This window comes from Microbulbifer agarilyticus S89, from assembly GCF_000220505.1.
GTDB lineage: Bacteria > Pseudomonadota > Gammaproteobacteria > Pseudomonadales > Cellvibrionaceae > Microbulbifer > Microbulbifer agarilyticus_B.
The window spans coordinates 57672-115342 of record NZ_AFPJ01000007.1; the positions used below are offsets into that span (position 1 = coordinate 57672).

Genomic DNA, 57671 nt, shown 5'->3' on the forward strand with positions numbered 1-57671 from the left:
CCATTGCCACGCGCAAAGCGCGGTTACTCAGTAAAGCGGAGACACGCCTGCTCGTGGTGGCTCCGGACATCACCGATGAGCTACGGCAGCTGGTCCTGGCCAGTAGCGGCGAGTACATCGTCGGCACGTACCGCGAGGAACTGCTCAACCACGCCGAGATGGTGGTCGCAGCCACCGCCGATGCCGAGGTAAATGCGCAGGTATCACGTGATGCCCGCGCACGCCGCCTGCCAGTGAATGTCGTCGACTCGCCCGAGCACTGCACCTTTACCTTCCCCTCTATCGTCGAGCGCGGCCCACTTGCGATCGGTATTTCCAGTGGCGGGTCCGCGCCCGTGCTTACGCGCATGCTACGCGCGCAGATTGAAACCCTGTTGTCACCGGGGCTCGGGCTCCTGGCCGAGCTTGCTGGCCGCCTGCGCGACAATGTGAAAGCCGCGCTACCAGAGCCGCAACGCAAAGATTTCTGGCACTGGGTGTTTAATGGGCCCGTCGTGGGGCAGATCGAGCGCGGCCACAAGGCAGAAGCGGAACAGACGATCCTCGAAGAACTACAGCACTGGGAAGCAAAACCCGCGCCGAGCGGCGAGGTCTACCTGGTTGGAGGCGGGCCCGGCGACCCGGATCTCCTTACTTTCCGCGCCCTGCGCTTGATGCAACAGGCCGACGTTGTGCTATACGACCGACTGGTCTCCACCGAAGTACTGGAATTGGTGCGGCGGGATGCCGAACGCATCTACGTGGGCAAGATGAAACAGTTTCACTCGGTGCCCCAAGACGATATCAACCAGCTGCTTGTCGATCTGGCAAAAGAGGGCAAAAAGGTCCTGCGACTCAAAGGTGGAGACCCCTTCGTGTTCGGGCGCGGCGGCGAAGAAATCGACAAACTTGCAGAAGCAGGGGTGCCGTTTCAGGTTGTGCCGGGCATTACCGCCGCCATTGGCTGCTCCGCCTATTCGGGCATTCCGCTGACACATCGGGACCATGCCCAGTCCGTGCGCTTTATTACCGGCCATTTGAAGCAGGGCGACCTGGTATTGCCCTGGGATGAGCTGATCGCCAAAAGCCAAACCCTGGTGTTTTACATGGGCCTGACCGGCCTACCAACCATCTCGGAGAAACTCATCGCGCACGGGATGGCCGCAGACACGCCCGCGGCACTGGTGGAAAAGGGCACCACCCGGGACCAACGCGTCATTGTAGGCACCATTGGCACGCTGCCCCAGCTGGCGGTGGAGCACGAGGTTGGCGCGCCCGCGCTCACCATCATCGGTGGCGTGGTGACTTTGCGGGAAAGCCTTGGCTGGTACCAGTAATCGAAGGGCGCCTGGTAAACACTGGTTGAGCACTGGGTAACCGCCGGAGAGAAACTGAAAAAGCCGCGGGGCATGCGAGGCATCCACTCCACCACCCACGCCACCACCCACCAACAAACGTCTATCTATACTCAAAGAGACGTTTGCCAATGGTGGTTCTATGTTGTGGATGCTGCTGCGTTTTTATTGCACTCTTCTGGTGCGAAGCTTTTTACCCAGGGAGAGCGAAATTGCCCTGCCTGACGAAAGCGACAGCCACCTGCGGCGCTATTCCCGTTCCTATCAGATCAAGCGCAACTGGGTGAAAAACATCTGGATTGGCGCATCATTACTGATGATCTGCTTCCCGCTACTACCTTTTGTGCTTGGGCTGAGCCTGTTTACATCCTTCCTTTCGTTCGCAATTCTCGACGAGACGGCCTAGCGAAGAGGCGCCCACCAATAAATAACCCCGCGGTGAAAAGCACTGCGGGGTTTTGTCGATGCGATTACTGCAAGGTGAGCGTGTAGACCGCCGATTTTTCCGTAAAGCCAGAGGGGTTTCCTTCCACCCAATCCCGATGGCCATTGCCGAAGAAAGGTGACAGCGGGTGTGCGCTTTGGCCGGTTGCCATATGAAAAATACCGCGCTCCTCGTGCCCCGGAGCGACAACCAAACGTTCCGACGCGCCCTTGGTGGAGGACTGGAAGCGCGGCATATGCGAGTCTCCCGGCAGCGGATCTTCCGGCATTGCCGTAAACCAATTAACCGCCGGCACTGCGCGCCCCAGCGGATGTCGTATTATTGCGGTGTTCTGTACGCCCCAGGTCTGCTCCGCCAGTGGCAAGCCATCTTCGGCCATTTTCTCCAGTGCCGAATCCAGCGCAGCGAACTTTAGCGCGCGCCAGCTTGGGTACTCCGGGTTGAGAAGATGCGCAGGTTCGTTCGCAAGCATCTCCCATGCTGGGTATTCCATCTGCCGGTTGACACGATTGAACTCAAACCCCTCATCGAAACGGCGCATAAAGGTCAGCACCGGCGCGGTCGTCAGATCGATAAACCGCAAACGAAAGTTGCGCACGATGCGATAACCTACGGAGTCGGCACTGGCACGGGCACCCCAGTTTTCCACCTGCGCAAGCACTTCCGCATAATCCGGCTCAGATGCCAATAGCGATGCAAGATGTTCCTGCCAGCGCGCCAGGAATATCGCGCGATCGTCCAGCTGAAGATCCAGCAAATCCTGCTCGGTAAATGTGTCTTTGGCAAAAAGGCCATCGCGAATTTGCTGCTGGCGCGCCCCCAGCGCGTAGCCGCCATCACCCATTACGCGAAGAAATTCACCATCCATGGTGCGCGAGTTCGCGGTCCAAATACGATGCGAAGGGGGGTTATAGACTTGCGGCTGCTCATCCAGTGACAGGTAACCGTCCCAATAGGCACTCCCATCCGCCCAGCTTACCGAGCGGCTGCCATCCAGACCCACGCGGCGGGGGATAGGCCCCGCCACCGTCCAGCCGATGTTGCCCGCACTATCACCCAGAACAAAGTTCTGATGTGGGATACCAAGCTCCGGCGCAATGTCCATCGCACCACGGGTGGTACCAATCGTTTCCATCTCCAGCAGATTCATATTGGCCCCCCGCACATCGTGCGCCACCCAGCGATAGGCGAGCGGCTTGCCATTATGGTCTTCACCAATGACTGGGCCCCAGATGGTTTTCTGCACCTGCAGGGCTTCATCTGGTTTGCCTTTCACCGCAATCGCTTCGCTCTCGACGATAAACTCTTGCCAGCCATCGGGTGTGCGGTACTGGCGCTTATCAGCCGATAGCTCGAGCGGGATCAGGTCGCCCCAGTCGGCCGTGGTATTGGTAAAGCCCCACGCGACTTTACCGTTACTGCCCGCCACCAGAATCGGGCCACCGGGGAGGGTGGCACCGCGCATTGCAAAGTCGGTACCGGGAATATTCCAACCGGCGCGATACCAGATATTGGGTACCGTAATCGACAGGTGCATATCATCGGCAACAATGGCCGCACCGTGTTCGGTAAGTGCGCCACCCACTACCCAGTTGTTACTGCCGAAGATCATGTCTTCACTTTCCATGGCTGAATAAACCATGGGTTCATCATTTTCGATCAGCGCGGCAATATCGGTTTTTGGAAGTGCGAGGGGAGGGCGCGGATCGCCAATCAGGGGCGCATCCCAGACACCGCCGTCGGGAACAAAGAAGCCATACAGGTCGCCCGGCAGTAATTCGGCGAGTGCGTTATCACGCAACTCAAATTTGCCCGTGTGGCTCTGCAGCGTCATATACATACTGAAAATCGCCAGCAAACTGTCGGCGGGTGACCAGTCGCGTGGCTGCTGCCGCAGCAGGGTATATTCCCAAGGCGCAGCGCCCAGTTCGGCCAACCCGAAATTTACGCCCGCAGTGTACTGAGCCAGTATTTCTTTTTGTTGTGCCGGCATTGCCGCAACATTCCGCTCTGCGCGCGTGCGAAACTGATGCAGACGAATTTCCTTATCGTGATCCAGCGCTGCCGCGCCCACCAGCTCTGACAGTTCACCGGCAGAGTTGCGGCGCAGCAGATCCATCTGGAAAAAACGCTCTTGCGCATGCAGGAAGCCAAGCGCAAATGCCGAGTCCGCGCGATCTTCTGCCCGGATAAACGGAATACCCTGTGCGTCGCGCTGAATGCTCACCGGCGCAGAGAGTGCGCCGGTCTGCAGGCTTCCCTCCAATACCGGCAGACTTTGTCGCAGCCAGAGCCACGTTGCCGCCGCGAGCAATATCAGCAGGGCTGCCAGGGCAATTACGCCGCGGGTCAGGTGTCGAATCAGGCGCCGCTGGGGGCGGGGATTTGAGTGCGTCATCACAGGGTCTCTCGGGATCAACTTAAAATTGTTATTTTGGGACATCAGGCCAAATATGGTAAAACCGTACCAGTCACTTGGAGCCATCGCCATTGTCGCGTAGATGATCGAATTACGGTACCAGTATCGTAAGTGCAGTCACAAGTTCGGCTATTTTGAAGAATAATCCGCCACTTTGGCGCACCAGTTCACATTTTTCTGCCAAAATACTGACCGGTCACAAGAAAAAGGTCATCACAACCTTTTATTAGGACCGAGGTCCACGTAAGATGGCCCAACATAACTATCAATAACAACCATTTTCCATCACGCTTTACCAATAACTAAAACGCGAGGACGCGATGATGTACGACGCCGACCAGTCCGGAAAAAACCGTTCCTTTACTCTTACGACGCTTTCAGCTGCGATTGCCGTTACCACGGCTCTGAGTAGCGCTGCCTACGCCGCCGAAATCGAAGAAGTAGTAGTAACCGCCCAGAAACGTGCAGAAAACCTGCAAGACGTACCGATTGCCATCTCCGCATTCACCGGTGACAGCATGAAAGCCATGGGCGTCAAGAATCTGACCGACCTGGGTAAATTCACCCCGGGCGTAGAGATGAACAACGATACCCCGCTGCAGCCGACCTACAGCGTACGGGGTATCGAAACCGGTGACTTCACCGTAGGTTCCGACCCTGCAGTAGCCGTTTACGTAGACGGTGTTTACACCGGCCGTGGCGCTGGTGCTGAAATCCCGCTGGCAGACATCGAGCGTGTCGAAGTACTGAAGGGCCCGCAGGGCACTCTGTTCGGCCGTAACGCTACCGGTGGTGCCATCCACATTATTTCTACCAAGCCTCAGGCTGAAGATACCGCTGAACTGAACATGACAGCAGGTAACTACGGCCGCGTTTCCAGCGACCTGCTGCTGAACAAGCAGCTGAGCGACAACCTGTACGGCCGCTTCACCGCGTCCACCAACCGTCGTGACTCCTTCGCTGACAACCTGGCGAACAATTTCGAAGTGGGTAACATCGATACCCAGACTTACCGCGCATCCCTGCTGTGGGAACCGACTCCGGACACCGAAGTTCTATGGCGCGCCGAGTACGGCATCATGGACCAGGGCAGCGCCCTGCGTAGCTCCATCGTACCGTCCCTGCAGGCGGCTGACGGTGGCACCGATGTGTTTGGCGATTACGCGCTGGATACCGCAACCATCGAAGATCGCGATTCCTGGGGTACCTCCCTGTCCATCGTGCATGACTTCGACAACTTCACCTTCACCTCCATCACTGCGTACCGTGGCTTCGAAGCTCACCTGCAGCAGGATGAGGACGGTACCGCGAACCCGGACTACATGTTCGGCTCCGCCAACTTCGATGATCAGACTCAGTTCTCTCAGGAGTTCCGCCTGAACGGCGCGACCGACACCCTGAAGTGGACCCTGGGCGCTTCCTACTCTCGCGAAGAGCTGGAGCACACCACTGATGCTTACTTTACTGCAGGTTCCCTGGAATCCTTCGCAGTATACGAAGGTGTTAAGGCCGCCTTTGCCGGCTCCGACCTGACCACTACCCAGCTCGAAGATGCTGCCTATCAGCAGCGTCAGCTGATGATTGCCGGTGGTCTGGAAGGTGCAGCCGTATCAACCTTCATCTACGACCTGATGGTACAGTCCGGCCAGGCCGACGCGCTGCTGGGCGCCCTGGGCGCGCCTTCTACCATTACCGCGAGCATGCTGAACCGCGATCAAATGATCGGTCAGCTGATGGCTGGTATTACCCCATGGGTAATGGCAGACACTCCGTGGAACGAATCCGTATTTAACGCCGGTGATTACCGCTCCGCAGCGATCTACGGTGATGCGACCTGGAGTCTGACCGATAAGATGGATCTGACCGTCGGTGCACGTTACACCGCCGATGAAAAAGATTTCTCTATCGTAAGCGACTACCAGAACACTCTGCCGATCGCATTCCTTGGTGGTGACGTAGCTCTGATGGGCCCCGACGGTCAGCCGCTGGGCATGTCCATTACTCTGCCCGCGGGCCAAGTTGCTGCAATTCCTTTCGGTATTGCGTTTAACAACAACGGCGTCCAGAACCTGAACCAGCAGCTGAGCGACTCCTGGAGCGATCTTTCTGGCCGTATCGTGCTGGACTATCGCTGGAACGACGACGTAATGACCTTCATCTCCTTGGCCGACGGCTTCAAGGCGGGTGGTTTCAACAGCTTCAGCGCCGCACCGGGCATCGACCCGTCCTTCGACCAGGAAAGCGTTACCAACCTGGAAATCGGCCTTAAGAGCAGCCTGTTCGACAACGCGGTACGCTTCAACGCTTCTGTATTCGCCTACGACTACAAGAACCTGCAGCAGCTGGACCTCGTTGGTGCGCCAATCCCCAACTACTACCTGCGTAACGCAGATGCGGAAGGTCAGGGCGCTGAGTTCGAAGTACAGTGGGCCGCAACCGACAACCTGTTCATTGCCGGTAACTACTCCTTCCTGGATACCGAGTACACTCGCTACCAGATCATCGAGTCCATTGGCGAAACCGAAGCGGAAAACTCGCGTGTTGGCCAGCCTCGTGTAGGCACTCCTGAGAACAAGTTCAACATCATGGCTGAATACACTTGGGAGCTGGCTGCCGGTGGCGACGTATCCATCCGCGGTGATTACAACTGGACCGACGAGCGTGTTGGCTCCATCAGCGACCCAGCCCGTGTTATTCCGGACTACCAGCTGATGAACCTGCGTGCAGGCTGGAACAGCGCCTCTGATCAGTACTCTGCTGCCCTGTGGGTACAGAACGTCACTGACGAAGAGATCGCTGGCGGCTACGGCGGCACCGGTGCAGCCATCGGCGCAAGCCCGGGCTGGCGCTACATGCCTCGTATGTACGGTGCTGACTTCACTGTGCGCTTCTAAGCACACCAGTAAGTCGTGTCACAGGGCGCCTAGCGCCTACGGAAAGGGTCGGCCATGCCGGCCCTTTTTTTTGTGCTGCAATAAGTGGCGCCAGACTCTTCGTGAAACAGGGATCTGCCATGGGAAACGGCCTAAATGCTTGTATGATCAAAGCACTCGATGCCGTTCTCGGGACAAGGAATGAACCTGATTTCAGAGTTGGACCCAGCAGTAAACCAAGCCGCGACCAGTAAACCGACAACCCTTTACTGGTGTTCTGAAGAAACCCGTACTCTCAGCCTCGATGAGCGCAGTGCTTTGCTGATGCAGTATCAGAGTGTCCGCCAGCAAACCGAGCGCATCGTGCAGCCGCTCTCCCCGGAGGACCTCCAACTGCAGTCCATGCCGGATGCAAGCCCCGGCAAATGGCACTTGGCGCATACCAGCTGGTTTTTTGAAACTTTCATCCTGCAGCCGCATTGTCCCGCCTACGACGGCTTCCACCCTGAATTCCATCACCTCTTCAACTCATACTACAACGCACTCGGTACACCTTTTTCACGGCCACAGCGCGGCCTCCTTTCCAGGCCATCACTCGACCAGGTATTTGCCTACCGCCAGCATGTCGATAGCGAAATTGCGCGCTGGCTCATTGAAGAAGAGGTCGATGGCGACCTCGCCAATCTACTCGTTCTCGGCCTGAATCATGAGCAGCAGCACCAGGAGCTCGTGCTGACAGATATCAAGCACGCCTTGTCCATAAACCCGATATTTCCAGCCTATAAACAAGAATCGGACGAGTCGCACACTGAGCGAGACAGCCTTGCGGGGCTGAGCTGGTTATCGGTCCCAGAAGATACCTACACCCTCGGCGGTGATGGCAAAGCCTTTGCATTCGACAACGAAGGGCCTCCGCATCAACGCTACCAACCAGCTTTTCGCATCGCGTCCCGCCTCGTCACCAATGGCGAGTACCTGGCTTTCATGAAGGCGGGCGGGTACCAGCAGCCGCGCCTCTGGCTTTCCGATGGCTGGGCGCACGTCAACCAGAGCGAACGTCGTGCACCCTTGTATTGGCGGGAGGTGGAAGGTACTTGGTATGAATTTACGTTGTCTGGGCTGCAGCCGCTCGATCTGGATGCCCCCGTCTGCCACGTGAATTTTTATGAAGCCGATGCATTTGCCACCTGGGCCGGGTTCCGCCTGCCGACCGAATTCGAGTGGGAGATTGCAGCATGGTTACATTGCCAACCCGATGCTGCCGAGCGCGGCAACATGCTGGAAGCCGGCCATTTTCACCCGCAACCCGAGCTTGATAATTTTGACGCACAAACCAGCGCCGAAGGGCAGGGAGCGCAACTGCTCGGTAACGTCTGGCAGTGGACCAGCAGTGCCTATCAGCCATACCCGGGCTTTAAGGCCAGCGCGGACGCGGTAGGGGAGTACAACGGCAAGTTTATGTGCAACCAGATGGTATTACGTGGCGGTTCCTGCGTAACGCCTCGGAGCCATATTCGCATCAGCTACCGCAACTTCTTTTACCCCCACCAAGTCTGGCAGTTTACCGGTATCCGCTTAGCTGGAGATGACCTATGAATATGGCGGCACAACAAATCGCTGCAGTGGAAGCATTCGAGCAAGATGTGCTGAGCGGTCTTTCGGCCTCGCGCAAGACGTTGCCCTGCAAATATCTTTACGATGAAGCGGGGTCGCGAATTTTTGAAAGGATTTGCGAACTCGAAGACTACTACCTGACACGCACGGAAGCCGCGATCTTCGCCGAACAACTCGACAACATTGCGGCGCGGCTTGGCGAGGACGTCGTATTGATCGAACCGGGGGCAGGGAACTGCGAGAAAGCCGAGCCTCTGCTGCAACGACTGGTAAGCCCCAGCGGCTATCTGCCAATGGATATCTCGCCGGAAATTTTGCTGGCGGCGCGCGCGCGAATCCAGCGCTCACTGCCTGACCTTGAGGTTGTGCCGGCTGTGGGGGACTTTACCAGCGCGCTTATCTGGCAGCGGCTGCCCGCCACTTCCGGTCGCAAGGTGGTGTTTTTCCCCGGGTCTACGATCGGCAACTTTACACCTGACGCTGCGTCAGAACTTCTGCAACTGTTTGCTGCCCGACTGCGCCCCGGCGATGGATTGTTACTGGGGGCGGACTTGGTAAAAGACTCGATTGTGCTGGAGCGTGCCTATCACGATAGCGAGCATGTAACCGAAGCATTTAACAAGAACCTACTGCATCGTATCAATCGTGAGCTGGACGGATCCTTCAATGTCGATAATTTTGCCCACCGCGCCTTCTACCACAGTCGACGTCAACGTGTAGAGATGCACCTGGTGAGCCTTGCGCAGCAGAATGTAAACGTCTGTGGGCGCACATTCCTGTTTGAAGAGGGTGAGACCATCCACACAGAAAACAGCCATAAATACACGCTCACGGGCTTGCAGGCGCTGCTGAATAGCACCGGCTTTGCCCCGCGGCAGTACTGGACCGATAACCAACAACATTACGCCATTTTATATGCCGAAATTCATTAAACTCTGCGGTACCAAAGCGCTTGCTGGTGCAATCTTCGCACTACTACTGGTGGGTTGCAGCAGCACTAGCTATGCCCCAGAAAGTGAAGCGTCGCGAGACCTCGCCAACAGCATCACGGTGTACAAGTCGCCATTCTGCCTGTGCTGTAACGACTGGATTACCCACCTGGAAAGCAACGCGTTTTCTGTGGCCAGTGAAAACGGCCTGGATACGGCGAGCGTCAAGCAGCGGTGGGGGGTGCCCGCCACCATGCAAGGCTGCCATACCGGAGTCTGGAACAATCAGTATGTTTTTGAGGGCCATGTCCCCGCCCGGCTGATCCGTCAATTCCTCGCCAATCCGCCCAAAGGCAGCATTGGTCTTGCGGTACCGGGAATGCCCAAAGGCAGCCCGGGGATGTATCGCGGCAAAGACTTTGAGCCCTATGTGGTGTACGCGATATTGCCGGGCGGCGAATATCGCTTCTATGAAAAAGTCACTGCGCCAGAGGCTGGATGAGGGCATTCTAGCCCGCAGACTGGATTCCATACGCGCCAGCCGATACGCTTGCAGCCCCCACCAGATTCCACATCAGGGCTGCACGCATTTTGAATACCGCCTCCATTACAGATCAGCCAGCAACCGCGCCATTTGAACCCGCGACAGGGCTGGCAAACTGCCACCTGCAAACCATCTTTCCGGTCTTTCACCGCCCAAAACCCTGGATTCGGACCCAACTGCAGTGGCTCGCCACGCCTGACGGCGACCGCATCGGCTTGCACACGCCGGTGCGCTTGCGCGATGACCCCACACGACCGATCGTGCTGGTGCTGCACGGCCTGGAGGGGTCGGTGGAATCCTCTTACATTCAGGGGCTGATGCCCGCTCTCCAGGCCGCGGGCTTTCAGGTGGCAGTGATGCACTTCCGCGGGTGCGGTGGTATCCCGAACCTGTTGCCGCGCGCTTACCACAGCGGCGATACCGCGGACCCTCGCTGGGTTGCAAGTCAACTGACAGCGCACTACCCAAACACCCCCTTGATGGCAGTGGGCTATTCCCTGGGTGGGAACGTGCTGCTTAAATGGCTGGGAGAAGACGGCGCGCGTAGCCCGCTCTCGGCTGCGGTATCGGTATCAGCACCCCTGGACCTGCACTTGTCGAGCAAACGCATGAACACCGGCTTCTCCCGGGTCTACCAAAAACACCTACTGGACAGCTTGAAGAAAAGCCTCAGCCGCAAGGCCCAGGACCCGACACTTGCGCAAAAAATGCCACAGCTGAACGCACCGCGCGCATTCAGTAATTTTCGCTACTTCGATGATCACTTTACGGCGCCGCTACACGGATTCAGGGATGTGGATGACTATTACGATCGCGCATCCAGTCGCCCCCATCTTATCGACATCGCGCGGCCCACTTTTCTGATTCACGCAATAGATGACCCATTCGTCTCGCCCAAAGCCATCCCCTCAGCCACCGATGTGAGTCGTTCGGTCACGCTCGGCATCAGCAAGCGGGGAGGGCACGTGGGTTTTGTCAGTGGCAGCCTATGGCAACCTCGATACTGGCTTGAGGAGGCAATTCCAGCATTCCTTCGCGCTCACAAGGCCGTCTAGCATTTATTTCGCTTATTCAGTTTCGCAATGTAAGCAATTGGGCAGGCCGCTATTTCGCGCACTATGAACAGTGTGGTCGATTTTTCTTTGCAGTAGAGCCGCAATGTTCCTCGGCGCGGCAATCTTCTGACTATTCTGTTAAGTGTGTTGATCTACGTGTATTCGACGATTGGTTTATTCGACTATCCGTTTGTTCGACGACAGTTTTGCTCGGCTGCGCCTTTAAGCATGCGTCTACGCGGCTGGGGGCGTCGAATGTCGATGCGCACTTTCCCGGACGGTACCGGGCAGGAGTAACTTGTGAGAAAACCGCACAGCTGCACTCGACGGATTGGCCATCGCCTGGTCAGCGTAGCCCTCGGCACTACGCTCGTCGTAGGGGCCGGCGCGCTCGCCACGCAATCCGTGTCTGCTTCGATCGGTAGACATGCGTCTCAGGCGGAAACTGCCGTGCAGGCCGACCAGGCCGCGATTAACGCGGCCTACGCAGCACTCGACGCAATGGGAAAAACCCTCGCCAGTCAGAAAAAGCTCGCCTACGACGTCAGCATGGTCACCGATGTAATCACCGGTGAGGGCAAAAAGCTGGCCGTGAAAGGTAAAGCGTCGGTGCGCTTCGAGCGCCCGGATCACTTGTTTGTGGATTTAAAGACCGACACGATGGAGCGTCAGTTCTACCACGATGGCAATCAGTTTACGGTAATCGCCAAAACGGATGGCTATTACGGGCAGCTTCCCGCTTCAGCAAGTACCCGCGAGGTACTCATCAGTACCGCAAAAGATTACGGCATCGAGATACCCGTGGTAGACCTGCTCGAGTGGGGGACGCCAGAAGCGCGCAAGATTGAACTCAAAAAAGCGAAACGGGTGGGCGAAACCACACTGGATGGCAAAGCCGTGGAGCACTGGGCGTTACATAGCGGCGGCCTGGATTGGGAAATCTGGATCACGACCGGTGACAAGCGACTACCGATGAAGCTCATCACCACCAACAACCATCTTCCAGAGAAACCGCAATTTATCGCCGAAGTACATTGGCGGGACGCGAGCTCGATTAACGACACGATGTTTTCGCCACACCTGTCCAGTGATCTGAAGCCGATTACGTTCACCAAAATCCAACCTGCACCGGAGGCCGGACAATGACAAGCACATTGAACCAAGTCTTGCGGGGGGGTGTCGCGAGCGCGGCAATACTCGCCGTCCTGTTGGGCGTTGCCCCCGATGCGGGAGCGCGCCCGGGCTTTCATGCAGGCGGCATGCACTTTGGTGGCGGCTTCATGAACATCGCGCCGCACTTTCGGGGAGGCTTCCGCCCGGAGCCGGGGCTGCGGGATGGAACCGCATACCATGGCATCAGACCTGAACTGCGACGCGAACTGGGCCCGGAGCTACGACGTGAACTTCGCCCGGAAGAGCGCCTGCGGCCCATTCCCGAACACGGTGGTGCCGGGCACCATGGCGGCGGCGGCCATAACCATCCGAAGCATCCCTACTGGCCAGGTTACTGGGCCGGTGTGGCGGCGGGTGCTGCAGCTACCGCGGCGACGGGGGCCTGGGTTTATACGTTACCCGCATCCTGTACCGCGGTCAGCGTCAATGGGGTGACCTATGAAAACTGCAGTAATACCTGGTATCGGCCAAAGTACGCCGGCTCGCAAGTTGTCTACGAAGTGGTAGAGCCACCTCGCTGACGGACCAACCAAGTCAGGGCTAGCAGGACTCGGCTAAACCCGCCATTGACTTAATAGTCCCTTTCCCATAACGTCGCACCCGCGATCTGAGGTGCCTTCTACCTGTCTTCTCGGCAACGAGTCAGCAGGTTGGGGAGGTTAAACGGGAAGTCCGGAATTCCGGCGCTGCCCCCGCAACGGTGATCCACTGCTCTTTCTTGTTTAAGAAATATAAGTGGTCAGCCCGATACCGGCCTCTAATCGAATCACGATGGAGCGGAGGGCTACCATCCTGCAAAACCTTTTCCTGCGCCTTGGCGTAATGTTTTGCCATTCCTCCCTCGATCCCATGCGCATTTGTCCTTAGGGGTTGAACTTGAATAAGATCTTACTTTCCTCGGCCTTACTGGCCGCGAGCAGCGCACATGCGCTCGCGCAATCTTCCAGCGACAGTACACCGTCATCGATTCCAAGCCTGGAAACGGTTGTCGTCGTCAGCACGCGTCAGGCTACGCCACTGCGTCATGTCGCCACTTCCGTAACCACAATTGATGAAGAACAGATCAAGGCGCTTGGACACACCGCCTTGTCCGAGATTCTTCGCAGTGTGCCTTCGGTTTCTATTTCCAATACCGGTGGAATGGGCAAAACCACTTCATTACAGGTCCGGGGAGAGTCTGGCTTCCGTACCCTGGTGCGCATCGACGGGATCGATATATCCGACCCCACAAGCACGCAGGGCGGTGCACACGTGGAGCATATCCTGAGCAGCAACCTGAGCAGAATCGAGCTGCTGCGTGGCCCGCAAGGCATGCTTTACGGTGCAGACGCTGGCGGGGTACTGGACATTTCCACCCGCACAGACAGCGAGGCAATTGAGTTCAACGCCGGTGCGGAAGCGGGAAGTTACGACTCCCAACGTTACAACCTAAGCAGCAGTGGCTCCGTCGGCCGCGCAGACTTCTATGTAGCGGCAGCAAAGGCCGATACCGACGGCTTTAACACCAGCACCGGCGACGTCGTCCTGAAAGATGACGACGGCTACAACAACGCTACCGTACATTCACGTGTTGGCTTCAATTTTACGGAGCAGTGGCGTGTGGAAGCCGTTGTGCGGGATACCGATGCGACATCGGAGTACGACCGCTGCGGCTGGTCGCCGCAGGTCGATGATTGCTCCTCCGAGTATGCACAGAAAAACCAGCGTCTGAGCCTGACCCACACGGGTGAAGATAATCAGCAGGAATTGGCGTATACCCGCTCTGATCTCAGCCGTACCTACCGTACGGAAGGCATAGCGACCTATCAGGTAGAAGGTGATCGCGAGCAATTGAACCTCAATGGAACCCTGGACATCACCGGCAACCATGGCGTTGTTTACGGGATGGAACGACGAGAAGATACCTCTCTGGAGCTTTCCCGCGATCAATGGGCTGCGTATACCGAGTATCAGGGCAACATCGCCGAGCAGGCCTTTATGACCCTCGGGCTGCGCCATGACGATAATTCAGACTTTGGTGGTCACAACAGTTTTCGCGCAAGCGCCGCCTACGTGTTCAATGAGGTCGCGAACGGCTCGTTGAAACTGAAAGCGAGCTACGGCACCGGCTTCCGCGCGCCCAGCCTTTCCGAGATCAATTACAACCGGAATTTCTATCCCGACCTACCAGCACTAACCCCCGAGGAAAGCCGTGGGCTCGATTTGGGTGCCGAGTACTTCTACCGAGATACACTACATCTGGAACTTGTCCTGTTTGACCAGGTTGTGGATGATGAAATTTGGTTCAACCTTGCGGACTACAGCTACCGTCAGGGTGGCCGCAGTACATCTAACGGTGCGGAACTCATCGGCGCGATGCAATTGGGTGAAGCGCTCACCGTTACAGCAAACTACACCTATACCGATGCAGCAACGACAGACGATATCGCGCGACCGCGACGCCCACGCCACATGGCAAACCTCGGCGTAACCTATAAGCCCACGGAATTGCTGAGCCTGGCAATGCATACGCGCACCAGCAATGATGCCATCGATATTGACGGCTCCGCTTTGGACGACTATCAGGTAGTCGACGCAAGCCTTCGCTACCAACTCAACAACACCATTACCCTCTACGCCCGTGCAGAAAATTTGCTGGATGAAGATTATGCGGAAGCCGCAGGGTTTAACACTGCAGATCGGGCGACCTACGCCGGTTTCGAGCTGCGTTACTGATCACACAGCCACTACCTGAATGAGATGACCATGTCGGAGCAACCGCAAGACAAAAATGCACGGCACAAAAAAGCCATGCAAAAGCAAAAAGCCAAGGTGGACGCAAACATCGCCGCCGCCAGTACAGAGCGGGGCGTTTCGATCCTGCTAACAGGTAATGGCAAAGGCAAGTCGAGTTCTGCTTTCGGCATGGTCATCCGCGCACTCGGTTATGGTCACAAGGTCGGCGTAGTACAGTTCATCAAAGGTGCGCAGCTTTCCGGCGAGGAGCTCTACCTGAAAAACCACTGCCCAGACGTCACCTTGTACCAGATGGGAACCGGGTTTACCTGGAATACACAAGATCGTACCGGCGATATTGTCGAAGCGGAAAAAACCTGGGCAGTCGCCGCGGCGCTGCTCCAGGATGCGAGTTATGACCTGGTTGTGCTCGACGAACTCACCTATATGCTGGGCTACAAATACCTGGATGAGGATATGGTACTCGACGCGCTTAAACACAGGCCCACCGAGCAAAGTGTGGTGGTAACCGGGCGCGGAGGTGGCAGTGCGCTGCAAGAAATCATGGATACCGTATCCGAAGTGAAAGATATCAAGCATGCGTTCAAGGCCGGCATCAAAGCGCGCCAGGGCGTCGACTACTAAAGCAGTGTACTGAGCATGCCCGCATTAATGATTCAGGGAACCACTTCGGACGCCGGGAAAAGCACCTTGGTAGCCGCACTTGGCCGTTATTTTGCGCGTTGCGGGATGCGGGTTGCACCTTTCAAGCCGCAAAACATGGCCTTGAATAGTGCGGTCACCAGCGACGGTGGTGAGATCGGTCGCGCCCAGGCATTACAGGCACAAGCCTGTGGTGTCGAGCCACATACGGATATGAATCCGGTACTGCTCAAACCGGCGTCGGATATCGGCGCGCAGGTAATTATCCAGGGTAAAGTACTGGGCAATATGCAGGCACTGGATTATCACCACTACAAAACAACGGCAATGAATGCGGTTCTGGAGTCATACGCAAGGCTCGACCGCGATTACGAGCTGGTACTTGTGGAAGGCGCCGGCAGTCCCGCGGAGATCAATCTTCGCGACAACGATATCGCCAACATGGGTTTCGCCGAAGCCGTCGATTGTCCGGTGGTACTTATCGCAGACATCGATCGTGGCGGGGTGTTCGCACACCTTGTGGGCACGCTCGAACTCCTGTCTGAGTCTGAACGCAACAGGATTGTGGGCTTTGTCATTAATCGGTTTCGTGGCGACCTCGCGCTTCTACAGTCAGGCCTCGATTGGCTCGAAGAGCGCACCGGTAAGCCAGTGCTCGGGGTGCTGCCGTACCTGCATGACTTGTACCTCGATGCAGAAGACGCAATTAGTACCGAGCAAGCACGCCGCGAGTCGAAATTGAAAGTGGTGGTACCCGTATTGCCGCGCATCAGTAATCACACCGACTTTGACGCGCTGCGCTTGCACCCAGAAGTCGACCTGCAGTTTGTGAGTGTGCGCGAGGCACTGCCCGCATGTGACTTGGTGATCCTGCCAGGCAGTAAAAATGTGCGCGCAGACTTAAACCACTTGAAAGAACACGACTGGCAGTCTCAGCTCGACCGCCATCTGCGCTATGGTGGCAAACTGATCGGTATCTGCGGTGGCCTACAGATGCTAGGTCACAGTGTGTGTGACCTGGAAGGCATCGAGGATCAGCCTGGCACCGAATCAGGCTTCGGCTATCTGGATTTCTCGACGACACTCACCCCGCAAAAAGCACTGAAGAATGTTTCTGGTTTGCTCGCGCTGAATCGCGGCACCACGGAAGTTCCCGTACAGGGCTATGAAATCCACTGTGGCATTTCCCATGGCGGCGGACTGAACAATCCAGCCATGCTTATTCAAGATAACGGCGGCTTGAAGCCAGAAGGGGCCATCAGTCACGACAATCAAATCCTCGCGACCTACATTCATGGCCTGTTCGACCTGCAAGACACGCAACAAGCCATTTTGCACTGGGCCGGGCTCGACTCCGACGCAGCAGTGGACCTTAGCGGCCACCGAGAACACCAACTGGATCGCCTCGCCGATATGGTCGACGAGCATATGTGCAAAGACTGGCTCAAGAAGCTAGCAACGCACCCCACATAGCGACATGGCCCTGAGAAACGATGCTGCGCACATTGCTTAATCTTGTCATTACTGCCTGGATTCTCGCTTTCCCCACCCGCGTGTACGCCGGTGACCCAACAATGACGCCAATACGCGTCCAGGGCGCAGATGGTGTCTGGCTGGAACTGGAGCAGCCTGCAGAGCGTATCGTCGCGCTCGCACCAAGTATTGTGGAAAATCTGTATAGTGCGGGAGCAGGGCATAAGCTCATTGCTGCGATCGGCAGCGATTACCCCGAAGCAGCGCGTGAGTTACCCGAGATCGGCGACTACCAACTCATCAATTACGAAGCGCTACTTGTGCTGAAGCCAGACCTTATCATCGCCTGGTCCTCGGGAACCGGTAGCCGCAAGATCGATAAGCTGCGAGAACTCGGCTTCACGGTATTTGTCACCGAAACAAAGTCTCTGGAAGACATCGCACGCAACGTGCGCACCCTGGGTGAAATAGCCGGCACTAGCCATACGGCTGACCAAATGGCCAGTGACTGGACACGGCGCCTACGCAACCTCAAGCGCAATAACCAGAAAAAAGCACCGGTGAGTGTTTTGTACCAGGTATGGCACAAGCCACTGCAGACGCTAAATGGTGACCACTTGATTAGTAACGTCATTGAGACCTGTGGCGGCCGCAATGCATACGAAGATTCGGTCGTGCTAGCACCGCAAATCAGCGTCGAATCCGTACTGGATCGCGACCCAGATGTGATTATCGCCAGTGGACTGGGCGAAACACGCCCGCAATCCTTGGATGATTGGAAACGCTACCCAGGACTCACAGCGGTCAAATTCAACAACCTGTTTCATGTACCACCCGATATCATCCAGCGTCACACTCTGCGCGTTCTCGACGGCATGGCGCTGGTCTGTGACCAACTGGACCAGGCTCGCAGCAACAAGATTCGCGCATCTGACGCTGCAAAGTAGGCTGCTAAGTAGAAAGTAATGCCCAAAAGGCAGTTTCTCCCACCCGCACCCATTTCTCGCCAATTTTTTTACAAACAAGTGTAAGAAACCGCATTGCCCATACGACCTATTGTGGAATCCGCGTGATAGGCGCTGCCTGCTGGCAGCGTTACCGTCACTCCAATCGTGTTTTTGAGACAACCAAAGGAACCCACCTACATGTCGCTATCACCGATCAAGCAGCTGTTTACCCTGTTGGCATTCACATTCTGCCTCGCGTCTGCCGCGAATGCTGCGGATAAGGAACCTTTCACCGAGGCGCGCTTCAATGAGCTACGCGCTGCCGGCGAAGTAGTGCTCGTGGACGTATTCGCAGAATGGTGCCCGACCTGTGCGAAACAACAGAAAGTCCTGCAGGAATACCGGGAAAACAACCCGGACAAGAAGTTTCATGTGCTGATCGTCGATTTTGATGCAGACAAAGAGTGGGTTCGCCACTTCCGCGCGCCACGACAGTCGACCCTCGTACTATTTGTGGGCGAGGAGCAGACCTGGTTCAGTGTCGCAGAGACACGCATGGAAGTGATCGCCGATAAAATCGATCAGGCGGTGGCACAAGCCAGCAAGGGTAACTCCTAATGGGCTTGGAGCTCGCCGCAATTCCGCTCGCATTTATCGCGGGGATCGTGGGGATTTTGTCGCCCTGCGTGTGGCCGCTGGTCCCGGTGGTAATGACGTCATCGAGCACAGGTGGGCGTCGTGGCCCTCTGTATATGTCCCTCGGACTTGCATGCTCCTTCGCCATCGCAGGCACCGTGCTCACGCTGGTATTGATTAATCTCGGCTTGGACCCTGTCGCTTATCGGAATTTCGCTGCGGTTCTGCTCATTCTGGTCGCTTTCACGCTGCTGGTTCCGCGACTCGGATACTGGGTGAGCGCCCAGTTGTCGCGCCTCACCAGTCGCTTTGGCGCAGGCAGCAATTCTGCAGAGTCCAGTGGAGTGGGGCAGTTCTTTATGGGCGCACTACTGGGCCTTGTCTGGTTGCCCTGCGTCGGTCCTACCCTCGGCGCCGCCATCGCGCTGGCGTCCGTGGGCCAGCAGGTACCAACAGCCTTTCTGGTGATGTTTGTCTTTGGCGTGGGCACCGCATCTGCGTTACTAGTAGCGGCTTATCTCTCAGGACGACTGCTGAATCGCTGGCGTGGCGGCATCATGACCAATGGCGAACGTGCCAAGAAAATTCTCGGCGCGCTGCTACTAATCCTGGGTGTGATGGTACTGACAGGATTGGACAAGGTGCTTGAAACGTTTGCCCTCGGCATCCTGCCGGACTGGACACTCTCACTATAGCTAGCTCCCATTAGCCGCTACGAAACCGACTAGCGGCCCAGTTGACAACGACTATTGTGTGCCAAGGAAGGCAAAACGCCACATAGTCATCGCTGTTTACGAAAATTGCGCTCCCGCTCTTCTTGCCGGGACTTTTCCTCAAATGACAATTCAGCGGTCGGGCGAAGTAACAGGCGTTTAATCCCGATGGGATCACCACTGACATCACAATAGCCATAGCTGCCGTCGTCGATTTTATCGAGAGATCGTTGAATCTTGCGCAAAAGCAAATATTTTCGCTCGGTGAAACGGAGGCTTTGTCGGTTCTCTTCTTCCGCCACCGCCCGGTCAAGTTCATCCGCCGCGTGGAGGTCAGCGGTCGCAATTGCCACGCGGGCTGCATCGATCTCGGCACGGGTTTCTTCATGGAGCTGCTGCAATCGACGCTTGAAAAACTCCAGCTGCTGATCGTTCATGTAGTCAGCGGCCGGCATCCTCAGGAGTTTTTGTTCAGAGATTAAAGGCATGGGGGCTAACGTCACTGTTGTTGATTATACTTAGCCCTAAATGATATGGTGTATCATAATTATAGCGCAAGGGTTCCAGCCCTCTGATCCACCAATAGATTCAGCGTTCTTCTCACAACTGCGCGGGGCAATATCAACATGAGGCCCAGTAACGTGACCATTAAGCCACAGCTGCTTCTCCTCCCTTTGTTTTTCGCTGCTAGTGCGGCAACGGCGCAGCACGCCGCTCATGTGCATGGTGAGGCACAACTTACCGTTGCGGTTGGCGAAAATGCGTTGCATATCGAATTTGAATCGCCTGGTGCCAACCTAGTGGGATTTGAGCATGCGCCGCAAAATCAGCAACAAGTACAAGCACTGAAACTGGCTTCCAAGAACCTTGCTGCACCAAGTAATCTATTGCGCTTTAGGGGCACTGTGTGCCGGCTTCAGGACGTGGATGTCGAAGCACCGTATGCCGAAGCCGCCCCGCAGCACGCGCATCACGCTCATGAGGACGACCACGGTCGCCACTCCGAGCACTCTAACCACACAGAACATTCACATGATGCCGAGCACTCGCATCACTCCGAACATGCCAGCTTTCGCGCCAGCTATATCTATCGGTGCGACAATCTGTCGGGGTTAGACGGCATCGATGTCAGGCTATTTGCCCGATTCCCTGATATCCACAAGATCCAAGCGCAGTGGCTGACCGCAACCAAGCAGGGCGCGGTCAGACTGACTTCCAAAAGCCCAACATTGCAACTGAAATAGCCAATGAATGTGACTGAAGTAGAGCGCACGCTTGGCGCTGCCGAAGATTCCTGTCGCGCATCTGGCGCTCGGCTGACTGACAAGCGCAAGAATGTGCTTGCGGTTCTTTTGCGATCGCAGAAGCCATTATCTGCCTACGATATCGTAGATCAGTACAGCAAGGATTACGGCGGTCCTATACCGGCGATGTCGGTATACCGCATGCTCGAGTTCTTGGCGAAGGAAAACCTCGCCCATAAACTCAATTCAGAAAACAAGTATCTCGCCTGCGCGCATATCAACTGCAATCACCACCATAGAACACCGCAATTTTTAATTTGTGGGAGTTGCAATAAAGTCATCGAGATTGGCATTAGGCCGGAGATGATCGAAGCCCTTCGCGATGCGGTAAAAGCGGCCGGATTCCGACTACAGTCCTCTCAGCTGGAGCTTAACTGCCTGTGTGACAACTGTGCTAAAGAGAGTGTCACTACTGCGGATTCGTGAGGCCATTTGCCAACTCCCTACCAGCGTAATTGCCGACTTCCCGAGCGCCGGGAAACTTCCGTATCCATATGGTTCGGCACGCTCGCTTCCAGCCAGACCTGAATAAGCCAGCAGGCACAAGAGCTTTCGACCAGCGGGGTTCTGACGCGATGATCTTGCCTGAGAGCGCCCGCACGTAGGATAAGTCGTCATAAAATCACGACAAATCAGCATATTGAATGGTTGTCCTCCAATGGTATATTGATATGATGTAACATCCATATTTAATAGTCGGAATCGACCGAATGATGTTGAAACTTGCCGCCCGCCTGTCAGCGGCGCTCTTAACCATCACCCCTGTAGCCCTTACTCAGGCCGCAGACCCCCTGAACGTTACCGGCGACAAATTTCGCCAGCTCGACGAGCTGCTTCCCACAGCGAATATCTACCGTAACGCGGGCGGCGAGCCAGGTCACAAGTACTGGCAGCAGAAAGTCGACTATCGCATCGATGCTCAACTGGACGAAGACGAGCGCTCGATCAATGCGAGTCAGACCATCACCTATACCAATAACTCGCCAGATACGCTCAAGTTCTTGTGGTTCCAATTAGATCAGAACCGATTCCGCCTTGATTCCATGGCCGAGACCACGCTCACGTTCGGTGGCCTTGGCAATCGTGGCCCGAGCACCCGCGCCGAATCACCCGAAGCACCACCTGGGATTTCATTTGGTGAGTTGCGCCGACAGCAGTGGCTGGCGGATAACGAAGTTGGCTACACCATTAGCAATGTGAAAGATTCCGGCGGCAACGAGCTCCGCACCACCACTGTCGGCACAAATATGCGTGTTGATCTGGCACAGCCGCTCAAGCCAGGCGAACAGATTACCTTTAGCATGGATTTCGCCTTCAACATCGTTGAGGAGGATGCGGTTTCAGCGCGTTCCGGCTACGAGCACTTTCCTGACGATGCCCGCGACGGTGGCAACGACATTTTCCTGCTGGCGCAGTGGTTTCCGCGCCTGCATGCCTACACCGATTACGAAGCTTGGACCAACAAGGAATTCCTCGGGCGAGGCGAATTTACCCTTGAGTTCGGCGACTACGAAGTAAACCTGACGGTACCCGCAGACCACATCGTGTCGTCTACTGGCAGCTTGCAGAACCCTGAGGCCGTATTGACCGCGACCCAGCGCGAGCGCCTGAAGCAAGCCCGAAAAGCTACACGCCCAGTATTTATCGTCACTGAAGAAGAAGCGCTGGAAAACGAGAAAGAGGGCACTCGAAAGACCAAAACCTGGCAATTCAAGGCCGACAAGGTGAGAGACTTCGCCTGGGCCTCTTCCCGTAAATTCATGTGGGATGCGCGTGGCTACCAGCAAGGTGGTGACATCATGCCGGAAGTAATGGCGATGTCATTTTATCCGAAAGAGGGCGGCGACCTCTGGAAGAAGTACTCCACGGAGTCCGTGATCCACACCATGGAGGTCTATTCGCGCTTTTCCTTCGACTATCCATACCCGGTAGCGCAAAGTGTGAATGGACCTGTTGGTGGTATGGAATACCCGATGATCACTTTTAACGGCCCACGTACCACGCTTCATGAAGATGGTAGCCGCACCTGGACCCAGGCTGAAAAGCGCTTCCTGATCGGTGTCGTGATCCACGAAATCGGCCACATTTACTTTCCAATGATCGTCAACTCTGACGAGCGCCAATGGACCTGGATGGACGAAGGCCTGAACAGCTTCCTTGATGGCGTGGCTGGTCGCGAATGGGATCCAGAAATGCCCTGGGGTGTCGAGCCCCGAGACATCGTTGACTACATGAAGTCTGACATTCAAGTGCCTATCATGACCCAGTCGGACTCGGTACTGCGCCTCGGACCGAACGCCTATACCAAACCCGCAGCTGCACTGAACATTCTGCGCGAGGTCATCCTCGGTCGCGAACTGTTTGATTACGCGTTCAAGGAATTCTCTACCCGCTGGCAGTATAAGCGCCCCACACCTGCCGATTTCTTCCGCACCATGGAAGAAGCCAGCGGTGTGGATCTTGACTGGTTTTGGCGTGGTTGGTTTTACACGACTGATCACGTAGATATCAGTATCGACAATGTGCAACGGCTGCGTCTCGACACCCTGAATCCGGACATCGACTTTGAGCGTCGCCGACAAGAAGAGGCCGATAAGCCGCAGCCGTTGTTCGAGAAGCGTGAGCGTGACGCCGGCAACAAGACGTGGCTTGAACGGAACAAAGATATTCGTGACTTCTACGATGAAAACGACCGTTTCACCGTCACCAACAAGGAGCGGAACGAATACGCGCAGATGCTCGAAGATCTTGAACCGTGGGAGCGTCAGGTTCTAGCGCGTGCGATAGAAGAAGACAAGCACTACTACGTCATGGACTTCTCCAATATCGGCGGGTTGGTAATGCCGATTCTGCTGCAGCTTACCTTTGAAGACGGAAGTGTCGAAGACCGCTATATCCCCGCGGAAATCTGGCGCCGCTCACCGGCTGCGGTATCCAAGCTGGTGGTAACCGACAAGGTTCTGGAACAGGTTGTGGTCGATCCGCGCTGGGAAACTGCCGACGTCAACAACGACAACAACCACTTCCCGCGTCGTATTAACAAGTCGCGCCTGCAGATCTACAAGCAAGAAAAGCGCACCGACCCGGTCTATCGTGACATCATGCACGACTCCAAAACGAAAAAAGAAGATCCCAAGCCGGGCTTCCATCAGAAGTAATCGGAGACTAGCTCGCTATGCGCACACTGATTACATTGTTGACGCTGCTGATGGCCTGCTCCGCGCAGGCCCATCAGATGAAAACCGCCATCAGCAAAGTCGTTTTCAACGACCGCACCGAAACCGTTGAAATTATGCATCGGTTCTATGTTCACGATGCCGAGCATGCCCTGAGCGAATTACTCGGAGAGCAAGTGCACCTTTCTGAGAATAAAACGGCACAAGAACAGTTTGGCCGGTACGTTATGGCACACTTCAGCATCGGATTAGCCAAAGACGAGCCACTGCCGCTGGACGCCATAGGGCAAGAAGTCGATGGTAAATTTATCTGGGTATACCAGGAGGCAGCACGCCCCAAGAAATTTTCGGCATTGTGGTTCAGATTTGACGCCTTGCAAGATCGCTGGCCGGATCAGGTGAATCAGATCAATGTCGAGGGGCTGGGCAAGGTGCGATCGCTCCTATTCGATCGCAACAGCAAATGGCAGTCTCTCAGTTATTGAGGAGAAAATTCCACCATACATGCTGACCAGCTCAAACATCTGTTTTCTGCCAATAAAAATGCGGGCCTTGGGCCCGCATTTTTATTGATCAACCTTCGACTCATATAACAACTCTACCGAAGGACAATGAGTCCGGATTTGACGTCAGTCCCAGGCGGGAAAGGGATCAGGCAAGGTACGCCAGACAATCTCGCCCGCATCCAATTCCTGATCATTCAACAGGCATTCATCCAGTCGCCCCCTGATCCATTCCTCCGGAAGACTCTGACCAATGAACACCAGTTCCTGACGACGGTCACCAAAGGGTTCCTGCCAATTGTCGAGAATATACTGTTGCTGCTCGGTATTTTCCGGCCATTCATCTCGCGGCACGGCCGCCCAAAAATAGCCCGCCGCGCCATGCTGGGCGATACCGCCAGCCTGACTCCAGGTGCCGGCGTAGTGGGGGCGACTGGCCAGCCAAAAGTAGCCCTTTGAACGTAGCAGGCGTCCGCTCAACTGGGGATCGTTGAAAAAGTCGAATAGTCGTTGCGGATGGAAAGGCCGGCGCGCGCGGTAGGCAAAACTGCTAATACCGTATTCCTCGGTTTCAGGCGTATGTTCGCCGCGCATCTCTTTAAGCCAGCCCGGTGCTTGTTGTGCCTGCTCGAAGTCAAATTTTCCGGTCATCAAAACTTTGTCGATAGGCACTTGGCCTTTTTGCATCGGCAGAATTTCTGCTCGAGGATTCAGGCTGCGGAGAACGGCTTTCAGTTCGTCCAATTGCTCGCTGCTGATCAGGTCGACTTTGCTGATCAACAGAATGTCACAGAACTCAATTTGATCCGCCAGCAAATCCGCCACATTACGCTCATCTTCGTCGCTCAGGTATTCGCCGGCTTCCTTGAGAGACTCCGCCTCGTGGTAATCCTTGAGGAAGTTGGCTCCGTCAACGACAGTAACCATAGTATCCAGCCGTGCTACTTCAGACAGGCTCTGCCCATCTTCATCGGCAAAGGTAAAAGTCTCTGCCACCGGCAAGGGCTCGGAGATCCCGGTGGACTCGATGACCAGGCAATCGAAGCGGCCTTCTTTTGCCAGTTTGGTGACTTCGAGCAGAAGATCTTCCCGTAGAGTGCAGCAGATACAACCGTTGCTCATCTCCACCAGTTTTTCTTCAGTCCGATTTAACTGTACCTCATTATTCACGAGCGCTGCGTCAATGTTGACTTCGCTCATGTCATTCACAATAACCGCCACGCGCAGATCGGCACGATTATTTAAAATTTGATTAAGCAGGGTCGTTTTGCCGGCACCGAGAAAGCCGGAAAGTACCGTTACAGGTAACTGCGTAGCCATGGTAGTCGTCTCCTAATGAGAGAGGGCGCGGTGCGCCGGATCTAAAGGCTAGGGTGCTTTATTTCTTCACTTGCGCGCGCAAACCACTCGAGTGTGCGCTGTCGTTGTGCCTCACCATACAGCTCGACGAAACGCTTGGTCATGTAATCCGACTCGTTCTTCAGTGACTTTATACGGCTGCTGATAAAGGCTTCTGTCAATTCCAGACCACAGGTAACAGTGATGCAATGTCGCCACTCTTGATAGTTCTGCGGTATAAACGAAGGTTCCATTTGATCCTACCTCTTATTTTAAGGTTGACCTACGCACTACCGGCGCTCATGTCGCGCCAGCAGTACACGATAAATCGCACTCGAAGCGGGTGCCCAAACTTGCAACCTAGATTGCGGCACGTTCCAGCGACTGGCGCAACTGTTCTTGTAAGCCCGCGCGAGCCGCTTCGTCAGGTCCCTGCACTTCACGCGCCAGCAGGGAAAGAGCTTCCTGCAAGGGCAGGGTGCCGAGATCCTCACCGTCGCGACTGCGAATAGCGATTGTGCGGGTATCACGTTCTCTTGCACCTGCTTTTTGGGATTCAGACACAGATGACATGATGCAACTTTCCATACGAACGATTCGGAGCTTGCGATGCGCTCAGCCTAAAAAACGCGCAAAGCGCATGTGAAAAGCCCCGTGTTAGAGATTTTTTCCGCAGCATTTCTTGAACTTTCGACCGTTACCACAAGGGCAGGGGTCATTACGACCAACCTTCGGTGTAGACCGTGTGACAGGTGCCTGAGGCGCACAACAGCTTTCATTACTACAGCAGCTCGCCGCGTCCATGTCTTGCTCTTTGGAAGAACCGTTGATTTCTTCGAACATACTTCTTTCACTCTTACATTAAAAAACCGTAATCATTGTACGGCTCAAAAAAGGGCTAGCATTTGGTTAACCAATACGGGACTTCCGGTCTATCACTATGGCGTTGTGTGGCTTGGAAGATAGATGAGCGTTTGAAGCTCTACACATCAGCACTCAAAAGATAGGGGCATCGCAGCTATCTCAGGCAAGGCAATACCGTCGCTGCGAATTAGAGCGCTGACTTTTTCATTATGATTCCCTGGTATTTAATTATTTGGGTTCAGGTGTCAGAGGATGCAAAGTCAAAAGTAAGAATCAGACGCTGGCTACCAGCCTCAATTGCGGGAGATCGGTGCACTAGACCTGCACCCTCATTTCCAGCCCACAATTCACCCTTCAATAACGCTACCTCGCCAGCCGCCAGCGACTGAACGGTTTCCGTTGGGGGATAGAGGCCACTCTCAGCATCACTGAGCCCAGCACTGCCTGCGCCCAGTTTTCTGCGATCCAGAAGGTCGTGAGGCAGCCATTCAGTGCCAGCGCCGGTGTAGGTCGTGATCAGGCGACACGGCACCCGGTCGACATGAAAACGTGGGCACATGGTGTCGCTCAGCACACTTAAACGGATGCCGATTGCGCTCAGGTCAAACAGGCAACTGAACATATCCGCCAATAGCTCGATATCCGCGCGCAAGTGCGGGAAGGCGTGTAGGCCCGGTATTCCCTGGGCGAGGTTGCAGGCCTTTGCCGTAGGCAGAACCAAGCGGTGACTATTGAAACCTCGTTGGTTGAGGAAAGCCGAACAGTCTTCCCTAAGCTGAGAATCCAGCTGGCGCTGCCAAACCGAGAGATGCACGTCTTCTTCATAAATATCGGCAAATGCATCTGGCGTAGGGGCAAAAGCGGCACGACGGCACACCGGTGAGACTGAGTGGTCCGTTTGACTGGGTGACCGCATCGTAACGGCTGACCCAACCTGAACCGGCTCAACTCGGGGAAGACGATTCTGCTCGATCGCCCCGGTATATATATCTTCAGCGGCATTTCCAGAGCTCATAGCACCCTCGTCCGGCAGGAGAACTGCCAAGCTTTCTAATTTACGATATAACATATCATAATGATCGAAATGACGGGAAACAACCATAACTTGTGTGCCGGCTCGGCCGGAGGCACCAAAAGTAGTCATGTCTACTCGAGAATCTGAGGGGGGCAAACTTGTGGGAAGAGGTACCGCGCCTCAATAAGGCGCCAGCGATCGCTGTAGCGGAAACTCCATTACAGGCTCGCGTCAATCCGTTCAGGCGTCCGGTGCCTTACTTCTCGCTACTTCACATCCCGTTGCTTACCGCTCTTTGCTCGAATCCTGCTTTCCGTGTGGACATATACGGTATCTGTAGTCGCCATGCTCGAATGCCCCAAGTCCTCAGAGAGATCCTTGAGTGCTCGACCACGTTCGACTTCCATACTTGCGCCGGTATGCCGCAACCAATGACTAGAAGCCTCTTTGAGTTTGTACGCATGATCCTCACCCTGAGCCTGGCGCATTTCCTCGTAGGCCCGGTCGAAAACCTGCTGTACTACGCGGGTGAGCTGGCGTGAGGTCAAACCTCCCTGGCCGCGAATTTTCTCAACGATTGGCTGGTTTTCGCCGGCAGACGGAAAAGGGCTCATGCCACGATATGCCCGATAGCGCTTTAGAAACGGAATAAAGCTATCTGGCACCGTAATATCGCGTAATTTCCGCCCTTTGCCGAAGATTTTCAACCACCAGTTGCCATCCGAATCCTGCCAGAAATGGCTCATACTCGGACTCCACTGTGGGCGCTCTGACAGCTCAGAAATACGCAAAAACAGTGTCTTCAGCGCACAGATCACAAACAGGCTGCGCTCATGAATCGGATCCTCTTCAGCCATAGCAAGCGCGACATCAAATACCGCTTGCCACTGGGCCTCCGTAAGCCGCCGAACCTCCTTTACTTGCGCATCCTTGATGAAGTGTCGGCAATCGCGCTTGGCCAGCTGCGCCGGGTTTCCGTATAAATACTCTTCATTCATCAAATACTTATAGAACGCGATTATCCCAGTAAAGGTCGCCGTTAGGGTCTGCTGGGATGGCGTGTATTTGCGCTTATCTGGCTCGGATACGGACGTTTCGACACTTTTCGGGATCTTGAGCTTGAAGGGCGCCCATGCTGGATTAGCAACAAAGCAGCCGTTAGTGAACTGGAACTTGTCGTGATTCGCCAAGCAGATCCAGTTAACCGGCGGTTGCCAGCAAAAATCCGCGTATTCGAGAATGTCCGCCTTGCGAAGCCGCTCCATAGGAACACCTTTAACTAGGAACAGCCACAAGAGAAACCGCTCGGTTTCATTGCGAAAACGCGTGTAGGTGTGCGCAGACTTGTTACGACCAATGTAGTCAAGGAACTCCTGGCCCCAGTGCCAGTGCGGCATCCACCAGGATTCGCCATCCTGGATAAAGCGGTGTAAATCTGGGTAGTCGTTAAAGCTCAGATTGTTGAGCTCACTGTAAGTTGGATACAGGGGAACAGGATGTGGGATAGCCATAGCGATGCCAGAAGTCCGGATTTCAGCAAAGTACCCATTCTACTGGCCCCAAAGTCTTATGTCGAATACTAAAGGGTATCGGTCTTTTTATAGGCCACCCAGAGCCACCCACAGGCCCTCTTGTCAGGATGACGTTCGCCAGTATGAAAACAACACGACCAGGCGCGAACAAAACAACAACACAAATGCGGCAGGAACCCAAACAAACGCCATGATGCACGCAGCTACGTTGAGCGTGATCGCCAAGTCATTTCGAAAATTATGCACCCCGATTGAAACACTGCCGTCGAACGCTTTCTTCCTCGACAAGGCATCGAGATAACGCTCAAAGACTGTGTAGCCGATACCGATGATCGTTATGTGGATAGCATAGATAAACACGCTGACAGAGTTATGCGGATAATCCCCTGCAAGTGAAGTCGTAAAGGGAATGACGCACATCGGCAAAAGCAGCAATAGGTTCAGCCACAAAATCTTGCCATTAATATGTTGCATTCTTGCAAACAAATCATGATGACTGAGCCAATAAATGGCGAGTACGAGATAGCTGAGAATAAATGCCGTAAACTTCGGGAGTAACACCAGCAAGCCTTGCAGCATACTGCGATCATCGATACTGCTTAATTCAGGAATTTCGATCTCAAGGATCAACAGCGTAATCAGGATCGCAAAAACACCGTCGCTGAAAGCCTCCAATCGATTTTTTTCTAGCAGCATGTCTCTCTCTAAACGGGCGCGGGCCTGAGTGGATACGGACGGACACACAAGAACGGGCCCATAGGAACAGGTGCATAATAGCGAAGGACCCAGCTATCAATCAGGCTTTGCCGACTGACAGTACCAGCAAACGCAAAACGCTGCGCCATTTTCCTCCCCGCAGCGCTGACATCGCCATTCAGCCCCTTCCGGAAGCTCGGTAATGGAATCCACGATACGCCGGGCCTTCTCGTACATGGTATCAGAGCACACCCATACCTCGGGCCAGGTGTCGAACACACCCAGCTCACCACGACCGGCTCCGGAATACTCATTCTTGAGCACGGTTTCAATCCCCGCGGCCTCGAGTATCGACTGGATATTGGAGGCAATCGCAATATTCTCATGCGTGTAAACGAGTTTAATAGCACCCCCCATTTCCCACATAAACTTCAACTCGCACAGTGACTTATCTGGTTGGGACTGATGCGAGCCGTTACTTCCGGGACACCCCGTTATACAAATAGCCACCCGAGCGCAAATATAACCAACGCTGCCAATACAATCGCTAGCCCTCTCATCATCAGCGACTTTGGATACTCCGCTTCACGATACAATAGCGAATATGGAATACCGGTAATCGGCCCCAGAAAGATGGTTACCAAACCCCATACCCAACGCTGATTGCCAATTGCAGTGAGCGCAGCCATCAAGCCTCCAAACCAACACAAAGTAATCCCAACAACCAAAATGATAAATGCTGGAATTGTGATCCACTGATTTGAAATAAAGTACTCCAGCAATGCTTGCTGACTCATAGCGCTCCTCTTAAATTACTGTGCATTCGCATGACCATAACAAACATCATAAATTTTTCATGACTTGTAGGCTACGCGAAAATTGACCTACCAACAAAGTCGAGACAACGATTACCACTAACGGAACCTGGCAAGGCCTAGCAGAACGGATGCGCCCTGCCCCATGTTTATAACCAAGACATGGGGAGCCATCTGTGCGTAGTGCTCACAGACCTTCGCACAAGCCATTAACCGACCAATTATGTGTTTTATGAGTCTAGAATCGTATATTTGAGGCATAAAAAAAGGCAAGCTACGACAGCTTGCCTTTATGGAGAATTAGTGCGCTATTAGAGAGCTACGATATTCTCAGCCTGAGGCCCTTTTTGGCCTTGAGTTACGGTGAACTCAACCTGCTGACCTTCAGTCAGTGTTTTGAAGCCTGAGCTAGCAATTGCACTGAAGTGTGCAAATACATCTGGGCCAGATTTCTGCTCAATGAAACCAAAACCTTTAGATTCGTTGAACCATTTAACGGTGCCAGTAGTTGTGTTAGACATTAAAAATATCCTGCAAATGAAAATTACCAGAATGCCCACGTAAGGCGCGAATGAGCAGGAAATATAAATAGATATTTAGAAACTACAGGACGAAGTACTACTAGCAAAGCAACGAAATGGAGGTAATAAAAATAGACTTACTTTCAAGCTACGCGCACAGTATAGAGCATTCGCGCAAAAGTCAAACGATTCCGCAGGCGCAGTGACATGCTACGCCTTGCGCAAGCCTGACCTGCCCCCTTTCCAGGATAGAAGCACTGCCCAGTAAAGTGATTTCAGATCACAATGCTCTGAAATCTGTTAGCACAAAGAAAACCTGCTTCATGGGTCCGTTTTCGATCTTAGGCCCCACGAAAGCTCTAAACTGAGACACTGCAGGGCGGAGTTTGGCAACACCGGATTCTGTGTGTAGCCAACTAACACCCACAAGGTTTGCGGTCACAGTCACCCAAAACACAAGGAGAAAACTGCCCTTTTTGGTTTTGTGGCGGAATCTCTCTTGAGCAATCATTGCTCCTGGCCAACCACCGATAAGTGCGAGCATATGGAGCGTGTTCTCTGGCACCCTCCATGCCCCCTCTTTAGCTGCTTTCTTGTCCTTCCCGTACATATAGAAAGCAACAAGGCTGACCATAACAATTGCCAGCCCTAAAAGTAGCGGCGTATAACCAAGAAAGTACGAACCACAAATGGCCCCTACCAGTAGAAAAATCAGTGAATATTTAAATTTCATAGCTTTCGATACCAAAGTGAGGCAATGCCGCTGGGCTATTCTTTGTACTCTCGATCCAAAACACCCTGCTCTTTAAGGGTTTTTACCAGTTTTTCGACTCTTACAAATGCAACCAATCCAAGCATTCCGAACACGAAAGCTGCGTATTCCATAGAATCTCCATTAATTCTTGATTGTTACTCTCTACGGCTTCAAGCACCTAAGCAGCCGCCTTGCGGCGCCTCGCTAAATTTCCTTACCAATTGCGCTTAGGAATTCGTTTTTTTCTTTTGGGGAAACCATGATCGACTTGCCGCTAGAGTACGTGATCCGAATTCGATCCAAGGACAAAGCGGGACTTGATAACGTATTGTGCGTAGCGGTTACCGCAGATATTTCATCTACTGGAACTGACCATGAAAAAGGCCCACTGTGAATCCGTAGCAATCCATCTGCAACGATATAGTTTGTCGAGAGCATAATCCAGACGGGCAAAATTACTCCAAACGCACAAATAGTCGCAACTATAGTTAGATTCGTTCCCGAGATTGGTTGGACCAACAACAAATAGATAGCGATAACCATGCTAAATATGACAGACCCCCAGATAATGACCGCGAGCCATGTGTCAACTTTAGACTGAAACTCTTGCATGAGTACTCTCCAGAAATTAAACGCCGCGCTCAGCCTCGGCTGAGTGTATTGTTATGGCCTTGGATCAATGCTCTGGACTGCAACAACAATAGTTGCCACAACCATCATGACCTTTTTACATACTATACCGCCGCCGGTACGGGCACTAGGACCGGCGGCGACTAGAACCGCTCTAGGCCTTGCCCATGTGCCGAGCTAAGGTTCCAATGGCTGCGCAAGATATACCTACGACTAATCCGAGCAAGCCATATGATATACCAGCATACTGCGAGATTATGTCACCATTGATCCATGAACTTGAGATACTCCACGCGCTTGCTATGCCGCGAAATAGCACGCCGCCCATACCAAAGACAGCACGCAACCGCAGGTTATTTTCTTTTTTTGAAGTATCAGGCTTTTTTTCAAGAAATGAAGCATCTATCTCAAATGCCGCAGCAATTGCACGATTTGATTCCAATCCCCTGATTGCTATGCGTTGATGACACGAAATGTCACGTAAAGCGCCACACCAATCAAAGGCACCCAAAAAATAGGTGAGCAATATACCGAAACCGGTGCAGATTTACCTAAACGAATCCTCTTCGACTCCCACCATGGCAAAAAAGCCATTAAGAAAAGAAACGTGAGAATACTAGCAAGAGTCGACCACGCTGCGATGTATCCAATGAGGGCACTCTGATCACCGCTGATTGCTTTCGCAATGCATTGCCCAACTCCAGCTCCGAGAGGAATTAGCGCGTAGTTTCTAGACTGTGTTAAAAATTCCTTTTTCATATCTCTGCTACGATGCTCAAAGATGTATAACGCCCAGCGCAGGCGCAGCCAGCGTGGAGCGGCTTAAGTATTATTGTTTGAGCGACAGCGAGCAACACAAAAGACGCGTAGTGTCGACTGTCACTTTGCCGCTGCTTGTTATGAGCCGCCAAAGCCAAGCTTCCCTAAGAATGGGAAGGCACACCAGGACAACAATAAAAATAGCAGCAGATTTGCAGCCAAGGCTATTGAGCGCTTTCCGCTAATTACGCCATAAATTGCTACGGCGATGGCTGCTCCGAATCCGACAAAATTCTCGATAGCTACGATTCTTGTATGAGTGACCCCCTGATGCTTGACACCCTCTGCCCAATAGATCTGAAAATACCAAATATTGAGCAGGCTAAAAAATATCGTTAAGGCTAAAACAAATTTTGCAAAGTACTTATGAGGGGACAAGTACTTGACAATTAATAGGTACAGTATTGGGGTAAGGAGTGGGTACATACCGAAAGGGAAAAATGCGAGCACCAATATTGGCAGAGGGACAGGAAGCCAGGCGTTGGGTTCCCCAAAAATGCTAACACCCGAAACTATCGCCAATAAGATAGCCCCGCCATACATCCATTTTTTATAGGGGTAGTCCATAACTCTCCTATAACTCACAACAATTTTATTCATAAGCCACGGACTATTGTTCCAAATGGCTTCTATTGCCAAGGCAACTTAAACACCCCACTCAATAATCCGCATAAAATCAATGAGTTAGCGCCAATACCGCATTGAGCAAATACAGCAAAACAAGTCCATGACTATCGTTCCTGATTTATATTTGGTTCTTTTTCTTGTTATGCAAGGCCTTTTAAATCAAGCAGTTAGCGTACTCCAATCCATGAACGCAAGCCATAGGCTGTTGTTTTCGAGAGTTTTGTGTGGAAACCATACAGCTCGCACCTCGATGGTACGTCAATTCATCTCTGGGGGCGGGTACAGCTACTTGTCGTTTGAGTTGCTATCTTCGCTCTGGCGCGGCGTATTGCCTTCGCCTTTGGCATAAGACCGGGCCAGGTCGCGCAACGTACCCATTTGCTGCCCGAAGTTTCGGCATGCTTTGCACATGAACACATGGAACTTGAGCGCAAACTTTTCCCGGCGACTAAGGTTACGGTCCTGCTGTTCGGACAAGAGGCGCGTTGCCTGCTTGCAGTCCATCATGGTGTTACTTCCTCCGCTTTGGATGGTTCAAACCATCCATTTTCCAGGCATGCCCGCAAACGCAGTCTGGCTCGATACAGGGTGACGTGGAGATTGCTAGTACTCAGGGTGAGCTGCTCGCAGATCTCTTCGGATTCGAGCTCAATGAACTCGCGCATCATAAACACCCTCGCCTGCTTCTCGGGCAACCCATTCAGGCAAGCGTCGAAGACCCGCCAAAAATGGTCGCTATGCACGCCTCCTTGGGGGCCACTCCAGCTACTGGGTCGTTCGGCCTTATGCCAGTGACCGCCGCTATCGAAAAGACCATCCATAAATGCCTGCTCGCGATGCTCATCATCTCCGAGCTCACTGGTTGCGATGACCCTCTGGCGATAGCGCAGAATATCTGCGATTTTGTACTTCAAAATCGAAAACACCCAGGTACGTAATGCGGCTTGTCGCTTGAACGAGTCCGCATTCTTGAGTGCTCCGGCCAGGGCTTCCTGAACGGCGTCCTCGGCCTGATCGTCGTCGCGCAGCTGCAAACGCGCGAATTTGAGCATCTGTTGACGCAATTCGGTCAAAAACTGCGTGTCTTGAAGCGTCTGGGCGCCTGATGCTCTACCAGCTTCCATGCCACCCCGGCCAACGGGGACACTTTCAGTCATGCACTCACTCTCACTACTTGTGACGGTTTGACCGCCATGGTGGTTTGTCGGTTAACGGGAGGTATTCTTACACTTTACACCGATGTTGGTCAGTACTATTCAGCGAGCCCGAGGTTGCGCCGACCTTGAAATGCTCAGTCAGATGAACAACTATACCGCGGTCATGCCGTGCCACGCGCCCAGAACCGGTTGCCAGGAGTCAATTTGTGCAGGGAATGCCAGCCCTCCCCCGTTCTTACCATCGCTCGCTGCGGTTCCTGTGCAGCGTGCTGGCTGGATTCTACGCATGCTTCACTACTGCCGGTGAAATCACAGTTGCCGTAGCTTCTAATTTTGCCGCTCCCATGCGCGAAGTCGCGACTGCCTTCGAGCGGGCAACGGGAGAACATCGGCTTCGCCTCGCGTTTGGCTCATCTGGAAAGCTATATGCGCAGGTTTACCACGGTGCGCCCTACGACGCTTTCTTCTCCGCAGACCAGGACAAGGTCGAACGCCTGATTGTGCGCAACCTTGCCATTCCGGATACCCGCCTGACGTATGCCGAAGGCCAACTGGTATTGTGGTCTGCCGATAGCACGTTGATTGACACCGGCTCTGCCGTGCTCACCACCGACCGTTTTCGCAAGCTCGCCATCGCCAACCCAAAGCTGGCACCCTACGGGGTAGCGGCAATGCAGACACTGGGGGCGCTGGGGCTTGAGGAGGCGACCCGCGAGCGCCGCGTGGTGGGGGAAAATATCTCGCAGACATATCAATTTGTCGCCAGCGGCAATGCACAGATGGGCTTTATCGCCCTTTCCCAGATCTATCGAAACGGCGAGATCCTGCGCGGCTCGGCGTGGCGGGTGCCGCGTGCGCTATACCAACCAATCCGCCAGGATGCTGTATTACTGCGTAACAAAGCGGCAAGCTCCCCAGAACAAAAGGCCGCGTCGCAAGCATTTTGGGCTTTTCTGCACGGCCCTGAAGCACGCTCAATCATCGCGTCGTACGGCTATTTAGCGAATCCAGGCGATCGCGAGCCTCTCGCAGTAACCGAGGAGGTAACCGATGCTCAGTGATTCGGATCTTGCCGCAATTTGGTTGACGCTGAGACTCGCAACCACGGTGACACTGCTGTTGATGGTCCTTGGCACACCGCTGGCCTACTGGCTGGCAAGAACGCGTTCCTGGTGGAAAGGCCCGGTAAGTGCACTCGTGACCCTGCCACTAGTGTTGCCGCCCACCGTGCTCGGATTCTATTTGCTCGTGTTTATGGGTCCCCAGGGACCATTGGGAAAACTCACCGAATCCTTGGGGCTGGGGACATTACCCTTCACTTTTCCCGGCCTGGTCATAGCGTCGCTACTGTACTCACTGCCATTTGTGGTGCAGCCGATACAGAATGCCATCGAGGCCCAGGGGCAACGTCCGGCCGAGGTTGCAGCCACGCTGCGTGCAGGCCCGTGGGATAGTTTCTGGCATGTCACCCTGCCCCTGGCCAAGCCCGGCCTGATTACCGCCGCGGTTCTGGGATTTGCCCACACCGTGGGCGAGTTTGGTGTGATCCTGATGATTGGCGGCAATATTCCGGGCGTCACCAAGGTTGTTTCGATCCAGATCTACGACCACGTTGAGGCCCTCGAGTACTCTCAAGCGCATTGGCTGTCTGCGGCGATGCTGATCTTTTCGTTTTCGGTGCTGTTGGCCCTGTACGTCTTACAGCGACGTAAAACTGCAGGAGGGTGGCGTTATGGCCCCTAGCCCTGTCAATCGGACGGCGACAACCGAGTCCATCGACGGCCGGTTTTACCTGCCGTTTAGTCGAGGCCAACAAAAAGCCGATTTTGTTCTAGATGTCGATTTTTCGGTACCCGGTAGCGGTGTTACCGGCATCTTTGGACCCTCAGGCTCTGGAAAAACCACGCTGTTACGTTGTATCGCCGGCTTGCAGGCCTGCGCGCAAAGCAACCTGCGCGTTAATGGGGAAACGTGGCAATCCGCCGCTCCCCAGGCAATCAACCTGCCAGTACACCGGCGGCCGATCGGTTATGTTTTCCAGCAACCGAGCCTCTTTCCGCACCTCACCGCCGGGGGCAACCTCGCATTCGCGCGCAAGCGGTCCGCACAGCCGGTAAGTACAGAGTCGTATAACGAGATTGTGCGGCTGATGGGTTTGGAGAACTTGCTCGGAGCCCGCCCGGAATCACTGTCCGGTGGTGAAAAGCAACGGGTTTCGATTGCACGGGCGTTACTGGTCAAGCCCCGGCTTCTGTTGATGGACGAGCCTCTGGCGGCGCTGGATTTGGCGCGCAAACGGGAGATTCTCCCGTACCTGGAGAAGCTCCATCAGTCCCTGGATATTCCTGTCCTCTACGTCAGCCACTCCATTGAAGAAATCGCGCGCCTTGCGGACCACTTACTACTGATGGACAGCGGCAAAATTCAACGCGCCGGACCTGCAACCGAGTTACTGTCGTGCACGGACTTTCCAGTGCAATTGGGGGACGATTTGGGGGTTTTGCTGGAGGCGCAAGTGACCGCGCGCGACTCCAAATGGAAGCTGATGCGCGCGCAATTTGCCGGCGGTGAGTTCTGGTTGCGCGACAGCGGTGAGTCCGCTGGCGAGAAGATTCGGATCCGGGTCCTTGCGCGTGACGTAAGCCTGACGCGCAGCGAGGATCAGCAGTCGAGCATTCTCAATCGACTGCCCATGCGGGTGCAGGAGATCACTGCAGATACTGACCCGGCAATGGTACTGGTTCAAATGGCGCCCCGGGACGCGGGCCTGCCCCCGGGCGACACTCGATTAAACAGCACGCATATCATCGCGCGGATAACACGGCGGTCGCTGCACCAGCTGGCGCTGGAAGAAAACTCGCCGGTATGGGCACAGATTAAATCTGTGGCCATTGTCCGCTGATTTCTGGCAAATCAGGCGGGTTCAGAGCGCCGTTCGGTGGTTTGGCTCTCAATACCCAGCTTGCGCGCTATATCTTGCTCTTCGGTTGGCACCGCTTGCTTGCCAAACAACTTCTGCACAACCACAAAGAACAGCGGGATAAAGAAGATACCCAGCAGAGTCCCCACAATCATGCCGCCCAGTACACCGGTGCCGATGGCCTGCTGCGCGCCGGACCCGGCACCAGAGGCAATCGCCAAAGGCAGAACACCAAGGCCGAATGCCAGTGAAGTCATAATGATCGGGCGCAGGCGGTCGCGCACGGCAAGCATGGTGGCTTCAATCAGTTCCATACCCGCCTCCAGGTTCTGTTTGGCAAATTCCACGATCAAAATCGCGTTTTTACTGGTCAGCCCCACGGTAGTCAGCATCGCGACCTGAAAGTAAATATCTCGCTCAAAGCCGCGCAGGTTGCTCGCCAAAATCGCACCGAGAATACCGAGTGGCGCCACCAACAATACCGCGGTGGGTACCGTCCAGCTCTCGTAAAGCGCAGCAAGACACAGGAACACAATCAGTGCAGACAACACATACAACAAGGTGGTCTGAGAACCGGCCTGCTGTTCCTGGTAAGACAGCGCGGTCCACTCCAGGCCGAAGCCTTCCGGCAGCTGGCGCACCAGACGCTCCATTTCCGCCATAGCATCACCAGAGCTCACGCCCGGTGCGCCCTGCCCCTGAATCTGCACCGCTGGCACACCGTTATAGCGCTCCAGTCGCGGGGAGCCGTAGTCCCAATCAAAGCTCGCGAAAGACGATACCGGTACCATCTCGCCGTTGCTGTTGCGCACAGACCACAGGCGGAAGTCTTCCGGGTTCATGCGAAACGGTGCATCGGCCTGCATGTACACGCGTTTGATACGACCGCGATCGATAAAGTCATCAATGTACTGGCCGCCCCAGGCAACACCCAGTGTGTTGTTGATATCGCCAATGGACACGCCGAGAGATGCCGCCTTCGCGTTATTCACCTTCAGCTTGAACTGGGGTGTATCTTCCTGGCCATTCGGACGCACACCAGCCAGCAATGGGCTCTGCGCAGCCATGCCCAGCAACTGGTTACGCGCGTTGATCAGTGCCTCGTGCCCCTGGTTCGCATTGTCCTGCAGATACATGGCAAAACCAGCGGAGTTACCCAGCTCCGGCAGGGCCGGCGGCGCGAACACGAACGCAATGGCATCCTTGATCTGGCTCAGGGCGCCCATACCGCGCATAGCCACCGCACCGGCCTGTTCGGATTCCTCCTCACGCTCACTCCAGTCTTTCAAGTTGATAAAGGCCATCGCATTGTTCTGGCCACTACCCGCAAAACTGAAGCCCTGTACCGAAAATACGGATTCCACCACGTTGGATTCGTTGTCGAGAAAGTGATTTTCTAACTTCTCAACGGATTCCATCGTGCGCTCCTGGGTGGCACCGACCGGTGTCTGCACCAATGAGAACAACACACCCTGGTCTTCGTCCGGCAGGAAGGAACTCGGCGAGCGCACAAACAGGAACACCATCACCGCACTCAACAGTGCGAAGAGCACCATGAATCGACCGCTGCGGGCGAGGATCCCGCGCACGCCGCGCTGGTAAGTTGCGGCACTGCGATCAAAGTTGCGATTAAACCAGCCGAAGAAACCTTTCTTAGTGCCATGAGAGCCGGGCTTCAGCATGGTGGCGCAAAGCGCCGGTGTCAGCACAATCGCAACGATCACGGAGAACGTCATGGCGGCAACGATCGTCGCGGAGAACTGGCGATAAATAATGCCGGTGGACCCATCCATAAATGCCATGGGCACGAATACCGCAGACAGCACCACACCAATACCGATCAAGGCACCGGTGATCTGCTTCATGGATTTTTTCGTGGCTTCTTTGGCAGAGAGGTTTTCCTCGTGCATCACCCGCTCGACATTCTCCACCACCACAATGGCATCATCCACCAGCAGGCCGATGGCTAGTACCATGGCAAACATGGTCAGCATGTTCACCGAAAACCCAAGCACCGACAGCACACCAAAGGTGCCGAGCAATACCACCGGCACGGCGATGGTGGGAATGATGGTTGCACGCAGGTTCTGCAGGAACAGCAGCATCACCAGAAACACCAGAATGACCGCTTCCACCAGTGTCTGAATAACCCCTTTGATCGATACCTCGACAAAAGGCGTGGTGTCGAAGGGAATCACGGTTTTCAGGCCTGTGGGGAAGTTCGTCCCCAATTCTGCCAACCGCTGTTTTACCGCAGCAGCGGTCTCCAGCGCGTTGGCGCCGGTCGCCAGAGTGATCGCTACACCCGTGGCCGGCGCGCGGTTATAACGGGTCACGAAGTCGTAGCTCTCGGTGCCCATTTCGACACGCGCCACATCCCCCAGTCTCAGCACCGAGCCATCCGGGTTTGCGCGCAACACCACATTGCGGAATTCTTCCGGCGTTTGCATACGGCTCTGCGCTGTAATACTGGCGGTAAGCTGCTGGCCCTGTACCGCCGGGGTGCCACCGAGACTACCAATCGCCACTTGCGAGTTTTGGTTGCGTACGGATGCCATGATATCTGACGGCGTCAGCTTGTACGCGTCGAGTTTGTTCGGGTCGAGCCAGATACGCATGGCGTACTTGGAGCCGAAGACCTGAATACTGCCCACCCCGGGTACGCGACTCAGTGGATCAACCAGATTGGAGACCACATAGTCCGCAATATCTTCTTTTTTCATGCCACCATCGGTCGACACGAAACCGGCCACCAGGAGGAAGCTGGAGCTTCCTTTACCCACGGTAAGCCCCTGTCGCTGCACAATTTCGGGCAGCAGCGGCATGGCCAGTTGCAGTTTGTTTTGTACCTGCACCTGTGCAATATCCGGATCAGTGCCGTTCGCAAAGGTCAGCGCGATTTCCGCCGTACCAATCGACTGACTGGTGGCAGACATATACAGCAGGCCGTCGAGCCCCTTCATGTTCTGCTCGATCACCTGAGTGACTGAGTCTTCGATGACTTTGGCAGAAGCGCCGGGGTAGGCGCCGGTAATGGTCACCACCGGCGGCGCAATATCCGGGTAGCGTTCTACCGGCAATTTACTGATCGCGAGGCTGCCGAACAGCATCACAACAATGGCGATCACCCAGGCAAAAATCGGGCGATCAATAAAGAAACCTGCCATCTCAGTTACCCCTTGCCGGCTTCGTTCTGGGCGTTACCTGCGGTTTCGATTTTCGGCGCAGGCAGGTCCATAGGCGCGGGGGCTGCGGCCTCGCCGGCATTCACCACGACCCCCGGGCGAATTTTCTGCAATCCTTCCACGATCACGCGATCACCGGCCTGCAAGCCACTTTCCACCAGCCAGTTGGCACCGACCGTCTGGGAAACCTGTACCGGGCGTACTTCCACCGCATTACCTTCGCCGACCACCATCGCCGTGGTGTTCCCTTTCGGGTCGCGCGCGATGCCCTGCTGCGGCACCAGCACGGCATTATCACGCTGACCGCTACCAACGGCCGCACGCACGTACATACCCGGTAACAGCAGGTGCTGCGGATTTGGTACAACCACACGTAGACGTACGCTGCCAGTAGTGGGATCCACACTCACCTCAGAGAATTCGAGTTTGCCAGCGTGAGGGTAAGGGCTGCCGTCCTCCAGCAGAATGGTTACCGGCAGGTCGTCGGTACTCTCCATGGTCCCTGCCGCCAGCGCCTTGCGCAGGCTCAGCAGTTCGCTCACCGATTGGGTCAGGTCCACGTAGATCGGATCCAGCTGTTGAATAGTCGCCAGCGGAGCCGCCTGATTGGAGGTAACCAGGGCCCCCTGTGTCACCGAAGAGATACCGATGCGGCCACTGATCGGCGCACTGATGCGGGCAAATTCCAGCATCACTTTGCTGCGCTGGACCGCCGCTTTCGCCGCAGCCACATCCGCTTTCGCCTGTTGCAGTGCAGCGGTGGCGGTGTCGTTGTCCTGCTTGCTCACTGCACCACTCTTTACCAGTTCTTGGGTGCGGTCTGCCTGCAGCTTGGAAACATGCATGCTCGCCTGGGCGCGTGCCAGCGCGGCTTTGGCACTGTCGTAATCCGCCTGGTATCGGGCGTCGTCCAGTTGATACAGGGCCGCGCCAGCCTCTACTCGCCCACCCTCCTTGAACAACTGATCCTTAACAATGCCATCCGCCTGCGGACGTACCTCCGCCACCTTGAACGGGCTGGTTCTGCCGGGTAACTGGCGCGTCAGGGTAACGGACTGGGTATCCAGAGTGACGACGGTGACCTGCGGTGTGTGCCCCTGCATGGCTGGCTGCTGCTCTCCACACGCTGATAACAGCGCCACGACGAGCAACAGGCTCCCGGAGATCAACGACTTCTTTTTGTGCAACATGACGACCTCGTGATTGCGTCCATACCGATGCCCGTGGGCACCACCGCGATTGAAAACTTGAAAAACAACGCCGCTCTCGGCATGAGCCGGAGCGGCGTATAAAAAACGTGACGGGCTGACTGAGGGCCCGATCAGCGCAACTGCCAAAATCAGCAAGACTCGGAGTCCGTACGATTACTAGCAGCGCTTACCGTACAGACCTGTCTTAAATGGCCTATATGGCAGCTTGGCGAGATTTAAATACATTCATGAATGAATATCAACTATTTATTCACGAATGAATGTAAAGTAAGATCAATCGCGCGCTGGGAGCGATGAAGCGTAGCGACAAAGCTAAACGACAGAGCGAAAAAACAAAGAGATGCGACACAGCGCATAGAGACAGCCCCCTCGATCAGGACCCGATGATGGCCAAACGAACGAAAGAAGACGCCCTGGAAACCCGCGAGAAAATTCTCGATGCGGCGATCGAAGTTTTTGACAGGCGCGGTGTATCACGCCCGTCCCTCACCGAGATCGCGCAGCTGGCGGGCGTTACCCGTGGCGCCGTCTATGGCCACTTCCAAAACAAGGCGGACTTGTTCAGCGCCCTCGCGGACCGCATCCAACTACCAGACGAGTCCCTCTGCCAGGCACCGGACCATTCGTGTGACCCCATCGGCGAGTTGCGCAATCGCTGGCTGTTTCTGTACCGGGAAGTAATGAGCAATGAACAGTGGCGTCGGATCTTTGCCATCATCCTGCTGCGCTGCGAGTGGGTGCCGGAAAATGGCGAGATCAATCAACGCTGCAGCGAGGGGCATGCGGAGGGTACGGTGCGCCTGCGTACTCTGATAGAAGGTGCGGTTGCCGTCGGCCAGTTGCCCGCTGACCTGGACGTCGAAATGGCGGTCCCGGTGGTGCACGCCAGTATTATTGGCCTGCTACAGGAGTGGCTGATGAACCCCGAGGCTTTCAATATTGCCGAAATTGGGGCACGGCACGTGGAAGCCACCCTGGAAATGCTGGAAAAATCGCCCCACCTGAGAAGACTTTCGAGCGGAAACACCGTGACCAATCCTGAGCCGACATCCGGCACTGAGTAAATTTTCACCACGAAAGGCGCGGTGGCGGAAAATTCTTCTTGCAAGTCGGCGTATACCTGCAACCTTTCGCCCCGTTCAAGAAGCATTTCATGCCTTTCGGAGCTTTCAGCCTTTATACTTGTCCTAAGCTATAAGTCGCCACTGCTCCGGAAGCCCTCTTCCGGCTCCATAAAGACAGTGGGGCGCCTTGAAGTAGGACGTATAAAGAGACTCCTTATGCATAGCAAGCGATTCGCTACTCTGATTTCCGGCCTGTCCGTATCTCTGCTGGTTCTCCTCTCGCCAATGACCCTGGCGGCAGACCCACAAATCCTGAAGCCCCATGAAGACCAGGGCGGCACGGCCAAAGAGATCGTCAGCAAACTCGAGATGCTGCACTACAACAAGCTCAAGGTCGGCAACGAAATGTCCGCTGGCCTGTGGGACGAATACATTAATAGCCTCGACCCCACCAAGAGCTACTTCCTCGCCTCCGACATCAATGAGTTTCGCCAATGGCGCACACAGCTGGACGACGACCTGCGCGCGGGCAACGTCGATCGCGGTTTTGATATTTACAACCGCTACCACCTGCGCATGACCGACCGCCTGAACAACATCGTGTCTCAGCTGGAAAATGGCCTGCCGGACTTCGATTTCACCAAAGACGAATCTCTGGAGCTTGACCGCGAGAAAAGCGAATGGCCGCAATCCATCAGCGCCGCCGATGACCTGTGGCGCAAACGCCTGAAAAGCAGCGTGCTAAACCTGCGTCTCACCGAAAAAAGTGATGAAGAGATCGCCGACCTGCTGAAGCGCCGCTACAAAGGCCAGCTGAAGCGTCTCGACCAGCAGAATTCCGACGATGTGTTCGAGCTGTACATGAACTCGCTCACCCGTCTGTACGATCCGCACAGTAACTATCTGTCGCCGCGCTCGCTGGAAAACTTCAACATGAGCATGTCCTTGTCTCTCGAGGGCATCGGTGCCGTGTTGCAGATGGAAGACGAGTACACCAAGGTCGCGCGCCTGGTGGCAGGCGGCCCTGCGGACCGTACCGGTAAGATCAAACCCAACGACAAGATTGTGGCGGTTGGCCAAGATCAAAATGGCGAGATGGTCGATGTTGTCGGCTGGCGCCTGGACGATGTCGTGGACCTGATTCGCGGCTCGGCCGGCACCTACGTGCGCCTGGAAACCATCCCCACCGGCGGTGACGGCACGCATCGCACCATTACCATCAAGCGCAGCAAGGTGAAGCTGGAAGACCAGGCGGCGAAAAAGGCGACCTTCGAGTTCTCCGATGGCGACCAGAACTTCAAGGTAGGCGTAATCAATCTGCCCACCTTCTATATCGATTTCGAGGCCTACCGTCGTCGCGACCCGAACTACAAGAGCACCACCCGTGACGTAGCGCGCCTGCTGGACGAGCTGCAGAAAGAAGGTGTCGACGGAATTATTCTGGACCTGCGCAATAATGGCGGCGGCTCCCTGCAGGAAGCGACCATGCTCACCGACCTGTTTATCGACCAGGGTCCGGTGGTGCAGATTCGCCACGCGAATGAGCAGATTTCTCGCCATAACCGCTCGCGCTCCCGCGCCATGTATCGCGGCCCACTGGTGGTCCTGATCAACCGCTTGTCTGCATCTGCATCGGAAATTTTTGCCGGCGCGATTCAGGACTACAACCGCGGCCTGGTCGTCGGCAACCAGTCTTTCGGTAAAGGCACGGTGCAGACCATGGCACCACTGAAGGAAGGCCAGCTGAAGATTACCCAGTCGAAGTTTTATCGTGTATCGGGTGACAGCACGCAGCATGCAGGGGTCACTCCGGACATCCTGATGCCAGAGCTGATCGACAGTGAAAGCGTGGGCGAGAGCGCCTACGATACCGCCCTGCCCTGGGACCGTATTCACGCGGTGCGCCATGCGAAGTATTTCAACCTGCAAGACATCTTGCCGGAGCTGATCAAGAAACACGACAAACGCACCGAGGTGGATCCAGACTTTGTGTTCCTGCGCAAACAGTTCAAGTTCCAGTCTGATCGCGCCAACCGCAAAGCTGTCTCTTTAAACGAGGGTGCGCGCGTTCAGGAGCGTGAAGACCTGAACCAGGACGTGCTGGCCATGGAAAACCAGCGTCGCCAGGCCAAAGGCCTGGAGCCTTATGCAACGTTTGAAGCCTACGAAAAGAGCGAGTCCGAAGACACCGCCCCTGTGGGTGGCCCAACCGAAATCACACTGGAGGACGATCCGGTACTGAATGAAGCGGGTTACATCATGGCCGACTTCATCGGCCTGAAAAAACGCTCAAGCTCGCCACAAGTAGCGAATTTTGATTAAGACCAGCTTGCGCTAACGCAAGCAGCCAGGGCATACCACTGAATGCCCTGGCCGAAAACAACATTACCAGGCCCGTTATTCCGCGAGGAATAGCGGGCTTTGGTTTATTTGCATATTGGGGGAAAAATGAAAGTTGTATCATTTAACGTCAACAGTATCCGCGCGCGCCTGCACCAGATGGAGGCGCTGGTAGCGTCGCAGTCGCCGGATATCATCGGCCTGCAGGAAACCAAGTGCACCGATGAAGACTTTCCGATCGATGCCATCCGCGACCTCGGTTACGAAGTCATCTACTTTGGGCAGAAGACCCATTACGGCGTTGCCCTGCTCTCTCGCTACCCATTCCTGAAAAAGCAGTACGGTTTCCCAACCGATGCCGAAGATGCCCAGCGCCGCCTGGTGGCGGGGCAGTTCGATATCGGCGGCGATCAGCCCCTTACCGTAATCAACGGCTATTTCCCGCAGGGCGAAAGCCGCGAGCACCCAGTGAAGTTCCCGGCCAAGCAGAAGTACTACGCAGACCTGGACGCCTACCTGAACAACAGCTGCGACAGCAAGGCGCCGGTACTGGTGATCGGTGACATGAATATTTCACCCACCGACCTGGACATCGGTATTGGCGAGCCCAACCGCAAGCGCTGGTTGCGCGACGGCAAGTGCAGCTTCCTGCCAGAAGAGCGCGAGTGGCTCGACAAACTCTACAACTGGGGACTGGTAGACACCTTCCGCGCACAGAACCCGGAAACCAATGACCTGTTCAGCTGGTTCGACTATCGCAGTCGCGGCTTTGACCGCGAGCCCAGACGCGGCCTGCGAATCGACCTGATCCTGGCGACCCAGGGTCTCGCTAGTCGCTGCGTTGATACCGGTATCGACTACGATATTCGCGGAATGGAGCGCCCGTCCGACCACGCCCCGGTGTGGGCGAAGTTCGAACTGTAAACGCCAATTCTCGCTCAGACTCAGCACACCGGAGCCAGCGGTGTGCTGAGTCTAAGCTCTCAACAACCCTCACCCTTCCTCAAACCTCCCGCCAGGCCAACTGGAAACGCCATCATATATGCGAATTTCCATATATATGCTTTTCCGCATATACTGCGCGCAACAACCCTAGCGGTCAGCGTCCTGCACCCCGAGGAAACCATGAATCCCGTATCAATCTTCAAATGTCTCGCCGATGACACCCGCCTGCGCAGCCTGCTGCTGATCGCCAGCGAGGGCGAACTCTGCGTGTGCGAACTGATGTGCGCGCTGGATGAGAGCCAGCCGAAAATCTCCCGGCACCTGGCGCAGCTACGTGCTGCGGGCCTGTTGCACGATGAGCGCCGTGGACAGTGGGTCTATTACAGCCTGCCCACCGATCTACCGCATTGGATTCATGAAGTATTGGCGCAAACACTGGATGCGAATCAGGCGTTTATACAGCCCAATCAACACGCATTGGCGGGCATGCAAAACCGCCCAGTTGGCAGTAATTGCTGCTAACAACCGAATACCGCCAACACCACATTATTGTTTTTTGAATTCAAACCCCGTCAGTGAATACCCGTTGAGAAGCCACCGATGAAAGTTCTGTATATCTGCACCCATAACCGCTGCCGCAGCATCCTGAGCGAGGCCGTCACCAACAGTCTGGGCCAGGAGCACATTGAAGCACGCAGTGCCGGCAGCCAACCCAGTGGTGTGGTCCACCCGCTGTCGATCAAATACCTGAAGGAGCGCGGTATCGAGACCGGCAGCCTGCGCAGCCAGTCCTGGGACGACTTTGAAGAGTGGGCGCCTGATCTTGTGGTAACGGTGTGCGACAGTGCCGCCGGCGAGAGTTGTCCGGTTTGGTTTGGCAGCTCCGCCAAGGTTCACTGGGGGCTGGAAGACCCGTCCAAACTGGAGGGTACTGAGGAAGAGATTGAGCGTGCCTTCAACCGCACCATCGATATCATCCAGCAGCGCGTTGAGCAAATGCTTGAGCAAAGCCTGCATAAGAAAAGTGGGGCCGCGCTGCAAGACGCCATGCAGGCCCTCGCCGACGGCGAACAATAACAGCAACACGAGGAATCCAGCACATGGGTATTTTTGAGCGCTATCTTTCCGTCTGGGTAGGACTGTGTATTCTGGCGGGCTTGCTACTGGGCAACCTCGCCCCGCAGCTATTCCAGCACATTGCGGCCATGGAAGTTGCCCACGTGAATTTGCCGGTGGCGGTACTGATCTGGGTGATGATCTTCCCGATGATGGTGCAGGTGGACTTCAGCTCCATCAAGCATGTGGGCGATAAACCCAAGGGCCTGGCACTTACGCTGGTGGTCAACTGGCTGATCAAGCCATTCACCATGGCGGCACTTGGCTGGCTGTTTTTCCGCGTGATCTTTGCCGACCTGGTGGACCCGCAAACGGCTTCTGAATATATCGCCGGTATGATTCTGCTTGGGGTCGCCCCCTGCACCGCCATGGTATTTGTGTGGAGCCAGCTCACCCGCGGCGATGCCAACTACACCCTAGTACAGGTCTCGGTAAACGACGTAATCATGATTTTCGCGTTTGCGCCTATTGCTGCCCTGTTACTCGGCGTGAGCGACATCACCGTACCCTGGGATACGCTGCTGCTGTCGGTGGTGCTCTACGTCTTATTGCCGCTCATTGCCGGTATTCTCACACGACGGGCGCTGGATTCTGCCAACGATCACCACCGCCTGGAAGACTTCCTGCACCGCGTGAAACCCTTCTCCGTAGCCGGCCTGTTAGGCACAGTGGTGTTGCTCTTTGGCTTCCAGGCCGAGACCATCATCAACAGCCCGCTCGCAATTGTGTTGATTGCAATCCCGCTGCTTATTCAAACCTACGGCATCTTTGCCGTGAGCTATTTCGCCGCGTACAAAATGAAGCTGCCACACAACGTTGCGGCACCGGCCTGCATGATCGGCACATCCAACTTTTTTGAACTGGCGGTGGCCGTAGCTATTTCGCTGTTCGGCCTGAACTCAGGCGCGGCACTGGCAACCGTGGTCGGCGTACTGGTAGAAGTACCGGTGATGCTGTCGCTGGTGGCATTTGCCAATCGCACACGCCACTGGTTTGGTGCGGCGCCGGCAAACAATGAGGGAGTAACACATGAGCAAGCCTGACACTGAATCAACCATGCCGAATATTGTTCCCGAGTGCTTTAACAATACGGATATGGGCGAGCTCGCAGCCCCCATTGAACAGCAGCCGCCCAAGATCTTGCTGCTGTATGGTTCGCTGCGCAAACGCTCGTTCAGCCGTCTTGCCGCCGAGGAAGCCGCGCGCATTCTGACTGCACTCGGTGCAGAAACACGTATCTTCAACCCATCGGGGCTCCCCTTGCCCGACGACGACGTGGATGCCGCACACCCGAAGGTGCAGGAACTGCGGGATCTCGCGACGTGGAGTGATGGTATGGTGTGGTCATCGCCGGAACGCCACGGCGCCATGACCGGGATTATGAAAACCCAGATCGACTGGATTCCCCTGGCGGTGCAGGCAGTGCGCCCGACACAGGGTAAAACCCTGGCAGTCATGCAGGTCTGCGGTGGTTCTCAGTCCTTTAATGCCGTAAACCAGATGCGCATTCTGGGGCGCTGGATGCGCATGGTGACGATTCCGAACCAGTCTTCCGTGGCCAAGGCCTGGCAGGAATTTGACGAGAACGACCGCATGAAGCCTTCGTCCTACTACGACCGTATCGTGGATGTGATGGAGGAATTGATGAAGTTCACCTATCTGCTGAAAGACAAGCGGGACTACTTCACCGACCGCTATTCTGAGCGCAAGGAAACCAACGCAGAGTTCCGCAAGCGCATCGATCAGCGGTCAATTTAAGGGGAATTTAAGCTCTGGATCGCGACGGAGCGCGGGCGAGGACGAGTGCTACTCGCCCAGCCAGCGCTCCAGAGTCTCCGCCAAACTGTCTCTACTCAGCGGCTTGGTGAGGAAATCGTCCATCCCGGCAGCGAGGCAGCGGCCCTCGAATTGCTCTTCCGTGGTACTGGTCAATGCGACAATCGGCAACCGGTCATCGGGAGAATACTCTGATTCCCAGATACGCAGCTGCTCGATAATTTCTGCGCTGTGTGCCGTATTTTGCTGACAGTCAACCAGCACCAGATCAAAGTTCTGATCAGGGAGTAACTCCAGCGCCGCTTCCACTGACGGGACGACTTCCACCTGGTAACCCAGCGCCTGCACCATTTCCTCAGTCACCCCCTGATGCTGGCGAGATTCTTCAATCAGCAACAAGCGGTTTTTGCGGTGTATTTCCGAATGGTTACCCATGACGCGGCGGCTGGTTTTTTTCTGGCCGCCGAATAGGCGCACGACAAGCGCATCATGGAATTCTTTACGCGTTACCGGCCGTGACAGGTACTGCGCTTCGGGGTCAGCCGCCGCCAGTGGGGCGAACTCTAACTTGTGGCCATGTCCGCCGACGCATAGCAGTGGGAACTTGGCATTATCGTTTGCGATGGAATGGATCGCCTGAGTAACCCCACTCAGCAAACGCCCATCACCCGCCGCCGGCGCCAGCACCACCAGCTGCCCCCGCTCCATAAACTGGAGCAGTTCGTCCATCGGTTCGGTGCTGCCGTCATCCCACGCCTTGCAGGAAAGCTCCATACCGAAAGATTCCAGCATTTGTGCGATACCGCCGACGAACAGTCCGCGCTGATGCAACAGCAATACCTCGGTATCTTGCAGGCGACGATCAGGCTGCAAATAAATACGCTGGTTGGGCTCAATCTTAAACTTGATCACCACTTGATAACGGTTGCCGTCAGGCGAGGAATGCAGCTGTAGATAACCGCCCATGGCTTCCGCGAGCCCCTTGGCGATACTGAGCCCCAGCCCGGTGGTGACCTGGGCGGTGTCCATACGCGAGAAAGCACCAAACAGTTCCGACTCATCGGGCAAAATTTCGCCGCGGCCGTTATCCAGCAGCTTCAGCGTCAGCTGCCCCTCATCGGTGCCGACTTGCTCAAAAGTCGCCTCTCCCCACAGCTCCCCGGAATCCGCGATCACGGTGGCGGAATCCACCAGGTTGCGGATCAGCTGCGCGGTTTTGCGGTTGTCACCGGTCACCATTACCGGAAGGTCTTCACTGATCTGGAAGTTAAACTCCAGTCGCTGACGCTGGGCAGAGCGCGCGGCGAACTTGAACGCCTTCTCCATGGTCCGCACCAGGTTGAATGGCGTACGCCGCAAGTGAATATCCTTGCGCGCAACGCGGGTGAACATACCCACATTATCCACCAGCTTTAGCTGCTGATTACACGCGTTCTTGGCCAGACGAACCCACTCTTGCTGGCGCTCCGACAGACGGTCACCCTCCAGTAGGGCCAGCGCACCGAGAGAATCAGAAAGCTGGCTGCGGAACTCTTGCCCCACATTGGCGAGAAACTCGTTGGTAACTTCGACGGCCGCCTCAGAATGCTTCCGGGCCGCGGCCAGGTTGCTGGCTTTTTGCTGGAGCGCCTGCATGGCGGCAACACGGTCCCAGTAGTTTTCCGACTCGCGACGCGCCTGATGGGCCATCAACCAGACAAAGGTCAGGGTAAGCGCGCCATAGATAGCGCCGAGGATGTCAGCGGTCATGAAGCCCTGCAATGCGGCAGGCACCAGGGAGCCGGCTAAAAACCAGGTGAGGAAGCGATAATATGGCGAGAATACGGATGCGACGCTCGCGCAGAATACGACGGTGTACAGCCACAGGAATTGCGTCGCAGGGGAAAACCCGAGCAAGAACACGTGACTTAGCAGGATGACGCCCCACCAAACCGCGCCCAGTGTCGACGCGATAAAGTAGCGGCTCCGCCAGCGCTTGGGGCCGGTCGCATAGAGGTTGTCGAACCGGAACACGTAATAGGCGCGAACCAGTGTCAGCAATACCAACACGAGCGCCAGCACCAACACCAGCTTGGGCGCGGTGATGCGAAGTTCCCCGATGGCCACTGCAACGGCAAACGCCACCAGGCTAAACAACATGCCCCGGCGACTGTATTTGGCGATGCGCGTATCCGTGTTACGACACACACGGCGATCTTTCTGAACCTTGAGTTCGGGGTGATCAAATAAAGGCATAAAGGTATCCGGGAAACGCTCCCTGTATCCGCAACGTCAGCGAGTCGGGCTTTACTGGCCCAAACCCATGACTTCCACCAGCACGGTCTTTATCACAAAGCCCAGCAATCCAAGTCCGAGTGCCGTAAACAGGATAAAGGTACCGAAACGACCCGCTTTGGATTCTTTGGCCAGATTCCACACGATAAACATCATGAACAGAATCAGGCCGCCAATACCGACAATCAGGGAATACTCTTCAAACAACTCGAAGCTCATGCAACCTCTTTCCTACACGCGATCCCCAGATTTACCCGGGTGCTGGCAAGTGCGACCAACAACGGCGTCGGCGCAAAAATTGGCGCGTATTGTATAGGAGCTTGTGACGTGAAACCACGAGTGCCCGGAGAATCAGCCGGGCCTACTCGAGACCCTCTACTCCCGGAAGAAGTCATTCAGATGCGCGCGGAGCTTCACCCGGGCTCGGAACCCGCTCACGCGCCTTGCCTACCGCGCTCACGCGCCTTGATAGTAGTCGCTGTCATCTGCCTTGGTGCCACACTTGACTCGACGGACCTCGCGGTCACGATAGCGGCTGTCGTGCCAGCATCGTGGCAACGACTCCCCGGAAAGGAAGCGCAGGCGAGACTTGTCAAAGACCTCCGGATCCTGAACCTCTTCTCCCCACAGATAGCGCCCCACCACGGTCAATTCATATGGATTGGCCAGAGTCACAATGTCGGCGACATCGATCAGGTGATTACCTTCGGAATCTCTTAGCAGCATGGTTGACTCCTATTTCCTCAGAATACCTTCCAGTATAGGGAGAAAACCGCGCCAATCGGGGCATCAATCTGTAAAGATTCCCAGCCTACACGTGACCGCAGACCCAAGAAATCGTACCAAATAAGGGTTTACAGCGCCGAAATGATCACGAAAAGCGAAAGGATCTAAAAATCTGTGTGTTACGGTATCGAACTATCGCTCGAGCGTCAGGCGTGCCGAAATCATGCCATCTTCTGCAAGTGCATCGACACTAATCGAGCGAATCACAAAGCGCTGCTGCAGTAACGTGTTCAGCCACGGCTGCAAATCCTGATAGCGCGCCTCGTCGACCCACAGGCGAATGCGGCCATCGCCCTCCGGCTCAAAACGCTTGATGGTCACCTTGTGGTTCTTCGCGGCAGCCGTCACCCGCTGCAGCAAAGTGCCCTGGGCCTGCGACTGGCCACCGGCGTTGCGCTGCACGCGCTCCAACTGAGGGCGCTGCTGTTCAATCCAGGCCAACAGCTCACGCGACGCCTCAGCCTCGGCACGGGCGCCATCAAAGTATGCCTGCGCAGGTTTGAACAAGCCGAATACGATAATGATAACGCCGAGAAACAAGCCCAGAATGGCCAACGCACGCTGGTCGCTGGGTGGCAACGTGATCCACTTCTGACGCCACTGTTCAATTGTCTGATTCATACAACTCTTTCTTTGCTACTGCGCAATCAACGCAGACGTATCCGGCCGGAAACACCATTTTCCAACTCGTTTGCCGCTAACAGCTCGGCCCGGTACTGGCCCTGCCCCAGCTGATTCACAACGTTATCCAGCTCGCCCAGGTTGCCGGCACGCAACTGCAGCACCAGCTCTCCGCGCCCGCCATCAAACCGCAGCGACTGCAACTTCAGGCCAGCACTGTTACTGCCAGCCCAGACCCCGCTCAATTGCTGCAGCTGACCGGCAAATTCGCCGCCGCCACCCGCTGCCTGATTGAGATAACCGGCAACCTGACGACGCAGGTCGGCACTCGCCGACGCCCCGGGGAAGATTTCGGCAAACAGTGCGCGGGCCTGCTTATCCGCATTATTCGCCTGCACTTTGTAATAGGTGCCTGCGCCCATAAAAAATACCAACTGCAGGACGAAGCAGGCAGCGACCGCAATCGCGGGTTTTTTCCACCAGGGACCCTCCGCCGACTGCAGCGTCACTTGATAGGGACCACTCAGGAGGTTACCGGGGACCGATGGCTTGAGTTGCTCGAGGAACAGCGCTTCCGGCGCCTTCTCCAGCACATCGACCTCGCCCAACTGTTGCAGGGTAGCGAGCTCCAATTCGGTCGCATCGCCCAGCAGGTACAGCGTACCGCCCTCCTCCGGCGCGTCCGTGACCGCCTCATCGCCATCAGCTTGCTGCGACTGTGAGGGCGCCTCTGCCGCACCCAATAGGCTTTCGGCAACCACGCCGGCCAGTGAGCGCTGCACGGAAAGGCCGCGCCCCCGGGCATCCCAGAAGTGTGCCCACGCCGGCTCCAGCCAAACGCCTGAGCCCTGCTGGAGATTAGCCAGCAGGCGATATTCGGGGATCGCAGCAGTCACTGGCCACCCCAGCCGCTCAATATGGGCCTTGAGAGTCGCCAGCTTCAGGCTGGCGACGGCCATGACACTGCATAGATCACCAAGCACCGCTTCGCAGGTGAAATGCAGCTCTTCGACGTCTTCCGCCAGCTGCTCTTCCACCATGTAACCCACCGCCTGACTCTGGCGGCGAGCGGCACGCGGCACGGATTCCAAGCCATTCCACACCCAAGCCCCCGGGAGCAAAAGAACCGCGCGCTCGCCTGGCTCGAACTCAAGCTCAAAGCCCGACTCACCGTCTGGCTCAGCGTGCTCTACAGGCATCACATCGGCGGCCACTGCCATTGTGGCAGGCAATCCCTCCACACCAGCGAAGGCCTGCGCGAAATCTTCGTCGATGGCCACGGGCTGCCATTGCGCCTCACACCAGCAGTCCAGTGCCACCGCACCGGTGCCGGTCTCGCGCAACCGCAATAGTTTCACTTCATGGCTCACTTAGACCCCCAATAATTCCTGCAAAAACTGCCCGGAAAACTCGCGCCGCTGGCGCTGAATGACTTGTATTTTTCCCGTGGCGCTGTCGAGTTTCAATACCGACTCCCAGTACTGGCGATGTTCCAACCCCAACTGTACGGCAATATGCGCGACATAGTAGCGACTACTGAAATCCAGCTCGGCCACGCCACTAATACCAAACGCGGTGAGGTCGCTGACGTCACTGAATACCCTGCCGGATTCGCGCTCGGAGATTAGCCCCGCGATATTCGCCGACGGGTACATCGCCGAAAGCAATTCAGCGGATGCCGTATTCACGTTGACGTCGGTGCCCGCTTCCGGCAGCGCGCAGAGTTCTGGCCGCAAGGCGCGCCAGATTTCTGGCTCCATGCCGCGCACCGCGCGCAGTTCCGACGGATCCGTGATCAGGGTGTCCGGGGTCCGGTAAGGGAGTTCCAGCCCCAGATAATCCGTATCCTCCGAGCCGGATAACAGTGGCGTGTCGCCCGCATCGATCCAATCCTCAATGGCCTGGGCCACGTCGGCCTGCCCACCAAGATTGCGCACCAGCCGCTGTATAACCTCGTGCGCCACCGCCCCGGCACCATCATCTCCGCCACCCGAGGCCCCGCCAGAGGAACCGCCAGCAGAAATCCTGCCACCGGTCCCGGAGCTGGACCCGCCGCCCGAGCGCGCGGCGGTCAGATTATTCACATTGAAACAGGATTGTAAGTCCTTGATTAAAATACGGATTTTTCCGTTGTCGGGATTGAACTCAACCTGTTTCTGCGCCCACAGCTCCATCAGGTTATCACTGGATGCGGACGCAGCCTGATCCTCAATAAAGTCTTTTTCCAGCGTCACAATCGCCCACGCCTCGGCCCCGTGGACAAATTCGGCAAGCTGGGTATTTGCCAGAATGGCACTGGTGCGCGCTATGGCCAGGCGGTTACGGGTCACCGCATGCGTAATGGCCGCAATGGCAATGACCATCACCAGCAGCACGGTAATCAACGCCACACCTTTCTGCCGGGACAGGGACATCAACTTCACTGACGCTCCCTCCTTTCGCCACCGTCATCACCGGAACTGTCACCTCCGCCACCGGTACTGCCACCACTGCTCTGGTCACCGCCGTTCGACCCGCCACCGGAAGCGCCGCCAGAGCTGGCACCCGACGAGCTATCGGCCGCGCGGTATTCAGGCAAAGAAAACAGTCGACGCATTTCACCGCCGGTGCGGGTTACCAGCGTGACCTCCACCGCCTGCGGCAAGCGCAGGTCCACGGCACCGGGTGCGATGGTGGAAGAAACCGGCGGCCACTGGGACAGCCAGACGCGCGTATCGCGATCAAAGTAACGCAGGTTGAGCTCTACGATGTCATCGAGCACCGGCTCCACCACGGGCTCCGAGTCGGGCCCGCGGTCCAGTACCCGCCAGCGGCTGCGCAGCAACAGCACGCTGTCATCATCGTCGAGGGAATCGAAGCGGTCGTCATCCGTTTCGGGATAGCCAATGCCATAGTGCAAGCGTTGCAGGTTGCCGCGAGGGTCACCGGTAAGATTTGCCGCCCCCAGGCGCGTAAACTCAAATTCGTTAGTGACGCCTTTGAAGGCCGGCTCATAGCCGCTGTACCCATTCTTTACGGCGCGTGGCGTGAACTGGCGCAAGTCGTCATCCAGCCGGTACATCGCCATGGACAATTGGCGCATCTCATTGGCACGGGCGGTGAGCGCACGATCCGTGGTAAAGAAGGTTTCGAGGAGTGAATAAGAGCCGATACCAATTATCGACACGATGACCAGCACCACCATCACCTCGATCAGCGTAAAACCACTGGCGCGGCGAGGCGTAGGCTGTGGATTCCGCGAACGGGAGCCTTGCGGGGAGACGCGGTAATGTTGCAAGGGTTTCATCGGCCGTTTACTCCGCAACCCAAGAGTCGACGGTGAGAATCGGTGGCTTCTCCGGCCAGCCAACCTGTACAACAATATGGCGCATGCGGGGCTCTTTCGTGGACTTCACCTCCGCCGAAACTTCCCATTCGCGGTCGCCCAGCAAAACCGTTTCGATCTCCTTGCCCAGTGGCGGCCAATCTGTACGCAGACGAATTTCCGCCAATACCTGCTGTGCCACGATGTTCGCAGTGAGGCGCTCTTCCAAAGCCGCCTGCTGGCGCACACTGTCCTGCAGCGTTTTCAGCACACTCGCCGCGATCACCCCGAAAATCACCAGCGCCACCAGTACCTCGACCAGAGTAAAGCCACGTGCGCTGGCAAGGGGCGTCACCGGGACACGACTGGCGCGACTAGTAATCATCGGCCTGCCACTCCAGCCCCATGCCATACAGGCTGCTGTACGAAATGATCGCACCACGCCCCACATCGCCATCCCGCATCAGCAGAAAAGCCAGCTCCACCGGCAGTACTTCACCACTGGATAACGCAGCGAACTGCGGAGTGATCTCTTCGCCCTCTTCTCCCGCTTCGTCATCTTGCTTTCGTGTACTCGAGGAGCTCGGGGAAAAGCTGGTGGTCTGCCCATCTGCGTCGGGCAATTCCGTTTGCGTCAGAACTTCGAGGCGCATGTTGGGAGGCAAGGTGTGAGACAGGAGGCGACTGGCATTGGCGGAACCAGGGTTGGCCGAGAAATCCACCTCCAGCCACTTGAGTGCCGCAGAGTCGTAACGCACCACCCGGTAGCTTGCCTCTTCGAAAACCACGCCGTAGTGGACCTTATCGATGAGTGCGCGGTCGGCGACCAGTTGTAACAGGTTGGC

The 57671-nt window shown here is 55.7% G+C and carries 58 protein-coding genes and 1 riboswitch (2 of these 59 cut by a window edge); of the genes, 29 read left to right on the forward strand and 29 right to left on the reverse strand.

The genetic code is table 11. The annotated features are described in order from the left end of the window. Together cysG and AS89_RS0101080 are read left to right on the forward strand one after the other, a co-directional pair. Nucleotides 1-1316, forward strand: the 3' portion of a protein-coding gene (gene cysG, locus AS89_RS0101075) for a siroheme synthase CysG (RefSeq protein WP_010130389.1). It extends 64 nt beyond the left edge of the window; only the last 1316 of its 1380 coding nucleotides appear in the window; the start codon falls outside the window, past its left edge; it ends in the stop codon at nt 1314-1316. Between the two features lie 160 nt (nt 1317-1476). Next, entirely contained in the window at nt 1477-1740 is a 264-nt protein-coding gene (locus AS89_RS0101080) for a hypothetical protein (RefSeq protein WP_010130390.1), read from the forward strand. 64 nt (nt 1741-1804) lie between these two features. Here AS89_RS0101080 and AS89_RS0101085 read toward each other — a convergent pair whose 3' ends face one another. Continuing rightward, entirely contained in the window at nt 1805-4177 is a 2373-nt protein-coding gene (locus tag AS89_RS0101085; RefSeq protein ID WP_100169216.1) for a penicillin acylase family protein, read from the reverse strand. A gap of 341 nt (nt 4178-4518) precedes the next feature. Between AS89_RS0101085 and AS89_RS0101090 the strand changes: the two genes are divergently transcribed. The 13 genes from AS89_RS0101090 (at nt 4519) to AS89_RS0101150 (ending at nt 19515) form a co-directional block, all read left to right on the forward strand. After that, nucleotides 4519-7092 (forward strand): TonB-dependent receptor, encoded by a 2574-nt coding sequence (locus AS89_RS0101090; protein WP_100169208.1) that lies wholly within the window; start codon nt 4519-4521, stop codon nt 7090-7092. A 180-nt stretch (nt 7093-7272) separates the two neighbouring features. Next, nucleotides 7273-8667 (forward strand): ergothioneine biosynthesis protein EgtB, encoded by a 1395-nt coding sequence (egtB, locus tag AS89_RS0101095; protein WP_010130393.1) that lies wholly within the window; start codon nt 7273-7275, stop codon nt 8665-8667. After that, complete coding sequence (gene egtD, locus AS89_RS0101100; RefSeq protein WP_010130394.1) at nt 8664-9617, forward strand: L-histidine N(alpha)-methyltransferase; 954 nt, start codon at nt 8664-8666, stop codon at nt 9615-9617. The genes egtB and egtD overlap by 4 nt, the downstream gene beginning before the upstream one ends. Further along, a complete protein-coding gene (locus AS89_RS0101105; protein ID WP_010130395.1) occupies nt 9601-10116 on the forward strand; it encodes a DUF411 domain-containing protein in 516 nt (171 codons plus the stop codon). The genes egtD and AS89_RS0101105 overlap by 17 nt, the downstream gene beginning before the upstream one ends. Nucleotides 10117-10205: 89 nt before the next feature. Next, entirely contained in the window at nt 10206-11213 is a 1008-nt protein-coding gene (locus AS89_RS0101110) for a hydrolase (RefSeq protein WP_010130396.1), read from the forward strand. A gap of 300 nt (nt 11214-11513) precedes the next feature. After that, nucleotides 11514-12359, forward strand: coding sequence for a DUF2092 domain-containing protein (locus tag AS89_RS0101115; RefSeq protein WP_138976343.1), 846 nt, complete (start codon nt 11514-11516; stop codon nt 12357-12359). Then, entirely contained in the window at nt 12356-12907 is a 552-nt protein-coding gene (locus AS89_RS18030) for a hypothetical protein (protein WP_010130400.1), read from the forward strand. Before AS89_RS0101115 ends, AS89_RS18030 begins: the two co-directional genes overlap by 4 nt. Nucleotides 12908-12995: 88 nt before the next feature. Beyond that, a riboswitch (cobalamin riboswitch) is annotated at nt 12996-13144 on the forward strand. A 118-nt stretch (nt 13145-13262) separates the two neighbouring features. Next, entirely contained in the window at nt 13263-15101 is a 1839-nt protein-coding gene (locus tag AS89_RS0101125; RefSeq protein WP_010130401.1) for a TonB-dependent receptor plug domain-containing protein, read from the forward strand. Between the two features lie 24 nt (nt 15102-15125). Further along, complete coding sequence (gene cobO, locus AS89_RS0101130) at nt 15126-15746, forward strand: cob(I)yrinic acid a,c-diamide adenosyltransferase (protein WP_010130402.1); 621 nt, start codon at nt 15126-15128, stop codon at nt 15744-15746. 15 nt (nt 15747-15761) lie between these two features. Beyond that, complete coding sequence (locus AS89_RS0101135) at nt 15762-17237, forward strand: cobyric acid synthase (RefSeq protein ID WP_029249681.1); 1476 nt, start codon at nt 15762-15764, stop codon at nt 17235-17237. 20 nt (nt 17238-17257) lie between these two features. Beyond that, a complete protein-coding gene (locus AS89_RS0101140; RefSeq protein WP_010130404.1) occupies nt 17258-18184 on the forward strand; it encodes a cobalamin-binding protein in 927 nt (308 codons plus the stop codon). Between the two features lie 198 nt (nt 18185-18382). After that, complete coding sequence (locus AS89_RS0101145; RefSeq protein ID WP_010130405.1) at nt 18383-18802, forward strand: thioredoxin family protein; 420 nt, start codon at nt 18383-18385, stop codon at nt 18800-18802. Then, the gene (locus AS89_RS0101150; RefSeq protein ID WP_010130406.1) at nt 18802-19515 is read left to right on the forward strand and encodes a cytochrome c biogenesis CcdA family protein; all 714 of its coding nucleotides are present in this window, start codon (nt 18802-18804) and stop codon (nt 19513-19515) included. Before AS89_RS0101145 ends, AS89_RS0101150 begins: the two co-directional genes overlap by 1 nt. Before the next feature lie 86 nt (nt 19516-19601). Here AS89_RS0101150 and AS89_RS0101155 read toward each other — a convergent pair whose 3' ends face one another. After that, nucleotides 19602-19970: a TraR/DksA family transcriptional regulator gene (locus AS89_RS0101155; RefSeq protein ID WP_010130407.1), complete on the reverse strand. Its 369-nt coding sequence runs from the start codon at nt 19968-19970 to the stop codon at nt 19602-19604. A gap of 204 nt (nt 19971-20174) precedes the next feature. Here AS89_RS0101155 and AS89_RS0101160 point away from each other — a divergent pair, with 204 nt between their 5' ends. The 4 genes from AS89_RS0101160 (at nt 20175) to AS89_RS0101175 (ending at nt 24498) form a co-directional block, all read left to right on the forward strand. Continuing rightward, entirely contained in the window at nt 20175-20777 is a 603-nt protein-coding gene (locus tag AS89_RS0101160; protein WP_158217327.1) for a ZrgA family zinc uptake protein, read from the forward strand. Between the two features lie 3 nt (nt 20778-20780). Beyond that, nucleotides 20781-21263 (forward strand): Fur family transcriptional regulator, encoded by a 483-nt coding sequence (locus AS89_RS0101165; protein ID WP_010130409.1) that lies wholly within the window; start codon nt 20781-20783, stop codon nt 21261-21263. A gap of 284 nt (nt 21264-21547) precedes the next feature. After that, a complete protein-coding gene (locus tag AS89_RS0101170) occupies nt 21548-23995 on the forward strand; it encodes a M1 family metallopeptidase (RefSeq protein ID WP_010130410.1) in 2448 nt (815 codons plus the stop codon). Between the two features lie 17 nt (nt 23996-24012). Then, nucleotides 24013-24498 (forward strand): DUF6702 family protein, encoded by a 486-nt coding sequence (locus tag AS89_RS0101175; RefSeq protein ID WP_010130411.1) that lies wholly within the window; start codon nt 24013-24015, stop codon nt 24496-24498. Between the two features lie 144 nt (nt 24499-24642). On the opposite strand, the gene zigA is transcribed toward AS89_RS0101175, so the two are convergent. From zigA to AS89_RS0101250, 16 genes are all read right to left on the reverse strand, one after another. Then, nucleotides 24643-25836, reverse strand: a complete 1194-nt coding sequence (gene zigA, locus AS89_RS0101180) for a zinc metallochaperone GTPase ZigA (RefSeq protein WP_010130412.1) — start codon at nt 25834-25836, stop codon at nt 24643-24645. Between the two features lie 41 nt (nt 25837-25877). Beyond that, nucleotides 25878-26108, reverse strand: a complete 231-nt coding sequence (locus tag AS89_RS0101185) for a hypothetical protein (RefSeq protein ID WP_010130413.1) — start codon at nt 26106-26108, stop codon at nt 25878-25880. A gap of 106 nt (nt 26109-26214) precedes the next feature. Then, nucleotides 26215-26427, reverse strand: coding sequence for a threonyl-tRNA synthetase (locus tag AS89_RS0101190; protein ID WP_010130414.1), 213 nt, complete (start codon nt 26425-26427; stop codon nt 26215-26217). 84 nt (nt 26428-26511) lie between these two features. Next, nucleotides 26512-26697, reverse strand: coding sequence for an SEC-C metal-binding domain-containing protein (locus AS89_RS19065; protein WP_010130415.1), 186 nt, complete (start codon nt 26695-26697; stop codon nt 26512-26514). A gap of 259 nt (nt 26698-26956) precedes the next feature. Further along, the gene (locus AS89_RS16540) at nt 26957-27862 is read right to left on the reverse strand and encodes a DUF1826 domain-containing protein (protein WP_010130416.1); all 906 of its coding nucleotides are present in this window, start codon (nt 27860-27862) and stop codon (nt 26957-26959) included. A 137-nt stretch (nt 27863-27999) separates the two neighbouring features. After that, entirely contained in the window at nt 28000-29244 is a 1245-nt protein-coding gene (locus tag AS89_RS0101200) for a tyrosine-type recombinase/integrase (protein WP_029249684.1), read from the reverse strand. Nucleotides 29245-29367: 123 nt separating this feature from the next. Then, nucleotides 29368-29961 (reverse strand): TMEM175 family protein, encoded by a 594-nt coding sequence (locus AS89_RS16545; protein ID WP_010130419.1) that lies wholly within the window; start codon nt 29959-29961, stop codon nt 29368-29370. Between the two features lie 96 nt (nt 29962-30057). Continuing rightward, complete coding sequence (locus tag AS89_RS0101210; protein WP_010130420.1) at nt 30058-30387, reverse strand: putative signal transducing protein; 330 nt, start codon at nt 30385-30387, stop codon at nt 30058-30060. A 68-nt stretch (nt 30388-30455) separates the two neighbouring features. Further along, nucleotides 30456-30758 (reverse strand): hypothetical protein, encoded by a 303-nt coding sequence (locus AS89_RS0101215; protein ID WP_010130421.1) that lies wholly within the window; start codon nt 30756-30758, stop codon nt 30456-30458. A 329-nt stretch (nt 30759-31087) separates the two neighbouring features. Then, a complete protein-coding gene (locus AS89_RS0101220; protein WP_010130422.1) occupies nt 31088-31297 on the reverse strand; it encodes a cold-shock protein in 210 nt (69 codons plus the stop codon). Between the two features lie 280 nt (nt 31298-31577). Further along, nucleotides 31578-32030 carry a DUF1294 domain-containing protein gene (locus AS89_RS16550; RefSeq protein WP_010130423.1) on the reverse strand — a complete coding sequence of 151 codons (453 nt, stop codon included), beginning with the start codon at nt 32028-32030 and terminating at the stop codon, nt 31578-31580. Between the two features lie 225 nt (nt 32031-32255). Beyond that, nucleotides 32256-32663, reverse strand: coding sequence for a PH domain-containing protein (locus AS89_RS19070; protein WP_010130424.1), 408 nt, complete (start codon nt 32661-32663; stop codon nt 32256-32258). A 172-nt stretch (nt 32664-32835) separates the two neighbouring features. Beyond that, nucleotides 32836-33123: a hypothetical protein gene (locus AS89_RS18575; protein WP_138976344.1), complete on the reverse strand. Its 288-nt coding sequence runs from the start codon at nt 33121-33123 to the stop codon at nt 32836-32838. Nucleotides 33124-33578: 455 nt separating this feature from the next. Next, the gene (locus AS89_RS0101240; protein ID WP_010130425.1) at nt 33579-34067 is read right to left on the reverse strand and encodes a hypothetical protein; all 489 of its coding nucleotides are present in this window, start codon (nt 34065-34067) and stop codon (nt 33579-33581) included. A 345-nt stretch (nt 34068-34412) separates the two neighbouring features. Beyond that, entirely contained in the window at nt 34413-34634 is a 222-nt protein-coding gene (locus AS89_RS0101245; protein WP_010130426.1) for a zf-HC2 domain-containing protein, read from the reverse strand. Next, entirely contained in the window at nt 34631-35284 is a 654-nt protein-coding gene (locus AS89_RS0101250; protein ID WP_010130427.1) for an RNA polymerase factor sigma-70, read from the reverse strand. Before AS89_RS0101250 ends, AS89_RS0101245 begins: the two co-directional genes overlap by 4 nt. Before the next feature lie 215 nt (nt 35285-35499). Here AS89_RS0101250 and modA point away from each other — a divergent pair, with 215 nt between their 5' ends. From modA to modC, 3 genes are read left to right on the forward strand one after another with little or no spacing between them, the layout of a single operon-like run. Next, nucleotides 35500-36345: a molybdate ABC transporter substrate-binding protein gene (modA, locus tag AS89_RS16560; protein ID WP_010130429.1), complete on the forward strand. Its 846-nt coding sequence runs from the start codon at nt 35500-35502 to the stop codon at nt 36343-36345. Then, the gene (modB, locus tag AS89_RS0101260) at nt 36335-37027 is read left to right on the forward strand and encodes a molybdate ABC transporter permease subunit (protein WP_010130430.1); all 693 of its coding nucleotides are present in this window, start codon (nt 36335-36337) and stop codon (nt 37025-37027) included. The genes modA and modB overlap by 11 nt, the downstream gene beginning before the upstream one ends. Next, complete coding sequence (gene modC, locus AS89_RS0101265) at nt 37017-38186, forward strand: molybdenum ABC transporter ATP-binding protein (protein WP_010130431.1); 1170 nt, start codon at nt 37017-37019, stop codon at nt 38184-38186. Before modB ends, modC begins: the two co-directional genes overlap by 11 nt. Nucleotides 38187-38197: 11 nt before the next feature. Here modC and AS89_RS0101270 read toward each other — a convergent pair whose 3' ends face one another. Next, nucleotides 38198-41371, reverse strand: a complete 3174-nt coding sequence (locus tag AS89_RS0101270; protein ID WP_010130432.1) for an efflux RND transporter permease subunit — start codon at nt 41369-41371, stop codon at nt 38198-38200. 5 nt (nt 41372-41376) lie between these two features. Next, nucleotides 41377-42579, reverse strand: coding sequence for an efflux RND transporter periplasmic adaptor subunit (locus AS89_RS0101275; protein ID WP_010130433.1), 1203 nt, complete (start codon nt 42577-42579; stop codon nt 41377-41379). A 407-nt stretch (nt 42580-42986) separates the two neighbouring features. Here AS89_RS0101275 and AS89_RS0101280 point away from each other — a divergent pair, with 407 nt between their 5' ends. The 7 genes from AS89_RS0101280 (at nt 42987) to arsH (ending at nt 49823) form a co-directional block, all read left to right on the forward strand. Then, on the forward strand, nt 42987-43664 hold the full coding sequence (locus tag AS89_RS0101280; protein WP_010130434.1) for a TetR family transcriptional regulator: 678 nt from the start codon (nt 42987-42989) through the stop codon (nt 43662-43664). 216 nt (nt 43665-43880) lie between these two features. After that, nucleotides 43881-45986 (forward strand): carboxy terminal-processing peptidase, encoded by a 2106-nt coding sequence (locus tag AS89_RS0101285; RefSeq protein ID WP_010130435.1) that lies wholly within the window; start codon nt 43881-43883, stop codon nt 45984-45986. A gap of 126 nt (nt 45987-46112) precedes the next feature. Further along, nucleotides 46113-46928: an exodeoxyribonuclease III gene (gene xthA / locus AS89_RS0101290; RefSeq protein ID WP_010130437.1), complete on the forward strand. Its 816-nt coding sequence runs from the start codon at nt 46113-46115 to the stop codon at nt 46926-46928. Between the two features lie 201 nt (nt 46929-47129). Continuing rightward, nucleotides 47130-47471 (forward strand): metalloregulator ArsR/SmtB family transcription factor, encoded by a 342-nt coding sequence (locus AS89_RS0101295; RefSeq protein ID WP_010130439.1) that lies wholly within the window; start codon nt 47130-47132, stop codon nt 47469-47471. Between the two features lie 78 nt (nt 47472-47549). Further along, the gene (locus AS89_RS0101300; RefSeq protein ID WP_010130440.1) at nt 47550-48026 is read left to right on the forward strand and encodes an arsenate reductase ArsC; all 477 of its coding nucleotides are present in this window, start codon (nt 47550-47552) and stop codon (nt 48024-48026) included. A 23-nt stretch (nt 48027-48049) separates the two neighbouring features. Beyond that, nucleotides 48050-49108, forward strand: a complete 1059-nt coding sequence (gene arsB, locus AS89_RS0101305; protein WP_010130441.1) for an ACR3 family arsenite efflux transporter — start codon at nt 48050-48052, stop codon at nt 49106-49108. Continuing rightward, a complete protein-coding gene (gene arsH, locus AS89_RS0101310) occupies nt 49095-49823 on the forward strand; it encodes an arsenical resistance protein ArsH (protein WP_010130442.1) in 729 nt (242 codons plus the stop codon). Before arsB ends, arsH begins: the two co-directional genes overlap by 14 nt. A 48-nt stretch (nt 49824-49871) precedes the next feature. On the opposite strand, the gene AS89_RS0101315 is transcribed toward arsH, so the two are convergent. The 9 genes from AS89_RS0101315 to AS89_RS0101355 all read right to left on the reverse strand — a co-directional run. Next, nucleotides 49872-52076, reverse strand: a complete 2205-nt coding sequence (locus AS89_RS0101315; protein WP_010130443.1) for a hybrid sensor histidine kinase/response regulator — start codon at nt 52074-52076, stop codon at nt 49872-49874. Between the two features lie 51 nt (nt 52077-52127). Beyond that, complete coding sequence (locus tag AS89_RS0101320) at nt 52128-52334, reverse strand: DUF2788 domain-containing protein (protein ID WP_010130444.1); 207 nt, start codon at nt 52332-52334, stop codon at nt 52128-52130. A 237-nt stretch (nt 52335-52571) separates the two neighbouring features. Continuing rightward, complete coding sequence (locus AS89_RS0101325; RefSeq protein WP_010130445.1) at nt 52572-52841, reverse strand: hypothetical protein; 270 nt, start codon at nt 52839-52841, stop codon at nt 52572-52574. Between the two features lie 192 nt (nt 52842-53033). Further along, entirely contained in the window at nt 53034-53522 is a 489-nt protein-coding gene (gene gspM, locus AS89_RS0101330; RefSeq protein WP_010130446.1) for a type II secretion system protein GspM, read from the reverse strand. Nucleotides 53523-53548: 26 nt separating this feature from the next. Further along, on the reverse strand, nt 53549-54892 hold the full coding sequence (gene gspL / locus AS89_RS0101335; RefSeq protein ID WP_010130447.1) for a type II secretion system protein GspL: 1344 nt from the start codon (nt 54890-54892) through the stop codon (nt 53549-53551). Further along, nucleotides 54893-55936 (reverse strand): type II secretion system minor pseudopilin GspK, encoded by a 1044-nt coding sequence (gene gspK, locus AS89_RS0101340; RefSeq protein ID WP_100169218.1) that lies wholly within the window; start codon nt 55934-55936, stop codon nt 54893-54895. 5 nt (nt 55937-55941) lie between these two features. Further along, nucleotides 55942-56808: a type II secretion system minor pseudopilin GspJ gene (gene gspJ / locus AS89_RS18035; protein WP_010130449.1), complete on the reverse strand. Its 867-nt coding sequence runs from the start codon at nt 56806-56808 to the stop codon at nt 55942-55944. Nucleotides 56809-56815: 7 nt separating this feature from the next. Next, nucleotides 56816-57211: a type II secretion system minor pseudopilin GspI gene (gene gspI, locus AS89_RS0101350; protein ID WP_010130450.1), complete on the reverse strand. Its 396-nt coding sequence runs from the start codon at nt 57209-57211 to the stop codon at nt 56816-56818. Beyond that, nucleotides 57201-57671 carry the 3' portion of a pilus assembly FimT family protein gene (locus AS89_RS0101355; RefSeq protein WP_010130453.1) on the reverse strand. Its footprint extends 147 nt past the window's final position, so the window shows 471 of its 618 coding nt (coding positions 148-618); its start codon lies beyond the right edge, outside the window — the gene reads right to left on this strand; its stop codon occupies nt 57201-57203. The genes gspI and AS89_RS0101355 overlap by 11 nt, the downstream gene beginning before the upstream one ends.

Excerpts from the sequence above, each read along its gene's own strand:
- AS89_RS0101250 (WP_010130427.1), bottom strand. The coding sequence starts at position 35,284 with ATGACTGAAAGTGTCCCCGTTGGCCGGGGTGGCATGGAAGCTGGTAGA.
- gspM (WP_010130446.1), bottom strand. The coding sequence starts at position 53,522 with ATGAATCAGACAATTGAACAGTGGCGTCAGAAGTGGATCACGTTGCCA.
- AS89_RS0101280 (WP_010130434.1), top strand. The coding sequence starts at position 42,987 with ATGGCCAAACGAACGAAAGAAGACGCCCTGGAAACCCGCGAGAAAATT.
- AS89_RS0101145 (WP_010130405.1), top strand. The coding sequence starts at position 18,383 with ATGTCGCTATCACCGATCAAGCAGCTGTTTACCCTGTTGGCATTCACA.
- AS89_RS0101210 (WP_010130420.1), bottom strand. The coding sequence starts at position 30,387 with ATGTGGGAAATGGGGGGTGCTATTAAACTCGTTTACACGCATGAGAAT.
- egtB (WP_010130393.1), top strand. The coding sequence starts at position 7,273 with ATGAACCTGATTTCAGAGTTGGACCCAGCAGTAAACCAAGCCGCGACC.
- AS89_RS0101155 (WP_010130407.1), bottom strand. The coding sequence starts at position 19,970 with ATGAACGATCAGCAGCTGGAGTTTTTCAAGCGTCGATTGCAGCAGCTC.
- AS89_RS0101170 (WP_010130410.1), top strand. The coding sequence starts at position 21,548 with ATGATGTTGAAACTTGCCGCCCGCCTGTCAGCGGCGCTCTTAACCATC.
- gspI (WP_010130450.1), bottom strand. The coding sequence starts at position 57,211 with ATGATTACTAGTCGCGCCAGTCGTGTCCCGGTGACGCCCCTTGCCAGC.
- AS89_RS0101105 (WP_010130395.1), top strand. The coding sequence starts at position 9,601 with ATGCCGAAATTCATTAAACTCTGCGGTACCAAAGCGCTTGCTGGTGCA.
- xthA (WP_010130437.1), top strand. The coding sequence starts at position 46,113 with ATGAAAGTTGTATCATTTAACGTCAACAGTATCCGCGCGCGCCTGCAC.
- AS89_RS19070 (WP_010130424.1), bottom strand. The coding sequence starts at position 32,663 with ATGCAAGAGTTTCAGTCTAAAGTTGACACATGGCTCGCGGTCATTATC.
- modA (WP_010130429.1), top strand. The coding sequence starts at position 35,500 with ATGCCAGCCCTCCCCCGTTCTTACCATCGCTCGCTGCGGTTCCTGTGC.
- AS89_RS0101080 (WP_010130390.1), top strand. The coding sequence starts at position 1,477 with ATGTTGTGGATGCTGCTGCGTTTTTATTGCACTCTTCTGGTGCGAAGC.
- gspJ (WP_010130449.1), bottom strand. The coding sequence starts at position 56,808 with ATGAAACCCTTGCAACATTACCGCGTCTCCCCGCAAGGCTCCCGTTCG.
- egtD (WP_010130394.1), top strand. The coding sequence starts at position 8,664 with ATGAATATGGCGGCACAACAAATCGCTGCAGTGGAAGCATTCGAGCAA.
- cobO (WP_010130402.1), top strand. The coding sequence starts at position 15,126 with ATGACCATGTCGGAGCAACCGCAAGACAAAAATGCACGGCACAAAAAA.
- AS89_RS19065 (WP_010130415.1), bottom strand. The coding sequence starts at position 26,697 with ATGTTCGAAGAAATCAACGGTTCTTCCAAAGAGCAAGACATGGACGCG.
- AS89_RS0101085 (WP_100169216.1), bottom strand. The coding sequence starts at position 4,177 with ATGACGCACTCAAATCCCCGCCCCCAGCGGCGCCTGATTCGACACCTG.
- AS89_RS0101135 (WP_029249681.1), top strand. The coding sequence starts at position 15,762 with ATGCCCGCATTAATGATTCAGGGAACCACTTCGGACGCCGGGAAAAGC.
- modB (WP_010130430.1), top strand. The coding sequence starts at position 36,335 with ATGCTCAGTGATTCGGATCTTGCCGCAATTTGGTTGACGCTGAGACTC.
- AS89_RS0101270 (WP_010130432.1), bottom strand. The coding sequence starts at position 41,371 with ATGGCAGGTTTCTTTATTGATCGCCCGATTTTTGCCTGGGTGATCGCC.
- AS89_RS0101215 (WP_010130421.1), bottom strand. The coding sequence starts at position 30,758 with ATGAGTCAGCAAGCATTGCTGGAGTACTTTATTTCAAATCAGTGGATC.
- AS89_RS0101220 (WP_010130422.1), bottom strand. The coding sequence starts at position 31,297 with ATGTCTAACACAACTACTGGCACCGTTAAATGGTTCAACGAATCTAAA.
- AS89_RS16540 (WP_010130416.1), bottom strand. The coding sequence starts at position 27,862 with ATGACTACTTTTGGTGCCTCCGGCCGAGCCGGCACACAAGTTATGGTT.
- AS89_RS16550 (WP_010130423.1), bottom strand. The coding sequence starts at position 32,030 with ATGAAATTTAAATATTCACTGATTTTTCTACTGGTAGGGGCCATTTGT.
- arsH (WP_010130442.1), top strand. The coding sequence starts at position 49,095 with ATGAGCAAGCCTGACACTGAATCAACCATGCCGAATATTGTTCCCGAG.
- AS89_RS0101165 (WP_010130409.1), top strand. The coding sequence starts at position 20,781 with ATGAATGTGACTGAAGTAGAGCGCACGCTTGGCGCTGCCGAAGATTCC.
- AS89_RS0101185 (WP_010130413.1), bottom strand. The coding sequence starts at position 26,108 with ATGGAACCTTCGTTTATACCGCAGAACTATCAAGAGTGGCGACATTGC.
- modC (WP_010130431.1), top strand. The coding sequence starts at position 37,017 with ATGGCCCCTAGCCCTGTCAATCGGACGGCGACAACCGAGTCCATCGAC.
- AS89_RS0101140 (WP_010130404.1), top strand. The coding sequence starts at position 17,258 with ATGCTGCGCACATTGCTTAATCTTGTCATTACTGCCTGGATTCTCGCT.
- AS89_RS0101090 (WP_100169208.1), top strand. The coding sequence starts at position 4,519 with ATGATGTACGACGCCGACCAGTCCGGAAAAAACCGTTCCTTTACTCTT.
- gspK (WP_100169218.1), bottom strand. The coding sequence starts at position 55,936 with ATGTCCCTGTCCCGGCAGAAAGGTGTGGCGTTGATTACCGTGCTGCTG.
- AS89_RS0101240 (WP_010130425.1), bottom strand. The coding sequence starts at position 34,067 with ATGGACTACCCCTATAAAAAATGGATGTATGGCGGGGCTATCTTATTG.
- AS89_RS0101190 (WP_010130414.1), bottom strand. The coding sequence starts at position 26,427 with ATGTCATCTGTGTCTGAATCCCAAAAAGCAGGTGCAAGAGAACGTGAT.
- AS89_RS16545 (WP_010130419.1), bottom strand. The coding sequence starts at position 29,961 with ATGCTGCTAGAAAAAAATCGATTGGAGGCTTTCAGCGACGGTGTTTTT.
- AS89_RS0101295 (WP_010130439.1), top strand. The coding sequence starts at position 47,130 with ATGAATCCCGTATCAATCTTCAAATGTCTCGCCGATGACACCCGCCTG.
- AS89_RS0101285 (WP_010130435.1), top strand. The coding sequence starts at position 43,881 with ATGCATAGCAAGCGATTCGCTACTCTGATTTCCGGCCTGTCCGTATCT.
- AS89_RS0101245 (WP_010130426.1), bottom strand. The coding sequence starts at position 34,634 with ATGATGGACTGCAAGCAGGCAACGCGCCTCTTGTCCGAACAGCAGGAC.
- arsB (WP_010130441.1), top strand. The coding sequence starts at position 48,050 with ATGGGTATTTTTGAGCGCTATCTTTCCGTCTGGGTAGGACTGTGTATT.
- AS89_RS18030 (WP_010130400.1), top strand. The coding sequence starts at position 12,356 with ATGACAAGCACATTGAACCAAGTCTTGCGGGGGGGTGTCGCGAGCGCG.
- AS89_RS0101200 (WP_029249684.1), bottom strand. The coding sequence starts at position 29,244 with ATGGCTATCCCACATCCTGTTCCCCTGTATCCAACTTACAGTGAGCTC.
- AS89_RS0101325 (WP_010130445.1), bottom strand. The coding sequence starts at position 52,841 with ATGCTGCTAAGAGATTCCGAAGGTAATCACCTGATCGATGTCGCCGAC.
- AS89_RS0101320 (WP_010130444.1), bottom strand. The coding sequence starts at position 52,334 with ATGAGCTTCGAGTTGTTTGAAGAGTATTCCCTGATTGTCGGTATTGGC.
- AS89_RS0101275 (WP_010130433.1), bottom strand. The coding sequence starts at position 42,579 with ATGTTGCACAAAAAGAAGTCGTTGATCTCCGGGAGCCTGTTGCTCGTC.
- AS89_RS0101150 (WP_010130406.1), top strand. The coding sequence starts at position 18,802 with ATGGGCTTGGAGCTCGCCGCAATTCCGCTCGCATTTATCGCGGGGATC.
- zigA (WP_010130412.1), bottom strand. The coding sequence starts at position 25,836 with ATGGCTACGCAGTTACCTGTAACGGTACTTTCCGGCTTTCTCGGTGCC.
- AS89_RS0101175 (WP_010130411.1), top strand. The coding sequence starts at position 24,013 with ATGCGCACACTGATTACATTGTTGACGCTGCTGATGGCCTGCTCCGCG.
- AS89_RS0101315 (WP_010130443.1), bottom strand. The coding sequence starts at position 52,076 with ATGCCTTTATTTGATCACCCCGAACTCAAGGTTCAGAAAGATCGCCGT.
- AS89_RS0101300 (WP_010130440.1), top strand. The coding sequence starts at position 47,550 with ATGAAAGTTCTGTATATCTGCACCCATAACCGCTGCCGCAGCATCCTG.